The sequence below is a fragment of the Parasaccharibacter apium genome, assembly GCF_002917995.1.
GTDB lineage: Bacteria > Pseudomonadota > Alphaproteobacteria > Acetobacterales > Acetobacteraceae > Bombella > Bombella apis.
In genome coordinates, this window is record NZ_LMYH01000007.1 from 1 (window position 1) to 57,671 (window position 57,671).

Sequence of the window (57,671 nt, forward strand, 5' to 3'; positions counted from 1 at the left end):
TACAGAAGCTGAYMCCGGGGGGTACCGGTGCCTGCCGGGGCAGGGCCTGCCCCCGTCCGCAACTGGGGGTTGACCCTGCCGGATATGGGCGGAAATGCCCCCGGTATCAGCTTCTGTATGAGCCGTTTATGTCGATGTAACCGTGTGTCAGATCACAGGTCCAGACGCTCGCACGGCCGGATCCAAGCCCCAGATCTGCCGTGATCGTGATCTCCTGCTGGCGCATGTAGGCATTCAGCGCCTCGACATCATGGTCCTTCACACTGCCCTGGCTGGCCACCCAGTGGTCCCCGATGGCAATGGAAAGGCGGTCCCTGTCGGCAGGCTCACCACTCTTGCCAACGGCCATGACAATACGCCCCCAGTTGGCATCCTCTCCGGCAATGGCGGTTTTCACCAGCGGAGAATTGGCAATGGCCATGGCGATCCTGCGGGCGGACCCGTCATCCTGAGCTTCCTGCACATCGACACGGATCAGCTTGGTGGCACCCTCGCCATCACGGACGACCAGCAGAGCCAGCTCATGGAGCAGGTCCTTCAGGGCCGTGCGGAATTCCGCCAGGGCGGCATCCTCATGACTGCCGATCTCTTCATGCTCGGCCTGCCCGGTGGCAAAAAGCATCAGCATGTCGGATGTAGAGGTATCAGAGTCCACCGTGATGGAGTTGAAGCTCGGCCCCACGCCTTCTTCCAGCAGGGCCTGAAGGACCGGCTGGGGCAGGGAGGCATCTGTGGCGACGTAGGCCAGCATGGTGGCCATGTCCGGCGCAACCATGCCCGACCCCTTGGCTATGCCCTGGAGGCAGACCGTTGTGCTGCCGATCTTCACTTCACGACGGGCCGCCTTGGGGAAGGTGTCCGTGGTCATGATGGCCCGGGCCGCTTCTTCCCATCCATCAACATGCAGGGCTTCAATGGCTGCGGGCAGGGCAGAGAGGATCTTCTTGTAGGGAAGCGTCTCGCCAATCACCCCGGTAGAGGCCAGGAAGACATCCTCGACAGGGCAGCCCAGCTGATGGGCGACCTCTCCGGCACAGGCTACCACGGCCTCTTCCCCGGCACGACCGGTGAAGACATTTGCATTGCCGGAGTTCACCAGCAGCGCCCGGGCATGGGGCGTGCTGGCGAGCGCACGGCGACACCAAGGGATGGGAGCCCCCGGGCAGAGATTGCGGGTATAGACACCTGCGGCCGTCGTGCCAGGGGCGAACTCGACCAGCATGAGGTCGGTCCGCCCGCTGTAGCGGATGTTGGCCTCCACACCACTGAGCCGCACCCCGGCAATCGAGGTCAGCTTGGGCAGTGAGAGTGCCAGTGGGGAGCGGGGGTATGGTTTGGCCATGGCTCAGTGTGTTGCCTGTGCCGGGGCAGCGGCAGGTGCCGGTGCACTGGTGATGGGCTGGCCCTTGGCATCATAATGCACGATTCGGGCCTGCTTCTCGGCAGCTTCCACCACCTTGCGGACTTCCTGGCGTATCAGGTCGCGGCGGATCTGGTCACGCACCTGCTCAAAGCTCGGCACGGGGGCCGTGCGGGTCCCCAGAACCTGGATCACGTGCCAGCCATACTGGGTATGGACCGGCTTCTGGGTGATGGTGCCGGACTTCATGGCAAAAGCGGCGTTGGAGAAATCCGGGATCATGTCCCCACGCTTGAACCAGCCAAGATCGCCACCATTCGTGCCGCCGGATGCCTTGTCCGTGGAGAGACGGCCAGCCAGCTTGGCAAAGTCGGCCCCCTTGTTCAGCTGCCGGATGATCCCTTCAGCCTTGGCCTCGCTATCCACGAGGATGTGGCGGGCATGGACTTCCTCTTCAGGCTTCTTGGAGGCGAAATGCTCCTGATAGTAGGCCTTCAGGGCATCGTCCGTCAGCTTCGGTGCAACCTGCTCCTCCAGATAGGCATTCTGGAGCACATTGTTTGCTGCTGCTTCCATGGCAGCCTTGACAGCCGGCTTGCTGGCCAGACCGGCCTTGTCCGCCTGGAGCTGGATGGCCTTCTGGTCGATGAGCTGGTTGATCAGGAGCGGAATGATGACGGCCGGCTGGAGCTGGCGCGCCTCCGGCGGCAGGGTGGCAGCAGCGCGCTGGACATCGCCCAGGGTGATCTTCTGGTCATTCACGGTGGCGAGCAGCATGTTCGGGTCTGCTGCGGGCTTGGCCTGCGGCTGTGCGGCGGGGGCCGGCTGGGCGTCGGCGGCCACGGCCTGCGCTGTCAGCGAGGCAGAAGAGGAGACACCCCCGATAAGGGCCGTGCACAGGAGAAGAGAGCGGGAAAGCCGCATGTAAGACCTCATCATTTCGATCTGTTAAAACTCAGCCCTTTCACCATGACAAAGCCTGCCTGCCCTAGCAAGGGCTTTGGTGCCGGAAAGGCGAAGTATTGCCTATATTTTATGTTGGTACGGACGTCAGGTTGGGCTGCTGGTGCCTGACAGGGGAAAAAGCGGAGAATTGCGCTGCGTCTGGAAGCCGGACGGGGGCTTTCCCATTGACCATGATGACGAGGGCCCTTATGTCGGACATGATATGAAAAGCGTTGTGACCATCCGCAGCGGGCGTTTCCTTGTTTCCCACAGGGGAGAGGGGCGCACATGGTTGCTGGTGGCAAAATTTTCAGGGTAACTCATGCTTTCACGCCTTGCTCGCGCCCTCTTCGGCCACTCCAACGACCGCTCACTCAAGAAGTATCAGCGGCGCGTGCCGGAGATCAATGCTCTGGAGCCGCAGATGCAGGCTCTCACGGATGATGAACTGAAGGGTAAAACTGCGGAATTCCGCCAGCGTCTGGCTGAGGGTGCCTCCCTTGATGATCTCCTGGACGAGGCCTTTGCTGTCTGTCGTGAGGCCTCCCGCCGTGTGCTGGGGATGCGTCATTTTGATGTGCAGCTCATCGGGGGCATGGTCCTGCATGATGGGCGGATTGCCGAGATGCGGACGGGTGAGGGCAAGACCCTTGTCGGGACCCTGGCTGTCTATCTGAATGCCTTGTCTGGCAAGGGCGTGCATGTTGTTACCGTCAATGATTATCTGGCGAAGCGTGACGCTGAGGAAATGTCCCGCCTCTACGGCTTCCTTGGCCTGACCACCGGCGTGATCATCCCGAACCTGACGGACGACCAGCGCCGTGCGGCCTATGGAGCGGACATCACATACGGCACGAACAACGAGTTCGGCTTCGACTATCTGCGGGACAACATGAAGTATTCGCTGGATGAAATGGTCCAGCGTGCCTTCAGCTTTGCCATTGTCGATGAGGTGGACAGCATCCTCATTGATGAGGCCCGTACGCCGCTCATCATTTCCGGTCCGGCGGATGACAGCTCCGACCTTTATCGCCATGTGGATGCCGTGATTGCCCGGCTGGTGAAAGAGCCGGATGTTTATGACAAGGATGAGAAGCTGCGTACTGTCACGCTGACGGAAAAAGGCTCCGACCGTGTCGAGGAGCTGCTTCAGGAGGCGGGCCTGCTGCGTGAAGGCGGTCTGTATGACCTCCACAACGTCTCGGTCGTCCATCATGTCCAGCAGTCCCTGCGGGCCCGGACGCTTTTTACGAGGGATGTCGATTATATCGTCCGTGACGACAAGGTGATGCTGATTGACGAGTTCACGGGCCGCATGATGGATGGCCGCCGGTACTCTGATGGCCTGCATCAGGCGCTGGAAGCCAAGGAAGGTGTGGAAATCCAGCAGGAAAATCAGACGCTGGCCTCCATCACTTTCCAGAATTATTTCCGTCTCTATCCCAAGCTGGCTGGCATGACCGGCACGGCCATGACGGAAGCTGACGAATTCGCCGAGATCTACAATCTTCAGGTCGTGGAGATTCCGACCAATCTGCCCGTGCGCCGCAAGGATGCGGATGACGAGGTCTATCTCACGGCGGAAGAGAAATATGAGGCCGTGGCTGAACTCGTCCGCAAGGTGCATGAGACAGGCCAGCCCATTCTTGTCGGTACGGCCTCCATCGAGCAGAGCGAGGTTCTGTCACACCTGCTGCGGCAGAAGCGTATTCCGCATAATGTGCTGAATGCCCGGCATCATGAGCGTGAGGCCAGCATTATCGCACAGGCCGGTGCGCCGGGTGCCATCACCATCGCCACGAACATGGCAGGGCGTGGTACGGACATCAAGCTCGGTGGCAATGTCGAGATGCTGGTGGCTGAAAAGACTGCCGGTATTGAGGATGAAGCTGAGCGGGCTGCCATTGCGGAACAGGTCCGGGCGCAGGTGGCCGTTGACCACAAGCGGGTACATGAGCTTGGTGGGCTGTATGTCATCGGGACGGAGCGGCATGAGAGCCGCCGGGTGGACAACCAGCTGCGTGGGCGGTCTGGCCGTCAGGGTGACCCGGGCAATTCCCGCTTTTTCCTTTCCCTTCAGGATGACCTCATCCGCATTTTCGGCTCCGACCGCATGGGGGCGATGATGCAGAAGATGGGTCTCAAGCGGGGTGAGGCCATCGTGCATCCGTGGCTGAACCGTGCGCTGGAAAAGGCGCAGAAGAAGGTCGAGGCCCGCAACTTCGACATGCGCAAGAACACGCTGAAATACGATGATGTCATGAATGCACAGCGCAAGGAGGTCTATGCCCAGCGCCGTGAATATATGGCATCCGCCGATGTGTCTGGCGTGATTGCCGAGATGCGGGGGAAGGTGATTGAAGAGCTCGTCCATGCCCATATTCCGGAGAATTCCTTTGTGGAGGCCTGGGATGTGGATGGCCTTGCTGGTGAGCTGCATCGCATCCTGAATCTGGACATGCCGATTGCCGACTGGGCAAAAGAAGATGGCATGGATGAGGAGCATCTGATCGACCGCATCGAAGAAACAGCCACGAAGGCCCATGCAGCCCGTTCAGCGACTGTTGGCCCGGAAATGATGCGGTTGATCGAGAAGCATATTCTTCTGACATCATTCGATGCGGCATGGAAAGAACATCTGCACGGGCTGGACCAGATGCGTCAGGGGATTGGCCTGCGGGCTTATGCCCAGCGTGACCCGCTGAACGAGTACAAGCAGGAAGCCTTCCAGATGTTCACATACATGCTGGAGGACCTGCGGCTGCGTGTCGTGCAGTCTGTCGGGCATGTCCAGCCTGTCAGCGAGGCACCGTCCATGCCGCCGGGGCCGACTGCCTTCATGGAGGAGGATGGTCCCGCTGATGAGGAGGCGCTGGATACGGCCACGCTGGCCCGCTGGCTCAATGAGGTCCCCCGCAATGCTCCCTGTCCCTGCGGGTCCGGGCAGAAATTCAAGCACTGCCACGGCAGGATGATCTGAGAAGGCGGGCTGCTTCCTGCTGGGGGCAGCCCCTTCTGATGCACGGTGTGCTGGTGCATGGTAATGGGTGTTTCAACATTGTTTTGGGAGAAGTAAGGTCCATGGCAGGACATTCACAGTTCAAGAACATCATGCACCGCAAAGGTGCGCAGGATGCCAAGCGCGCCAAGCAGTTTGCCAAGGTCATCCGTGAGATCACGGTGGCCACACGGTCCGGCATGCCAGACCCGGCCATGAACCCCCGCCTGCGTGCTGCCATCACGGCAGCCCGTGAGGTCAACATGCCCAAGGATACGGTCGAGCGTGCCATCAAGAAGGCCAGCGGTGCCGGTGGTGGTGAGGATTATGTGGCCGTCCGTTATGAGGGCTACGGTCCGGCTGGTGTGGCCATCATCATCGAGGGGCTGACCGATAACCGCAACCGTACGGCCTCCGAAGTCCGGGCGGCTTTCTCCAAGCATGGTGGTTCCATGGGAGAAACCAATTCCGTGTCCTTTGGCTTTGACCATATCGGCGTGATCACCTATCCGCAGGATGCTGCTTCTGAGGATGACATGCTGGAAGCCGCCATTGAAGCCGGGGCTGATAACGTGGAGACCACGGAAGACGGCCACGAAATCACCACGGCCATGGAGGCCCTGATGAGCGTGCGTGATGCGCTGGAAGGCCGTTTTGGCGAACCCCGTTCCGCCAAGCTGGACTGGCGTCCGCAGACGACCGTCACGCTGGATGAGGATCAGGCCCGCTCCGTTCTCAAGCTGATTGACGTGCTTGAGGAGAATGACGATGTGCAGGCCGTCTATGCCAATTTCGACCTCCCTGATGAGGTGGCCGAGGCTCTGGCAGCTTGATCCGTCTCATGGGGATCGACCCCGGCCTGCGTTTCATGGGCTGGGGTATCGTGGATGTGGAGGGGAACCGCCTGCGCCATGTGGCTGACGGTGTGCTGGCGACCCAGAGCGGTGATGACGTTCCCCGCCGTCTGTGCGACCTGCATGAGGGGCTGATGAGGCTCATCCAGCAGTATGGTCCTGCAGAAGCTGCCGTTGAGGAAACCTATGTGAACCGCAACGGCTCCTCCACGCTCAAGCTGGGCTATGCCCGTGGCGTGGCCCTGCTTGTGCCCGCCCTTGCCGGGCTGAGCGTGCATGAATATGGGGCCATGGCTGTGAAGCGGGCTGTGGTTGGTACGGGGGCGGCCACGAAGGAGCAGGTCAGCATGATGGTCCGCCGTCTGTTGCCGGGGGCGGAGGTCCGGCGGGCTGATGCGTCCGATGCACTGGCTATCGCCATCTGCCATGCCCATCATCGGGCCAGTGCCCGGCATGTAGCCGCAGGAGTACGCATGGCATGATCGGACAGCTGACAGGCCTTGTCTCTCATATCGATGGTGATCACTGCCTCATTGATGTGAATGGGGTGGGGTATGTTGTCTCAGCCTCCAGCCATACGCTGGGGCTGCTGCCCCGCCCGCCGGAAGTCGCCCGTGTACTGGTGGAAACGGTTGTGCGGGAAGATGCCATCCAGCTCTTTGGTTTTGCGGAGGCGGATGAGCAGGCATGGTTCCGTCTTCTCACGACCGTTCAGGGTGTAGGGGCCCGTGTGGCTCTGGCCATTCTGTCAGTCAGCCGCCCCAGTCTGCTCTGGCAGGCTGTCCATGCTGAGGACAGGACAGCCTTTACGCAGGCTGCCGGGGTTGGCCCCAAGCTGGCAGTCCGCCTCCTGACGGAGCTCAGGAGCAAAGTGGCCAAAATGCCGGCTCCTGCCAGCATGAGTGGGACGTCCATGAGTGCTGGGGGGGGCGGAGCAGCCATCAGTACCAGCCTGCATGGCAGTGCCGGGCTGGAGCAGGATGCCCTCATGGCGCTGGAAGGGCTGGGCTTCCGTCGGGCTGAAAGCTGGCCCATCATCAGCCGTCTCATTGGAGACCACGTTGGGGAAGGGCTGGATGTCATCATCCGTCTTGCTCTCAAGGAACTGGCCCGGTAGGCAGAGGGTAGAGGGAAAGAACGGGGCCGATGAACCAGTTTGTGCCAGATATGCCGCCCGGCCGTGCGCCGGAGACGGATGCCACACGCCAGCCGGAGGATGTGGCCGATGCCACCCTGCGGCCGCAGACCCTGGCCGACTTTACGGGCCAGAAAGCCAGTCGGGAAAATCTCTCCATCTTCATCGAGGCAGCCCGCAAACGGGGTGATGCGCTGGACCATGTCCTGCTGCATGGCCCGCCGGGGCTGGGAAAGACGACTCTTGCGCAGATCGTCTCCCGTGAGCTTGGCGTGGGCTTTCGTGCCACGTCCGGGCCGGTGATCCAGCGGGCTGGAGACCTTGCGGCCATCCTGACAAATCTTCAGCCTCGTGATGTGCTGTTCATTGATGAGATTCATCGTCTCCAGCCAGCGATTGAGGAAATCCTCTATCCGGCGATGGAGGACTTCCAGCTGGACCTCGTCATCGGGGAAGGCCCCGCGGCCCGTTCCGTGCGGATTGATCTGGCGCCTTTCACGCTCGTGGCAGCCACGACACGGTCCGGCCTGCTGGCCACACCATTGCGGGACCGGTTCGGCATTCCGTTGCGTCTGGTGTTCTATACGCCTGATGAATTGCGGCAGATCGTCAGCCGGGGGGCGGGGAAGCTGGGCATGGCCCTGACAGATGAAGGAGCCGAGGAAATTGCCCGCCGTTCCCGAGGGACGCCGCGCATTGCCGGAAGGCTGCTGCGCCGCGTGCGGGACTTTGCGCTTGTGGCGAAGAAAGAGATTGTTGACCGTGCGCTGGCAGATGCAGCCCTCTCCCGGCTGGAGGTGGACAGTCATGGTCTTGATGCGATGGACAGGCGCTATCTGCGCCGCATTGCCGAGCATCACAGGGGTGGCCCAGTAGGGGTGGAAACTCTGGCAGCAGCTTTGGCAGAAGCCCGTGATACGCTGGAGGACGTCGTGGAACCCTATCTGATACAGGAAGGGCTCGTCCTGCGGACCTCACGGGGGCGGATGCTGGGTGAACCGGGCTGGCGTTATCTCGGTCTCACACCGCCATCAGACAATCTGGCACCACGGTTCCTGTAGGGGCCGTCATCGGGGGAGAACAGCATGGCGGCACATCACTGTCAGTTCCGTATCTATTATGAGGATACAGATGCAGGGGGCATCGTTTATCATGCCCGGTATCTGGGTTTTGCCGAACGGGCCCGGGCCGAGGCCTTGCGCAGCCTTGGGCTTGGCGTCGGAGAGATGGCAGAACAGGATGGAATCGGTTTTGTCGTCAGGCAGCTGGGTATCCGGTATCATGCGCCCCTGCGGCTGGATGAACTGATGGATGTGGAGACGGTGCTGCTTCAGATGTCGGGAGCCCGGCTGAATCTGCGGCAGGTCATCACCAATCTTTCCCGTGAGGGGCAGAAGTCAGTGGTGATTGAGGTGGAACTGGCCTGCCTGAAGCTGGCTGGCATGAGCCCCTTGCGTCTTCCGGCATCCTACAGGGAAAAACTCTCAGGACTGACGGTGCCGGAAGAACGTTCCGCCTGACAAAAGATTTAAAGATAAAGATGTTTGCTCTTTCTGCGTCCTGTGCCATTGAAAAAGGAGCATCCTGCCGCAACATGGGGCAGTAGTCCTTTATCCAACAGAACCATAGAAAACAGGAGAAAGCGGAGTGGATCAGGCTGTGAATTCGAGTGCTCTGGGTGCTGCCGGGGCAGCGGGGCTTTCGCCCTTTCATCTGTTCCTGAATGCTTCGCTGGCTGTGCAGCTGGTCATGATCGGGCTGGTGCTGTGCAGCATTTTTGTGTGGGCGGTGATTGTGGAGAAGGTGCTTCTCCTCCGCCGGGTCAATCGCGAGGCCACGGGGTTTGAGGACAGATTCTGGTCCGGCGGGTCTCTGGATGATCTTTATGACAGCGAGGGTGCCCGGCCTGTCCATCCGATGGCTGCCGTTTTCGGGGCGGCGATGGGGGAGTGGCGTCGGTCCTCCCGTATTGCGGGCATTGACGTGATTCATGGGGGTACGTCCGAGCGCATCGACCGGGCCATCAGCATTACGGTCGCTCGTGAGACCGAACGTCTGAGCCGCTACCTCGTCATGCTGGCCACCATCGGCCCGGTAGCTCCGTTTGTCGGGCTGTTCGGGACGGTCTGGGGTATCATGCACGCATTCAGCTCCATCGCTTCCATGCACAATACGAACCTCTCCGTCGTGGCACCGGGCATTTCCGAGGCCCTGTTTGCGACGGCCATCGGTCTGCTCACGGCCATCCCGGCCTATGTGGCCTACAACCTCATCAGCCGTAGCGTGGACAATTTTGCTGAGCGGATGGAAGGCTTCGGGACCGAGTTTGCAGCCATCCTCTCCCGCCAGTCCGAAGAGCGCGGCAGCGGGAGGGGCTGAGCATCATGGAGGCTTCATCACGCAGTGGACGCAGGGGCAGGCGGCGGAGCCAGCCTGAGGCTGGCATCAATGTCACCCCACTGGTGGATGTCATGCTCGTGCTGCTCATCATCTTCATGGTGACGGCACCGATGCTGACCAGCGGTGTGAATGTCGATCTGCCGCAGACAAGCGCCAAGCCGGTCAACTCGGACGACAAACCCATTACGGTATCCATCAAGAGCGACGGCAGCCTGTATCTGGGGGATGACCCTGTCAGTGGGGATGACCTCGTGACACGGCTGAAGCAGATGGCAAGCGATGATCCTGGCCGTCGCATCTTTGTGCGGGCCGATGCCCATATCGACTATGGCAAGGTGATGAGCACGATGGGGCAGATCACATCTGGCGGCTTCACGCATGTTGCCCTGCTGGCACAGCAGCCGCAGGGCGGCCAGTAAGGAGAGACTGTGTGAGCCTCTCTGCGTCATCACCGTTTGACGAAACACCACCGCCCTATCAGCGGCGGGAAAGGAAGCAGTCCAGCCTGGTGACGGGCGGGGTGCTGGCTTCCCTGCTGCTGCATGGGGGAGTGCTGGGCTTTCTGCTCTGGCATCCACAGCCACCGCTGCCGGAACCTCAGCCGGACGAGCAGACGGTCACCATGGTGTATGAGACGACCGGCGGGGCCCGGCCAGCGGCCCGGTCTTCTCACAAGGCCGAGGTTCCGGCGCCGCAGGCACCTACGGAGACAAAGGCCCCACCGGCGCCACAGCCACCCAAGCCGAAGCCGGTTGAGCCACCTCCGCCCGCTCCGCCACCACCCCGGCCTGTACAGGCTGCGCCGGAACCTTCCCATGTGGCGGTGAAAACGCCGGTCCAGCAGCGTGCTCCCGTGCAGGAAAAGGGTGAGGTGAGTGAACAGGCAAAGCCGAAGCCGGAGCCCGTGCATAAGCAGGCACAGGTCAAGGCGCCGGATCACAAGGTGGAAAAGCCCCCTGCCAAGCCGCAGCTCTCCCATACCCAGCAGGAGCATGAGGCCAAAAAAACGCAGGAGGACAGCCGCTCCCTGCTGGCCACGCTGGATGAGTACCGGAGCCAGGAGAAGCAGGAGCGCCCGCCCAAGGCGATGCCCAATCAGGCGCAGGGTGGGTCACCCCGTGGTGGTGGCCGTCCTGATGGCGATACCGGGGCGCTGACAAGTGGTGAGCAGAATGCCATCGGGTCGTCCGTGCAGCGCTGCTACCAGGAGGATACGCTGGCCCGGAATTACCAGAATTTCTCTGCCCGCATGATGGTGACGGTGGATGCCTCCGGCGAGGCCCGCATGGTCACATTTCTGCCGGAGACCCGTGCCCGTATGGCAGCGGATCCGACCTATCGGGTCCAGGCCGAGCGGGCGAGGGATGCCGTGTTGAGCCCAACCTGTTCCCGCCTGCCCGTGCCGAAGCGCCTGCTGGGGCAGGTGCGGCAGTTCCGTTTTCTGTTCAAGCCCTGAGGCTGGATTTATCTGAGGTTGTTTCATGTCGTTTTTTTCTGATACCGAAGCCGGCATCCTCCAGCGGCATCTGTCCCGCCGCTCCCTTCTGGGCGGTGCTGCCGCCAGTGGTGTGCTTGTCACGCCGCTGGCTCTTCTGGGCGGGACGGCCCGGGCAGCAGGTGACAGCGCTCCGGCAGAGATCACGGTCGCTGGCGCCCATCAGGCCCCCATTCCCATCGTGATTCCTGATTTCGGGCCGGGGCTGGGGAACCAGATTTCTGGCGTCATTTCGGCCGACCTGTCCAGCACGGGGCTTTTCCAGGTCATGGGGGGAACGGTACCGGCTTCCGTTCAGCCGGATTTCTCGGCACTGAAGGGCCGTGGGGCCCGTGTGGCTGTGGCCGGCAGTGCCGCCGGGTCTGACAGCGTGCGGGTCGAGATGCGCCTTTGGGACGTTGTGGCGGGCCAGCAGATGGAAGGTCGGGCCTATACGGCCTCCCAGAGCAACTGGCGCCGCATTGCACACATCATTGCGGATGCCATCTACAAGCGCCTGCTGGGCGAGGATGGTTATTTCGATACCCGCATCGCCTATATTTCCCGTACAGGTCCCCGGCGGCATCAGTCCACCCGTCTGGCCATCATGGATCAGGATGGGGCCAATGCCCACATGCTGACCAATGGCAGCTGGCTGACGCTGGAACCCCGCTTCAGCCCGATCAGCGAGCAGCTGGCATTTCTGTCCTATGCCAACAATCGGCCCCGTGTGTATGTCTATGACCTCAATACGGGACAGCAGACCATTCTGGGCACGTTCGAGGGTATCTCTTTCGCTCCCCGCTTTTCTCCTGATGGGCGGAGCATCATCCTGTCCGCCACGACAAGGGATGGCGGGGCGGATCTGTATCTGATTGATCTGGCGACCCAGCATCGGCGTCGTCTGACATCGGCCCCGGGTGTGATTGATACCAGCCCGTGCTTCAGCCCGGATGGCCAGAACATCGTCTTCAACTCCGACCGTGGCGGTTCGCCACAACTTTACGTGATGAGCGTCAATGGTGGGGATGCCCGGCGCATTTCCTACGGCCATGGTCACTATGGCTCGCCCGTGTGGTCACCAAGAGGGGACCAGATCGCTTTTGTCCGCATTGGTTCAGGGGGGTTCACCCTTGGCGTGATGGGGCCGGATGGCGTTGGTGAGCGGTCTCTGACACAGGGCTTCACGGTGGAAAGCCCAAGCTTTGCTCCCAATGGCCGTGCGCTGGCATTCTGTCGCCAGAATGCGGCAGGGGCTGGGGGAGCGGGCTTCAGCTCTTCCATCGCCGTGATTGACGTGGCAGGCTTCAATGAGCATATCATTCCTACTACGACCGGGGCTTCTGACCCGGCCTGGTCGCCGCTGCGGCGCTGAGCGCAGGGAATGTTTTTCTGGCCATGGGAGACCTTGTGCTCCCATGGCATCGGTGGCCTTCGGGCTGCCAGCCGCCTTTCCCCATCTGCGTCTTGCAGGTGGGTGAAAAACTCCCCATCTACTGGGGTGCATCTTTTTGCAGGAGATTGTCATGAAGTTGAAGATGTTCGCCGTGCTGGGCATGGCCTGCGCTCTGACCGCCTGTAGTGGTAACCACAAGGACCACGACAACAATGGCGATGGGCAGAACATGCAGCAGATGAGCCAAGGTCCCGTTCCGGGCAGCCAGGCTGATCTGGTCGCCACTGCCGGGGACCGCGTCTATTTCGAGCTGAACAAGAACCAGCTCAACAGCGAAGGCCGTGCCACGCTGGACAAGCAGGCTGCCTGGCTTGCCCGTTACCCGCAGGTCAACATCCTGGTGGCTGGCAACTGTGACGACCGTGGCACCGAGGAGTATAACATTGCTCTGGGTCAGCGTCGTGCCAATGCCGCCCGTGAGTATCTGGAGGCCAAGGGTGTGGCGCCGTCCCGTATCATGACGATCTCTTATGGTAAGGACCGGCCGACGGCTGATGGTGATACGCCGGAAGCATGGGCACAGAACCGTAACGCCATTACGTCTGTCCGTTAAAGCAGGCCCGGTTCCGGGAAACCTGTAGGAAGGGGCAGATGATGCCCTTTCCGGGAAAGGTCGGGCCGGTTGAGGAAACCGGCCCGATTTTTTTTATGTGTGATGATTGCCTGTCCGTTGGGAGATGAGATCATGGGTCATTCTGCTCGGCCTGTTCTGGGGCCTGTTTCAGCCATTCTGAAAAGTGCGCTGGGGGCCATGCTGCTCTCCTGCACGGCAAGCGCAGCATTTGCTCCGGCATGGGCGGAGGATGGTCTCTCCCGCGAGGCCATCATGCGGCAGCATCAGGCACTGGCCCGTCAGCATGATGGTGGTGGCCTGGGTGATGGTGTGGGCAGTGTTGATGAGCAGGGTGAGGATCTTTCCGCTCCCCTTCCGACATCCAGCGGTGATGACAGCAACCGGTCTTCGGGTGTTTCATCAGGGCGTAGCGGAGGCGATCTTGTGGCCAATCTGCTGGAGCGTGTGAATTCTCTGGAGAGCCAGGTGCGGGAGATGCATGGCCAGATGGAGCAGATGAGCAATCAGCTTCATCAGGATGAGGCTGCGGTGGCGAAGCAGATGGGGGACATGCAGTTTGCCCTCGAGAATGGTCATCATGCTGCGCCCCGTCCGGCTCCCGAAGCCGGGGAAGCGGCGGCATCAGCCCCGGCGGCGGTCGTAGCGGCGCCGCCGGCAACGCCACAGGCAACCTCCGTGGCCGATACCCTCAAGGCAGGTCGTGCGGCCCTGAAGGCCCATCAGTATGAGGCTGCGGAGACACAGGCCCGGCAGGCCCTCAAGCAGAGCAAGACGGGCTGGAGCCGCACGGAGGCCCAGTATCTGCTGGCGCAGTCGCTGGCCGGGCAGAAATCCTACAAGAATGCCGCACTGACCTACTACGATGTGTACAGCCATTCGCCTGATTCCCCACGGGCACCAGAGGCCCTGCTGGGTGTTTCGGCGTCCATGCTGGCACTGGGCAACAGGACGGCATCCTGCGAGGCCCTGCAACGGCTGCACAAGGAATTCCCCAATGCTTCGGCCCGGGTGAAGTCGTCCGAGAAAATTTTCAGCGAGCGGGCAGGCTGTCATTAAGGAGCATGGTGGGGACGACGGAGCTGGATAAAGATGGGGTGAGGCCCGTCACGCCCGGTGAGTTTTCTGACATCATGTCCCGGATCGGTCCTGTGGGGCCGGATGAGGCGGCGCATCCACTCTGCATCGCCGTGTCTGGTGGGGGCGATTCCATGGCATTGGCCCTGCTGGCCCGGGGGTGGAGGCGCCATGTTCTGGCGCTGGTCGTGGATCATGCCCTGCGGCCTGAATCGGCCGGGGAAGCTGCTCTGACCTGCCAGCGTCTTGCGGAACTGGATATTCCGGCACGGCAGCTCACGTTGGCCCCTCTCAGGCCCGGCGGGATACAGAACCGGGCCAGAGAAGCCCGTTTCGGTGTTCTGGAAAGTGCCTGTATCGACGCTGGAGGTTCCGTTCTGCTGGTGGCGCATCATGAGGCAGACCAGGAGGAAACACTCTGGATGCGTCAGGAGCGGGGCAGTGGACCCCGGGGACTGTGTGGCATGGCGGCCCGGACTGTGCGGGGGCGGATCACTCTGCTGAGGCCGTTATTGGGGATTCGGCCGGAACGGCTGAAAATGACGCTGCGCACCGCTGGGGTGTCCTGGTGTGAGGACCCATCAAATCAGAACCGCCGTTTCCGCCGTGTGGAAGTCCGGCAGGATCTGACAGATGCCGGGCGGCGGGCGATGCATGTTCTCAGGCAGGATGCCTGTGCCAGACAGAAGAGGGTTGAGGATCGGCTGGCGGCTCTCATGGCCTGTGGGGTGGCCTGGCAGCCGGAAGGATGGCTGAAACTTGCACCGGAAATTCTTCAGCTGGGGGGCGGTGAGGATCATGACACGGAGCCGTTGCTGGAGGATGAATTGCTGGGGCGGCTGATCCGCCTTGTGGGGGGGCAGGATTATGTGCCTTCCCGTCAGGCTGTTGTGGCCCTGCGGCGGGCTGGAAAAGGCTCTCTGGGGCGGGTCTGCCTGCATCCTCTCCGGGGGCGGGAAACAGGCTGGATGCTGTACCGCGAGGCCAGGAATCTGACGGAAAAGCGTCCGGCCCGGCATGGGCAGTGCTGGGACGGGCGCTGGCGGTATCTGGGGCCTGATCATGCGGATGCGGTCGTGGCGGCTCTGGGGCCGTGGCAGCGGGCGGGCCGGGCCGTTCCGGCCTGTGTTCTGCCCGCTCTGCCTGCCCTGTGGGTTGGGGGTGAACCTGTTGCAGTTCCAGAGGGCATGAGAGGGCTGCGGCCCGACCTGCCCCGTGTGACTTTTGTCTGGGATGGGGGAACGCCCCTGACAGGGGAACGGGACTGGACGGGATGAAACAGGCCGTGCGAATGAGGCGGAATCAGGGTTTTTCATCCATTTTGGCCTGATGGGGGTGGGAACGCTGCCAGAAATACCTATCTTGAAGGCACTGAGTGTGACGCCGGCCCGGCCTGTGCGTCCCGATTTGTGAGGTTTTTGAAGAGATGAAAAACATTGGCCGTAATGTTGCGATCTGGGTGGTCATCGTCCTGGCGGTCATCGGCATGTTGGCGGCATTCCAGCCTGGGGGCAGCCGACAGGCCGTTCAGAAGATCGCCTATTCTGACTTCGTGCATGATGTGGAGCGTCATGAGGTCCGGTCCGTTACCATCCGGGAGCAGAACATTTCCGGCGTGCTGACCAATGGTACGTCGTTCGAGACCTATGCTCCGTCCGACCCCTCGATGGTGTCCCGGCTGACGGCGGCTGGAGTTGAGGTGACTGCCCACCCGCCCCAGAGTGATGACAATCCCGTTCTTCGTTACATTGCGGCTTATCTGCCGATCATCCTGATGCTGGGCCTGGGCTTCATGGTCTTTCGCCAGATGCAGAATGGCGGGGCCGGGCGGGGGGCGATGAGCTTCGGCAAGTCCCGTGCCAAGATGATGGTGGAGAAGAAGGGGCGTGTCACCTTTGCCGACGTGGCCGGGGTGGATGAAGCCAAGGAGGACCTTGTCGAGATTGTCGACTTCCTCAAGGACCCGCATAAATTCACCCGTCTGGGGGGACGCCTGCCCAAGGGTGTTCTGCTGGTTGGTCCTCCCGGTACAGGGAAGACCCTGCTGGCCCGTGCCGTGGCTGGCGAGGCCAATGTGCCGTTCTTCAGCGTTTCCGGATCCGATTTTGTCGAGATGTTCGTCGGTGTTGGTGCATCCCGTGTCCGTGACATGTTCGAACAGGGGAAGAAGAATGCGCCCTGCATCATCTTCATCGATGAGATCGATGCCGTAGGCCGCCAGCGTGGTGCTGGTCTGGGAGGTGGCAATGATGAACGTGAGCAGACACTGAACCAGATGCTTGTGGAGATGGATGGTTTCGACAGCAACGAGGGGGTCATCCTCATTGCAGCGACCAACCGTCCCGATGTGCTGGATCAGGCTCTGCTGCGTCCGGGCCGGTTCGACCGGCAGGTCGTCGTGCCCAACCCGGACATGCTGGGGCGTGAAAAGATTCTTCAGGTTCATCTGAAGAAGCTGCCCCTGTCTGCGGATGTCAACCCAAGGGTGATTGCACGGGGCACGCCGGGTTTTTCGGGTGCGGAACTGGCCAATCTTGTCAATGAGGCCGCCCTGTTTGCGGCACGGCAGAACAGGAAGGTCGTCTCCATGGCCCAGTTTGAGGAGGCCCGGGACAAGATATGGATGGGTGCCGAGCGCCGGTCTGCCGTCATTGAGGAGGAAGAAAAGCGCATGACAGCCTATCACGAGGCTGGCCATGCCATTGCTTCCGTGCTGACCCCGGGGACAACTCCCATCCACAAGGCTACGATCGTGCCTCGTGGGCGGACCCTTGGCATGGTGATGAGCCTGCCGGACAAGGACCCTGATGTCATATCCCGTCGGGAGGCCTATGCCCGCATCGTCGTGGCCGTGGCCGGGCGTGTGGCGGAGGAGATCATTTATGGTCATGATGCCGTGACCAGCGGTGCGGCCTCCGACATCAGCCAGGCGACCAGCACAGCCCGGTCCATGGTGGCACAGATCGGCATGAGCGAGCTTATCGGCATGGTGGACTGCACGGACAGGAGTCAGATTTCCGGCCAGACAGGTCGTGAGATCGACCAGGAAGTCCGCAAGCTGATCGATCAGGCATATGGCCAGTGCAAGCATACTCTTCTGACCCATATTGATGCCCTTCATGCCCTTGCTGCGGCGCTGGTGGAATATGAAACGCTGACGGGCGAGGAAGTGAAAAAGGTCATCCGGGGGGAACCGCTGGGCAAGGAAGAAGAGGAGGAATATTCCTTCAATGGGCGTCGTCCGTCGGTGCCATCTTCCGGTGCCATGTCGGGCGCTGCCAGTGGGGGAGAAGTGGCCTCCCAGCCGGCCTGATCGGGCTGAGGCTATTCTGGTCTGACTGACAGGGATGACGGGCGCATGGCAGCACTGGCCATGCGCCCGTTCTGTTTATGAAAGGCTTGCGTATCGGGGGAATGGCTGGCATTGCAGGGAGCATCTGGTGCAGGAAGGCAAGCCCTGTCAGCTGTTGGCAGAAGCCGCATATGGTATGGAAGACGGAGGGGAAGTCATGGCAGACGGGCGGAAGTTTTTCGGGACTGACGGGATCCGTGGCGAGGCCAATACGGCACCCATGACGGTGGAGATAGCCCAGAAGCTGGGGCAGGCGGCGGGTCTGTATTTCTGCCGGCAGACAGGGCGCCAGCATCGCCACACGGTTGTGCTGGGCAAAGATACGCGTCTTTCCGGTTACATGATCGAGTGTGCCCTAGTGTCCGGTTTTCTCTCGGCAGGTGTGGATGTCGTCCTGCTGGGGCCGCTGCCTACGCCTGCTGTTGCTTTTCTGACCCGCTCCCTGCGGGCTGATCTGGGTGTCATGATTTCGGCATCCCACAATCCTTTCACGGATAACGGGATCAAGCTGTTCGGTCCGGACGGGTTCAAGCTTTCCGATGCTGTTGAGGCAGAGATCGAAGCCCTGATGGGGGACGATCTGAGCGGACAGCTGGCATCGCCTGCGGCCATAGGGCGGGCCTCCCGCCTGAATGATGCGGCAGGCCGGTATATTGAGAGTGTCAAATCGTCCTTCCCGCGGGGACTGCGGCTGGATGGCCTGAAAATCGTGCTCGATTGTGCGCATGGTTCTGCCTACCGTGTGGCACCTGCAGCCCTTTGGGAGCTGGGGGCAGAGGTCATAACCATAGGGGCCTCACCGGATGGGTTGAACATCAATGATGGTGTCGGCTCTACCCATCCGCAGGCACTCTGTGAAGCTGTGCGGGCTCATGGGGCAGATTGCGGTATTGCGCTGGATGGGGATGCGGACCGTGTCCTGTTCACCAATGAGCGGGGCGAGCTGGTGGACGGGGACCAGATACTGGCTCTCATCGCTACACTCTGGAAGCGCATGGGGCGGCTGAATGGTTCCGAGATCGTGGCGACTGTCATGTCCAATATCGGGCTGGAGGATTATCTGGCAACGCAGGGGTTAAGCCTGTATCGAACGGCTGTCGGGGACCGTTATGTTGTGGAGCGCATGCGCCAGACGGGAGGCAATCTTGGCGGGGAGCAGTCCGGCCATATGGTGCTGTCCGATCACGCCACAACAGGGGATGGCCTGCTGGCGGCGCTTCAGGTTCTGGCAGCTCTGGTGGAATCCGGCCAGCCAGCCAGTGAGCTGTGTCATCTTTTTGAGCCTTATCCCCAGACCCTGAAAAATGTGGCCTACAAGGGTGATAATCCTATGAAGCATCCGGCCCTTGGGGAGATTGTCAGCTGGGCGGAAGAACGGCTGAAGGGGAAGGGGCGTCTTGTACTGCGGGCCAGCGGGACAGAACCGTTGATCCGCGTGATGGTGGAGGCCCGGGATAGGGCTCTGGTAGCCGAGGTCGTGGACCGGGTCAGTGCCCATATCCAGACGTTGGCCGGAGCCTGAAAAGCCTTTCCCTTTCAGTAAAGAAAAAGCCCCTGCACCATGGGGCAAGGGCCTTTTTCTTTACTTCACGGGAGATGGGAGGGCTGCTCCGTGCCTGGATTTCAGCCTGCCTGACGCAGGGGAGCCGACCCTTCGGTAAAGCCTTGCGAAGAAGCAGAGGTACCAGCCGCCGCGGCCGGATCCTGAAGGATGTAACCCCGACCCCAGACAGTGGTGATCATGTGTTCGGCACCGAAGCGCTGAAGCTTGCGCCGCAGCTTGCAGATGAAGACATCAATGATCTTCATTTCGGGTTCGTCAATGCCACCATAGAGATGGTTCAGGAACATGTCCTTGGTGAGGACTGCACCCTTGCGCAGGAGCAGCAGCTCCAGAATGGAATATTCCTTGCTGGTGAGGTGCAGGAAGTGACCATTGACGCTGACCATCCGGCTTTCAAGGTCCAGTTCCAGCGGGCCAACGCACAGGCGTGATTCAGCGATGCCGTAAGAACGGCGGGTCAGAGCCTGGATGCGCGCCTGGGTCTCGCTCATGTCGAAGGGTTTGGTAACGTAGTCATCAGCCCCAGCTGAGAAGGCGGCCACCTTGGTCGGGGAGTCTGTCCGGACGGACAGAACCATGATGGGCGTGGAGATCCGGGAGCGTCGGACCTGACGGATGAGCTCTTCTCCCGGCAGGTCGCTCAGTACCAGCTCGGTTATGAAGAGATCATATTCATAGTGCTTGAACATGTTGAGGGCTTCATCGGCGGTTTTGACGTGGTCGACCGCGTAAGAGGACTTCCCCAGTACCTTTACCAGATGGCTTACAGCGCCGCTGTCGCTATCAGCGATGAGAATACGCATAATTTCAACTCCCCTTGGAACGGTTGTATTATGGAAGAGATTTTTTATGAAATGCAACCTTTGATTGTTTTTTTAGCAATCCATACAACCAGAACTTTCGTCGTATATGTCGGAATCATAGGACTTTTTTGTGTCAAATAAGGGGTTTTTTGATGTTTTTCTTTACAGAAAAGAAGAATATGACGGGCTTCTGATAAGGTAATATGAAGTTATACTTACATTTAATTTATAATTTTTTTTCGCATACTGAAATTATTTTCATCAATTACCATAGTAAAAAAATGTATTTAAATATAAGTGAAAAATTAAGCAACAATATAGTTTTGTTAAATGGGCCTGTCGAACAAGGGTTATAGAACGTTCCTAATTTTTTTTATGGGAACGGGGCAGGTCATCAATTCTTTTAATGATAAAATAAAACTGTTTTAATCCTATTTCGAGGGTAAAACATTTGGAAATAGGATCTAGGAGGTCCGAATCGTTTCAGGCTTCACCGCTCTTCGTATCGGTAGAGGCCAGAAGCTGGGTGATCTGTTCTGGCGTGCCGATCAGGGCGCAGGCAACGGGATGGGTCCTGTCTGCAACCAGGACAATGCGTGTCTGCGTAGAGCTGGGGAAAAGGTCTGTTTCCACGGTAAAGACGGAGGCATCCTGCCTGTCCTGTGCCTTTGCCCCACGGGCCGCCTCGCTGAGGAGGCGGGCGCAGATGCGCTCCAGTGCGGGGAGCAGGCGGTTGGCTGTCTGCTCCTCCGTTTCAATTCCGTCGGTTGTGGAGCGACGGTGATGGGTGACCAGCTCGACCCAGCCTGACCGGGTCAGGAAACTGGGGATACCCGTATCGGGTGTCTCCCGCTCGGCACGGAGGATGAGGCCGGTCCGGGCGAGGGAGAGGATGTCCAGCTTTGGCAGGCGGGCGGGGTCAAGAGCAATGGTCACGGTTACTGTTTCCTTGGAGGGGTCAGGCCCATTCGCCAGAGCGCATGAGGGGTGTGCGCTGGCCATCCTTCAGGCCGTCAATGTTGATCCTGTCGGAACCGATCATCCAGTCGATATGGATGATGGAATGATTGGCTCCACGGGCGATCAGCTCTTCTTCACTCTGCCCTTCAGGGTTGGTCATGCATTTCGTGTAAGCCTGCCCAAGAGCGATGTGGCAGGCGGCATTCTCATCGAACAGGGTGTTCTGGTACAGGATGCCACTCCGGGAGATGGGGGAGGAGTGGGGTACGAGGGCAACCTCGCCAATGCGGCGTGCGCCTTCATCACTGTCCAGAATGCGTTTCAGCACATCTTCGCCTTTGCTGGCATGAGCCTCCACGATGCGCCCCTTTTCGAAGCGGACCCGGATTCCGTCAATCAGCGATCCCTGATGGAAGAGTGGCTTGGTGCTGGAGACGGTCCCTTCCACACGGGCACAGTGTGGGGTGGTGAAGACTTCCTCTGTCGGGATGTTCGGGTTGCAGACAATGCCATTCTTGGCTTCTTCGGCACCACCGGCCCAGAGGTGGCCATCCGCCAGCCCGACCGTCAGGTCTGTGCCCGGTCCGGTGAAGTGCAGGGCGTCGAAGCGGCGGTCATTCAGCATGGCAGCACGGGCATGGAGGGTCCGGTTATGGTCCGCCCAGGCCGCTACCGGGTCGGCCACATCCACGCGGGAGGCCTGGAAGATGCCATTCCACAGGGCGGTGAGGGCTTCCTCTGCTGGCAGATGTGGAAAAACCTGCTCGGCCCAGGCCGGTGTGGCGCAGGCAATGATGTTCCAGTTGATGTCAAAATTGGTGATGCGTTCCATGGCCGGACGATAGGCCGTGGAGCTGGCCCGGCTGACACGGGAGATGTGGTCCGGGTTCTGGTCCTTCAGCAGGGTCGGGTTCCCCCCCGTGATGGCCATGCGGGCGGCTCCTTTGCCAAAGGCTTCCGCCATGCCGTTGGCCAGCCAGCCCGCTGCCGTGTCAAAGCTGTCTTCATGACCGTGCTGGAAGCGGGCCAGCGTAGTCTCATCATCCTGATACAGGGTTGTGACCAGTGACGCTCCAGCCTTGTATGCATGGGCCGTGATGCGCCGGATGAGGGGTACGGCTTCCAGCCCTGCCGTGATGATGAGCTGCTGGCCAGGTGTGATGTTCAGCCCCGTACGGACGGAAACTTCGGCCAGACGGTCCAGAAGCTGGTCATGTGTGAAAGAGGATGTGGGCATGGGTCTGTCCTGTTAATCTGTAAAATGATGAGGGGGCTGATGCCTCAGCGGGGCAGCAGGTCATCCAGTGCGGCCAGCAGGGCGTCCATCTCCTCATCCGTGCCGATGGTGATGCGGAGCCAGTCGCTGATGCGGGGGCTGCCGCCCTGATGGCGGACGATGATGGCCCGCTCCCGCAGGCCGGTGAAAAGCGTGTCAGCTGGGCATGAGGGGTGATGGGCCAGAATGAAATTGGCCGTGGAGGGCAGGACCGTCATGCCACGCTCCCGCAGGGCTGCCACGGTGCGCTCCCGTGTGGCGATGATGCGGGTGGTGGTCTGTTCCAGCCACTCCGTGTCCCGGATGGAGGCTTCAGCCCCGGCCTGTGCCGGGCGGGACAGCGGATAGGAGTTGAAGCTGTCTTTTACCCGTGTCAGCCCTTCCACCAGCTCCGCCGAGCCGATGGCATAGCCCACGCGCAGCCCCGCCAGACCGGAGGATTTGGAGAAGGTACGGACGATGAGAAGGTTGGGATAACGCTGTGTCAGGGCCACGGCGCTGGTCCCGCCGAAATCGACATAGGCTTCATCGATGATGACCGTCTGGGCATTGAAGCGCTTCAGAAGTCCTTCAATGGCTGGCAGGGGCAGGCTGATGCCGGTGTTGGCATTGGGATTGGCGATTATGACACCACCAGCCGGACCGTCATAATCGTCTGGTGCGATGGTGAAATCATCCCGCAGGGGAATGGTGCGGTAATCCAGCCCGAACATCTGGCAGTAGATCGGGTAGAAGCCATAGGTCACATCGCTGAACAGGACCGGCGCATCGTCACGGAAGAGGGCCCGGAAGGCGTGGGCCAGGACCTCGTCAGAACCGTTGCCGGTGAAGACGCACTCGACCGGAACTCCTTCCTGTTCAGCAATGGCCGTGCGCAGGGCCAGGGCTGTCGGGTCTGGATAGAGGCGCAGGTCATCAGTTACGCTGGCCTTCATCGCTTCCAGCGCACGGGGGGACGGACCGTAGGGGGACTCATTGGTGTTCAGCTTGACCAGATTGGTCATGCGGGGCTGTTCACCGGGGATGTAGGGCTGGAGGTCGTGGACCTGCCGGTTCCAGAAACGGCTCATGGGGCGGTGGCCTCCGCAAAGAGGCTGCCAAGGCCCTGGCGGTGGGCAAGGTCTCTGGCGGAAAGGCCTTCCGTATCCCGGATGTCCGGGTTGGCGCCACGTTCCAGCAGCAGGCGGGCCATGCCCTGCCGTCCGAACATGATGGCAAACATGAGCGGCGTGCGCCCGGCATGGTTGGCCTGGTCGATATTGGCGCCACGCTCCAGCAGCAGGCGGGCAATGGCCTCATACCCCTTGAAGGCCACACCGGAGAGCGCCGTGGCCCCCTTGGCGTCCACGCCGTTCGGGTCGGCCCCGTTGTCCAGCAGCAGGCTGGCCGTATCGAGCTGGTCGTTGTAGGTGGCGACGATGAGGGGTGTATAGCCCCGGCTGTCGGCACAGTCTGCCGGCATGCCGGCCTCAAGAAACTGCCTGACCAGATCATTCTCACCATTGCGGGCCGCATCGATGAAGAGAGCGGTGATCTGCTCCGGGGTGAAGGACATTTCGGGCTGCGTCATGGATGGGCTGCCTTTGCGGTAAAAGAATGGGTCGTGTCAGAGGCCTCTGAATGTCCTGCCTGCCGGTGGTCAGGTCAAGGGGGAAAAGGCCTTTCTGGCGTGCAGGATATGTGGTTGCGGCAGGCCTGATGGAAGAGGGCAGGCTGACCGGAATCTGCCGCCGGGTCTGACAGGTCCAGCCTGTCTGTAAGGGATGGGTAGGAAAATTGATCTTATTTGCCGGTAGGGCATTGCGTTCTTTCGCAGGATAAGGCCACTTGTGAAATATCCGGACTGCATCGGGCCGTGTTAAGGGGCATGAGCCTGCTGTGGGTGATCGGATGATTGTTTGAATTGAGGACGTTAGATCAGTGAACAGTATGCTGTCGAAAATGAGCATAGACACGATCCGCACATTGGTGATGGATAGTGTGGAGCGTGCAAAATCCGGCCATCCGGGTACCGCAATGGCTCTGGCCCCGGCCATGTATGCTTACTGGCAGTTTACGATGTATTATAACCCGGCCGATCCCTTTTGGCCGGGGCGTGACCGATTTATCCTCTCGGGTGGGCATGCGTCCATCCTTCTCTATGCCACGGTGTTTCTGGCCGGGGTGAAGGATATTGAGAACGGGCAGGTGGTCGATCGCCCCGCCCTGACGCTGGAAGACCTGAAAAATTTCCGCCGTTTTGAATCCCGCACACCGGGCCATCCCGAATACGGGCTGACAGCCGGGGTGGAGATCACGACCGGCCCGCTGGGGCAGGGGTGCAGCAGTGCGGTGGGCATGGCCATGGCCGAGCGATGGCTTGCCACACATTACGGCCGCCCGGGGTTCGACCTCTTTGGCTATCACATTACCTCTTTCTGTGGTGATGGGGATATCATGGAGGGGGTTGCGGCCGAGGCCGCATCCTTGGCCGGACATCTGAAGCTGGGCAACCTGACATGGGTGTATGACAGCAACCGCATTTCCATTGAGGGCTCCACGGATGTGACCTTCACGGAGAATGTGGCCATGCGGTTTGAATCCTATGGCTGGCAGGTGCTGGAAGTTGCTGATGGCAACGACGTGCCTGCCATCTGTGAAGCCCTGAAACAGGGACGGGAGGAAACCTCCCGCCCGACCCTGATCATTCTCAGGACGATCATCGGTTATGGGGCACCGGGCAAGGCGGGAACGGCCTCTGCCCATGGTGAGCCGCTTGGCATGGAGGAGCTGGCAGGGGCCAAGAAGGCCTATGGCTGGCCCGAAGATGCGCCGCATTTTACTGTGCCGGATGGCGTGCAGGAGCATTTCGAGGCACTGGCCGGGCAGCGTGGGGCCAGAGCACAGGCGGAATGGGAGGCACGGTTTGCCGAGTACTGCGCCCGTTATCCGAAGGAAGGGGACGAGCTGCGGCACATTTTTGCCGGAACCCTGCCAGAAGGCTGGGAAACGGAGCTGCCTGTCTATCCGGCGGATGAGAAAGGGCTGGCCTCCCGCCAGAGTTCCGGGGAGGTGCTCAATGCCGTGGCATCCCAGTTCCCCTGGCTGGTTGGCGGGGCGGCGGACCTTGCGCCTTCTACCAAGACACTCATCAAGGGCGCCCGGTCGGTGCAGGCCCCTTCAAACATGGTGCAGGAAGGGGCTGGCTATGATGGCCGCAACATGCACTTCGGTGTGCGTGAACATGCGATGGCCGCCATCTGCAACGGCTTGGCCCTGAGTGGCCTGCGGCCTTTCTGTGCGGGCTTCCTGATCTTTTCTGATTACATGAAGCCCGCCATCCGTCTGGCAGCGCTGATGCACCTGCCGGTGATCTATGTGTTCACGCATGATTCCATCGGCGTGGGGGAGGATGGCCCGACCCATCAGCCCATCGAGCAGCTTGCTCAGTTCCGGTCCATGCCGGGGCTGACCATGCTGCGTCCGGCAGATGCCAATGAGGTGGTGGAAAGCTGGCGTGTGGCCATGCAGCATCGTGCTGGCCCCGTGGCCCTTGCCCTGACACGGCAGAACCTGCCAACGCTGGACCGTACCCGGTATGCCTCGGCCGAGGGTGTGGCCCGTGGTGGCTACGTTCTGGCGGACTGTGAGGGTGAGCCGGAGATTCTGTTGATGGCGTCCGGCTCCGAGGTTTCGCTCGTGGTCGGTGTCTATGAGCGGCTGAAGGCTGAAGGCGTGCGGGCCCGTGTGGTCTCCATGCCAAGCTTCGATCTGTTCGAGAGCCAGGACAGTGCCTATCGTGACACCGTCCTGCCACCTTCTGTCCGTAGGCGTGTCGGTGTAGAGATGGCTTCCGGCTTTGGGTGGGACCGCTATGTGGGGCTGGATGGTGTCGTCATTGCCATGAACAGCTTTGGGGAATCCGGCGCAGCAGCAGAGCTGATGGCGAAGTTCGGCTTTACGGTAGACTCTGTTTATGAACAGGCCCGCCAGTTGTTACAGAAGGCAGACTGACTGGATAAGGAGTGAGAGTGATGGAAAACACCCCGCCAGAGACACCTTTGACCCGTCTGGTCAGCCATGGGCAGTCCATCTGGCTGGATTTCATCCGGAGGGATTTCATCGAGGATGGCCGTCTGGCAGCCATGGTGAAGGAGGACGCCCTGAAAGGGGTGACCTCCAACCCGGCCATTTTCGAGCAGGCCATTGGCCATGGTGCGGAATATGAGGAAGCCGTGCAGGCCCTCCTGGCCAGCGGCAGCCTGACAGCCGGTGCGCTTTATGAGGCGCTGGCCGTGGAAGATATCCGTCAGGCCTGCGAGGTTCTGCGGCCCGTGTTTGACGAAACCGGCGGACGGGATGGCTATGTCAGTCTCGAGGTTTCTCCTTACCTAGCATATGATGCTGAAGGCACGCTGGCAGAAGCCCGCAGGCTCTGGCAGCGTGTTGGTCACGCCAATGTGATGATCAAGATTCCGGCGACGGAAGAGGCCATTCCAGCCATTGAGCAGGCTACTGCCGAGGGCATCAACGTCAATGTCACGCTCCTTTTTGCGCTGGGCATGTACGAGAAGGTGCTGGACGCCTATCTGCGGGGGCTGGAGGCCAGGGTGAAGGCCGGTCTGCCGGTGAATCACGTTGGTAGTGTGGCGTCTTTCTTTGTCAGCCGGATTGATGGGCGCATTGATGCCCGCATCGACCGCCGTCTGGCCGCCGGTGACCCGGAAGCCGAGGCGTTGAAGGCCCTGCGGGGGCAGGTGGCCATTGCCAATGCCCGCATGGCGTATCAGCATTATCTCAGGGTAACGGAAAGCCCGCGCTGGAAAGCTCTGGCAGGGAAAGGAGCGCAGACGCAGCGTCTTCTCTGGGCCAGTACGAGCACGAAGGACAAGGCCTATCGTGACGTGCTGTACGTGGAGGAGCTGATTGGCGCTGATACGGTCAATACATTGCCACCCCGTACGCTGGAAGCCTTCCGGGATCATGGCATCCCGGAGGAGCGCCTTGCGCAGGGTGGAGAGAGCGCCAGCCTGATTCTGGCAGAAGCAGGGCGATTGGGGCTTGATCTGGACAGTGTGACCACCACCTTGTTGGAAGAAGGTGTGACGGCTTTCGAGGTCGCTTTTGATGGATTGCTCGGTGCGGTGGCAGCCCGCCGGGAAGCTGTTTTGGGGGAACGTCTTATGCGAGTATCCTTGGCATTGTCGGGTGAGTTGGAAAATGCCGTGGTTGCGGCGGGCAAGAGCTGGAGCCAGGATGGCAAGGTGCGGCGCATCTGGGAGCGTGATGCGTCCGTCTGGACCGGTGGGCCGGAAAGCCGATGGCTCGGCTGGCTGGATGTGGTCAAGAATGGCCGTGCGGCTCTTGAGTCTTATGAGACCTTGGGCCGTGAGGTGAAGGAACGTGGCTACAGCGACGTGCTGCTGCTGGCCATGGGCGGTTCCAGCCTCGGACCGGAAGTGCTGGAGGAAACCTTTGGCCGAGCCCCCGGTGGCCCAAAGCTGCATGTTCTGGACAGTACGGACCCTCAGCAGGTTGCCAGCTTCGGCCGGGCCATCGACCCGGCCAACACGCTGTTCATCGTGTCCAGCAAGTCCGGCAGTACGCTGGAGCCGAACATCCTGTTCGCCTATTTCTGGGATCAGGCGGAGAAGGCCCTTGGCCGTCAGCCCGGTGAGCGTTTCGTCGCCGTGACGGACCCCGGCTCATCGCTGGAAACACTGGCCAGAGACCGTGGCTTTGCCCATATCTTCCACGGCAACCCGGAGATCGGCGGGCGGTATTCCGTTCTGTCCGCCTTTGGTCTCGCTCCGGCGGCGGCAGCAGGGTACGATGTCCGGGCCCTGCTGGACAGCACGCAGCTGATGATCGAGGCGTGCGATGCTTCCGTACCGCCTGTGACAAACCCTGGTGTCAGTCTGGGGCTGGCCCTTGGGGTGGCGGCCACCAGTTTCCGGCGGGACAAGGTCACGTTCGTGGCTTCGGAGAAGATCGCCTCCCTCGGTGCCTGGCTGGAGCAGCTTCTGGCTGAAAGCACCGGCAAGAACGGCACGGGGCTCATCCCTATTGATGGCGAGCCGCTGGGGGCGCCGGAGGTTTATGGTGATGACCGCATGTTCGTGGAACTGCGGCTGGGGCATGAGCCCGTCAGCCCGGGGATCAAGGCCCTGCGGGAGGCGGGACATCCTGTCGTGACCCTGCATCTCGAGGATGTCGGGCAGATCGTGCAGGCGTTCTTCGTGTTTGAATTTGCCACGGCGGTGGCTGGCTCCGTGCTGGGAATCAATCCTTTTGACCAGCCTGATGTGGAATTCAGCAAGGTTGAGACCCGCAAGCTGACCAAAGCCTATGCCGAGACGGGCCATCTGCCGGAAGAGACGCCGTTCGCCCAGGATGGAAACCTCGCTTTTTACGCTGATGAGCGCAACCGGGAGGCGCTGGGCAGCGGTAGTGCAGAAACCATTCTGAAAGCTCATTTTGACCGTGTGGGCAAGAACGACTATATTGGCCTCCTCGCTTACATTGAGCGGAACAAAGCCCATATCGCCTGGGAGCAGACGGTGAGAACAGAGTTGAGGGATCGGCTTCATGTCGCCACGGCGGCGCAGTTTGGTCCACGGTTCCTCCACTCGACAGGTCAGGCTTACAAGGGGGGCCCCAACAGCGGTGTCTTCCTGCAGGTGACGGCGGATGATGCTGCGGACCTGCCCATACCGGGACACGCTTACAGCTTTGGTGTCGTCAAGGCCGCTCAGGCCCGGGGGGATTTCGACGTTCTGGCCGCTCGTGGCCGTCGTGCGCTGCGTGTGCATGTTGTCGGTCCCCTGCATGAAGGACTGGACCGTCTCGCTCAGCTGGTGACAGATATTCTAAAAGGAGCTTGAGGATGCGTATCGGAATTATCGGACTTGGCCGCATGGGTGGCAATATTGCCGTCCGCCTGACCCGCAAGGGGCATGATGTTGTCGTGTTCGACCGGACTCCCGCTGTCACCGAGAAGATTGTCGAGCGGTCAGAGAAGGGGCGTGCCCAGGGGGCCGAGACCTTCGAGAAAATGGCCGAACTCCTTTCCAGTGAGGAGCGTCGTGTCATCTGGGTCATGCTGCCAGCTGGCAAGGTGACGGAAGACTGCATACAGAAGCTCGCCCCGCTGTTGGGCAAAGGTGACATCATCATCGATGGTGGCAACACCTATTACAAGGAAGATATCCGCCGGGCGAAAGAGCTGGGCGAGCGTGGCATCGATTATATCGATGTCGGGACCTCTGGTGGTGTCTGGGGGCTGGAGCGTGGCTACTGCATGATGTATGGCGGCGAGAAGCACGCTGCGGATTATGTGGACCCCATTCTGGATGCGCTGGCTCCGGGCATGGGTGATGTGCCCCGCACGCCGGACCGTGAGGATGATGGCCGCCACGACCCGCGGGCCGAGAGGGGGTATCTTTACTGTGGTCCGGCCGGGGCTGGTCATTTCGTGAAGATGATCCATAACGGCATCGAATACGGCATGATGCAGGCCATCGCTGAGGGTTTTGATGTGCTGGCCAGCAAGAACTCCGAAAAGCTGCCGGAAGATGAGCGTTATGACCTGCATCTGGCTGATATTGCCGAGGTGTGGCGCCGTGGCAGTGTCGTGTCCTCCTGGCTGCTGGACCTGACAGCCGAGGCGCTGGCCCGTTCTGGTGATCTGAGCGAGTTCAGTGGCGAGGTGCAGGATTCCGGTGAAGGCCGCTGGACGATCGAAGCCGCCATTGAGGAGGCCGTGCCTGCCCCGGTAATGACCGCAGCCCTTTATACCCGTTTCCGGTCCCGTACCGGCAACAATTTCGCCGAGAAGGCTCTTTCGGCCATGCGGTATGGATTTGGTGGCCATACCGAGCGCAAGAAATAAACTGTTCTGGAGAATGGGGGATGCGGTAGGGGGCCGCACCCCTTCTTCCCCCGTGAGGGAGGAAGATACTCATGACAGAAACATCCCCCAGGATCAGGCTGGTGCTGTCCGATATGGATGGCACCATTCTTGGTTCTGACAGAACCATTTCTCCCACAACAGGCACGGCCGTCCAGCATCTGGCAGAGCGGGGTGTGGCTCTGGCGCTCGTCAGTGCCCGCATCCCGGCGGCTGTGCTGCCTTATGTCCGGCAGCTCGGGCTGAAAGGGCCCTGTGCCGGATTTAATGGGGGCGTCTTTTTCATGCCGGATGGCACCATTCTGAAGAGCCACCATTTTTCTGTCGGGGATCTTGCGGCCATTCTCGAAGCTCTGTCTCCTTTCCCTGTGGAGGTCTGGTTTCAGACAGAACAGGAATGGCTGGTGCGTGACAGTCGGACGCTGCTGGCAAAGCGGGAGCAGGAGTTGACGGGCATCGCGCCCCGGGCAGTATCTTCATGGCCCGTCACGCCGAAGACCGTGAACCGCCTTATGGTCTGTTCTGACGATACAGCCCTGATTGCCCGGCTGGAAGCCGAGCTGGCAGCTCCTTTTGCCGGGCGGGCGAGCCTGCTGCGTTCGGCCCCACACAAGTTGAACATCACACCTGCCCTGGCCACGAAGGGCGAGGCGGTGGCAGAGCTGGCCAGACTGTATGGCGTAACACCGCAGGAAGTGGCTGCTCTTGGCGATGCCCCCAATGACATCCCGATGCTGCAGGCGGCTTGCATGGGCATCGCCATGGGGCAGGCGCCGGATTCCGTGAAGAAAGAAGCCACCCATGTGACCGGAAAACCTGATGAAGGTGGCTGGGCATATGCTGCCGAGACGTTCATTATGCCGCTAGCCCCCTGCCAGCAGGGGAGATGACGTGATTCGGAGGGTACGGGTATGACGACAGACATGCGCCATGCGGTCGTAGAGGTTCTGAAGGATTCAGAAGCCGTGGCTATGGAAATGGCCAGACTGCTGATCAGGACGGTGAAAGAAAAGCAACAGGGCAGGGTGCGCATTGCTCTCTCTGGTGGATCCACGCCCAAGCAGCTTTTTGCGATTCTTGCCCAGCCCGACATGGCCCGGCAGGTGGACTGGTCCCGTGTCGAAATTTTCTATGGGGATGAACGTCACGTGCCCGAGGGCCATGCGGACAGCAACCATGCCAGCGCCCGGGAGCTGCTGCTCTCCAGGGTCTCCATCCCGGCGGCTCAGGTCCATCCGATGCCGACAGCCGCTACGGTTGCGGAAGATGCTGCCAGCTACCAGAGCGTTCTGGAACAGGCCTATGGTGCCACGAAGCTGGAAGCAGGCCGCCCGCTGTTTGATATCGTCATGCTTGGCCTGGGTACGGATGGGCATACGGCATCCCTGTTCCCGGGGGAGCCTGTCCTTGAGGAAAAGAAGGCCTGGGTTGGCGTCGCAGCGCCCCGTACGGCCCCGCATGAGCGCCTTACGCTGACCTACCCGGCCATTGCCTCCAGTGCACTGGTCGTTTTCCTTGTCACCGGGGAAAATAAAGTACCAATGCTGGCCCGTTTGCGTCAGGGGGATGGCAGCATCCCATCAGGGCGTATTGTTTCCGAGGGGAAAATCCTCATACTGGCCGATGAAGCCGCTGCTGGAGAGCTTTCATGAATGTAGATGACTGTAAACGTGCTGCTGCCCATCTTGCTGCAAGCCTCGTCAAACCGGGGATGGTCGTCGGGCTGGGGACAGGCAGTACCGCAGCATTCATGATTGAAAGGCTCGGTGAGCGTGTTGCCGGGGAAGGGCTGGATATTCATGCCATCCCGACCTCCGAGGAATCGACAAGACTTGCCCGTGCAGCGGGGATTCCGATCACGACGTTTGCAGAACATTCCGTAGTCGACATCACCATTGATGGCGCAGATGAGGTGGAGCGCAAGACGCTGAATCTCATCAAGGGGCTGGGGGCTGCTCTGCTGCGTGAGAAAATCGTTGCCCAGGCGTCACGGCGTTTTGTCGTGATCGTGGATGTAACCAAACCGGTTGACCAGCTTGGCCAGCGGGTGCCTGTACCAGTGGAGGTTGTTCCATTTGGCTACGAGGCAACGGCAGCCCGTCTGGAGGCTCTGGGGGCAAAGGTCATCCGTCCCCGTCGGCATCTGACAGGCGAGCTGCTTATTACCGATAACGGGAACAGGATACTTGATTGCGCTTTCGGTCCGATCAGTGACGTGCAGGCTCTCGCCACGCGGCTGGATGGTACGGTAGGCGTGGTGGAGCATGGTTTGTTCCCCAATATGGCAACCGATGTGCTGGTTGCCACCGAACGGGAGGTTGAACAATGGACGCCATGACAGAAAAAGAAGCCGCCAAGGCTGCATCGGGTATTGCTCCGCATTACATTGTGGTGATGGGGGTTTCCGGCAACGGCAAGACCACTGTGGCTGAGCTGCTTTCCAAGAGCCTTGGCTGGCCGTTTCAGGAAGGTGATGACCTGCATCCCAAAGCCAATGTGGAAAAGATGCGCAGTGGCCACCCGTTGACGGATGAAGATCGTGCCCCCTGGCTGGAGCTGTGCCACGACTGGCTGGCCAAGTGCGCCGAGAAGGGGACCGGTGCCGTGCTGACCTGTTCCGCCCTGAAGAAGAAATATCGTGATGCGTTGGCCAAGCATATTCCGGTCCAGTTCGTCTACCTGAAGGTGGACCCGAAGATCATAGAGGACCGGCTGAAGCACCGTGTCGGGCATTATATGCCGCCGACCCTTCTGCCGAGCCAGCTGGCCACTCTGGAGGAGCCGACAGATGACGAGCCGGTGATCCGTGTTCCTGGTGATGCAACGCCGGAAGAGCTGCGGGACCGTGTGATTGAGCGTCTGCGTGTTGTCCCCCCGCCGAAGGTGGTGGACTGATACAGGGTCGGTTATTACCGGTTCAGTGATGGCCCTTTCTTTGGGCATCAGGAAATGGCGGGGCCTCTGGCTCCGCCATTTTTCGTGGGGAAAGGAGACCCTTGCCCGGGCGGCTCCTTCCCATGGGGGCTGTTCAGGGGGTTCAGGCCGGGGAGGCTGTCTGCCAGCCCGGGCCAATAATGGCGATCCGACGGTGGCGGCCCGTGCCCTGAAGGATGATGGCCTCGCATTTCTCAAGATAAGTAAGCTGCCGCCGTGCCCGCCCTAGAGAATGGGTGCCATAGGCCCGGGCCAGAGCGGCATCATCCGGGCAGGGTTTGCCTTCCATGGCTGCATGGGCGAGCAGGAAATAGACAGGCTGCATGTCGTCTGGCAGGCGGCTGGCCCGTTGCTGGATGTCCTGCCAGGCCTCGGTCTCGGCCTGTTCACGGGTGATACCGCAGCGGATGGTGCTCAGCATGGTCTGGAACTGCGGCATGGGCAGGATGTTGCGGGAGAACCCGGCCAGCCGTGCCCTCATCTGGAAGTCCTGATACAGGGTGGCGAGTGGCCGGTAGGCGGCATCCTCATCCTGTCCGGCTTCGGCGACGAGAGTCCAGAGAGTTTCCGGGTCTGGTGCAGCCATCTGCTGGCTCTGCTGCTGCTCTCTGGCGTCACGGGAGGAGCTGTAGGCATCAAGCTGCGCCAGCAGGTCCGGTTTGGGGGCAGCCGGTTCCTTGCGGGGGCGGGAAGCGGGTTCCGGCGGGGCCTCGAGGATGAGATCCCGCAGCTCATCCACAGGAATGTTGGGCTGTTCAAGCGGCATGAGGGCAGGGCCACCTGCATGGCTGGCTGTCTCGACCGGACCGATGGTGACACGTTGGGGGCGACGGGCGAGGGCGGGTCCCAGCGCCATGAACTGCCCACGGGCAAGGTCCCTGAAGCCTTCGGCAGCACGGCGCTCCATGCCCAGAAGGTCGGCGGCACGAGCCATGTCGATATCCAGAAAGGTCCGTCCCATCAGGAAGTTGGAAGCCTCGGCGGCGACATTCTTGGCCAGCTTGGCCAGACGCTGGGTGGCAATGATGCCTGCCATGCCCCTTTTGCGTCCCCGGCACATGAGGTTGGTCATCGCATTGAGGGAGAGGCGGCGTGCCTCGTCAGAGGTATCACCCCCGGCAATGGGGGCGAAGAGCTGGGCTTCGTCCACCACGATGAGGACAGGATACCAGTAGGCCCTTGGCGCTTCGAACATGCCGGTCAGGAAGGCACCGACAGAACGGAGCTGCCCTTCCGGCTCGCTCTGCTCAAGATTCAGCACGACAGAGGCCCGGTGCATCCGGACCCGTTCCCCCGCACTTCGCAGGCTGGCTTCGGACTGTGTGTCCGTCTCGATGACGAGATGGTCGTATTTTTCTGCCAGCGTGACGAAATCCCCTTCCGGGTCGATGATGACCTGTTGGACGAGAGTTGCGCTCTGCTCCAGCAGACGCCGGAGGAGGTGGGATTTCCCAGAGCCGGAATTGCCCTGCACGAGCAGGCGGGTAGCCAGCAGTTCAGGCAGGTCGATGTGGGCATCCTCACCACGGGCTGTGGTGCCAAGAAGAAGGGGGCCAAAATGTGATGAACTCATGGCGCCACTTTACCGGGCAATGGACGGGAGAGCCAGTGATGAACAGCCTCTGCACAGAAGCAGGCGGTGGAAAAACAGCCCTGGAGCAGATAGCCCCCTGTAGGAGCATCCCAGTCCAGCATTTCACCACAGGCGAACAGGCCGGGCTGGTGGCGCAGCATGAAGCCTTCATCCAGCGCTGCCTGTTTCAGCCCTCCGGCGGTGGAAATGGCCCTGTCCAGCGCAGCAGGAGCCACAAGGTGCAGGGGGGCCTGCGTGATGGCGTCTGTCAGCTCACCGGGTGTGCGGGCGTCCGGGCAGAGCTGGGTGAGCAGCTCCCGCATGGTACGGTCCAGCCCCAGAGCCTTGCGCAGCCTGTTGCTCCGGCTTTCACGGAGACGCTGGCGGGCGAGGCGTTCCAGTATGCGTTCCTGCGTCAGAGTCGGGCGGAGATTCAGGTGGACGGTTACGGTGTCTCCGCCTGATTTTGCCAGAGCCTGTCGCAGTGGAGCTGAAAGGGCGTAAAGTGGTGCTCCCTCCAGCCCCCGTTTCGTGATGATGAGATCGCCACGATGTGTCTGGCCGGCGAAGTTGAGCGTGACTCCCCGCAGGGTCTCGCCTTCGTGGCGGAGCAGGAATTCGGCAGGCCAGTCCGGCATGAAGCCGCAGTTGGAGGGGGCAAAAGGCGTGCAGTGCTGTTCCAGCAGCGATGCCCATTGCCCGTTACTGCCCAGTCGTGCCCAGCTGCTGCCCCCCAGGGCGAGGATGACGGCACGTCCTGTCTGCTGGACCGGGCCTTCCGGTGTCTGGAAGGTGAGAGACAGGCCCTGCATATCTGTCAGCCTGTGGCGGGGAAAGAATTGCACGCCCTGTTCCTGAAGGCGGACCAGCCAGCGGCGCAGCAGGGGAGAGGCCTTGAGGGATTTCAGAAAGACCCGGCCAGAACTGCCGGTGAAGCAGGGTTCGCCCAGTCCTTCCGCCCAGAGGCGGAGAGCCTCGGGCGGGAAGTGGCGGATGGCAGGTTCCAGCCAGTCCCGTGCTGTCCCGTAGCGTTGCAGGAATGGTTCCAGCGGTTCACTGTGGGTGAGGTTCAGGCCGCTGCGGCCTGCCATGAGGAATTTCCGTCCCGGCCTGGCCATGTGGTCGAACAGATGGACCTCATGGCCCTTCCGGCTCAGACATTCAGCGGCAAACAGCCCTGCCGGGCCAGCCCCGATGATGGCAATGGGGAGTGTACGGGCCGTACTGGTGTCGGGCATGGGCAGTCCGTTCTGGCTGGGTGTGGCGGCGGTGAGGTGTTGTTAGCCTGTTCCGGCCTGTCGGGGAAGACAGACAGGAGGCAGACAGGGTATGGAAAGGCGTAGCCTGCGAGGGCAATCATCCGGGAAAGGGACGACATGAAACTCTGCACGACGGTTCAGGAGATGCGGCAGGAGCGGGCGCAGCTTGGCAGGGTCGGCTTTGTACCGACGATGGGCTTCCTGCATGAGGGGCATCTTTCGCTTGTTCGCCGTGCCCGGGAGGAGACTGATGCTGTTGTCGTCAGTCTCTTTGTCAATCCCATACAGTTCGGGTCGGCGGATGATCTTGCCAATTATCCCCGGGCGCTGGAACGGGATATTGCCCTGCTGCGCAGGGAGGGCGTGGCCTGTGTTTTTACGCCGGAAGCGGCAGAATTCTACCCTGAAGGGTTCGCCACGCAGGTGGATGTTGGTGGTGTGGCGCTGGAGCTTGAGGGGCCGTCCCGTCCCGGCCATTTTGCAGGTGTGGCGACGGTGCTGGCGAAATTCTTCAACATCATCCAGCCGCAGCGGGCCTATTTTGGGCAGAAAGATGCCCAGCAATGTGCTGTTGTCCAGCGGTTCGTGCGGGACCTGAATATTCCGGTAGATATTGTGACCCTGCCAACATGGCGGGAGGCGGACGGTCTTGCCGGGTCGAGCCGCAACAGTCGTCTGACGGAGGCGGAACGCCACAGGGCCCCGGTGCTGCATCAGGCTCTCTGCCGGGGCCGGACCCTGGTGCAGGCTGGTGAACGCCGCCGTGCCGTGCTGGAGGGGGCCATGCGGGATGTGCTGGTGCAGGCCGGGCTTGTGGATATTGACTATGTCACCATCGTGAATCCGGATACGTTCCAGGCTGAAGAGGAGGTCCGGGAGGGGGCTCTGGCCTTGCTGGCCGTGCAGCTGGGGGCCGTGCGGCTGATCGACAATATGCCGCTGTTCTGAAAAGTGGTCCTGACCCTTTGTTGAGAACAGGATGCAATAATTCTCATATTGGTAATTGCGTTTGCCGGATATTCATCCCTCAATAAAGAGGGTTGTATTTGTCCTGTTATTTGCCAGCCATGAGGTGAGATCAGAGAGGAGGCGGGACACGCCTGTCACCTATGCATGGCAATACATGCTGGCATGTTGTGAAAGCCAGTAATGTCTTCTGGTCAAGTGGCGGGCGAAGGGGTAGCGTGGCGGGGTAACAAGGCATTTACATATGCTTGAAGGAGATATCGAGCATGGTTGAGAAAACCCCGCGCACCGTTTCAGCCCCCAAGAAATTCATCATCGGTACGGGTCTGCTGGCCCAGCTGCATGACTATGTAAAAGATTTTGGCGACAACGCTTTCATCATCAGCGATGAATTCTTTGTGGAGCGTGTCCAGAAGGAATCCGTGGCTGGGCTGGAGAAAGCCGGGCTGAAAGGCACAGCCGAGAGGTTCGGCTGTGAATGTACGGATGCCGAGATCAAGCGTCTGGGCGAGCTGGCCAAGACACGTGGTGCCAATGTCATTGTCGGTATTGGTGGTGGCAAGACGCTGGATACCAGCAAGGCCGTTGCCCATTATTACAAGCTGCCACTCATCCTCTATCCGACCATTGCCTCCACCGATGCACCCTGCATTGCGCTGGCTGTGATCTATACGGAGAAGGGCGAGTTCGACCGGTACCTCTTCCTGCCGCAGAATCCCGATGTCGTTGTGGCTGATACGGGTGTGATTGCCGGTGCCCCGGTGCGCTTCTTTGCTGCTGGTATCGGTGATGCCCTTTCCACATACTTTGAGGCCCGTGCCTGCTACCGGTCTGATGGGGTGAACCTTTCCTGCAAGCGTCCGTCCCGTACGGGACTCGGTCTGGCCCGCATGTGCTATGACCTGGTCTGCAAGAATGTTGATCTCGCCATGGATGCTGTGCGCAACAAGGTGCCGACCCGGGCTCTGGAAGAAATGGTCGAGGCAACCATTTATCTCAGCGGGACCGGTGCCGAGACGGGTGGTCTTGCCGCTGCTCATGCCGTGCATAATGGCATGACCGCTATCGAGGATCTCCATCATGCCCAGCATGGTGAGAAGGTGGTCTTTGGTCTGATGACCCAGCTGGTGCTGGAGAATGCACCGAAGGAAGAGATTGAAGAGGTGCTGCGTGTCGTGCGGGCAGCTGGCCTGCCGATGACCCTCAAGGAGCTGGGTGTCAAGGAGTTTGTGGAGGCTGACTGGCGCAAGGTGGCCGAGATCGCCTGCGACAAGGACGACACGATGGGCAATCTGCCCTTCAAGGTCACGCCGGATGATGTCTATCATGCCATGGTGGCTGCGAACGCCCTTGGTGAGCGCTATCGTGCCGCCCATCAGGCCTGAAAAGGTCCGACAGGGTGAGGTCATGGCAACATGACCCATTAGGGAAAAGGTCCGGGGTGCCAGGCTCCGGATCTTTTTTCATGGGAGATGGACCTCATCAGTGATCTGTTTTCCAGCGGAGCCGTCTTCCGCTGTCTGGCCAGTGCGGCTTCAGGTCGGGTGGGTGGTCAGAGAAGGGCGTTTGTTGTCCTGTCTGTCCTGTACTGCTCCATGGTGCAGTATGCCGACCGGCTGGAGGGGCACGGAGGCCCCCCGTATCATTTCTGTCCCCGGAGAACGAACCCATCCAGCAGCTGCCGTAGCTGGCGTGTCCGCTGGGCCATGTTGGAGGTGGCCGCAGAGGTTTCTTCCACCATGGCGGCGTTTTCCCGGGTGCCCTGGTCGATGGTGACGACGGCACCATTCACGTCCCGCAGGGCCGATGCCTGCTCAGATGTGGCCTTTGAGATCTCTCTGAGATGTGTGCCGATATTGGCCACGCTGGAGATGATGGTGTCGATGGCGCTGCTGGCATCCTTCATGATGGCTGAACCGGAATCAACATGGGTCTGGGAGGTATTGATGAGGTCCTTCACCTCTTCGGAAGCATCGCCCACCCGGTTGGCCAGTTTGCGGATCTCCTGCGCCAGGACACGGAACCCGCTGCCGGCTTCGCCCGCATGGGCGGCTTCAACACCGGTGTTCAGTGCCAGAAGGTTGGTCTGCGTGGCAATGTTGGAGATGACGTTGGTGATCTTGTTCACGGCTTCGGCAGAACGTTCAATCTCTTCCATGGCCGTGCTGGCACGGCGGATCATGGTGCCGAAACGTTCCGTGATGGCCTGGCACTCCTCAACGAACTGGGTCGCCTCGCTGACACGGGATTCGGTGGAAGATACCGTAGCGGTGATCTGCTCCACGGCAGCGGCCGTTTTTTCGACAGAGGCAGCCTGTCGTTCCGTGCGCTGGGCGAGGTCCTGTGCCGCGCTGTTGATCTCATCAGCGGTATTGTCGATGCTCTCCGTTGCCTCGCTGATGGTATGAAGCGTCTGGCAGAGGGACGAGATGGCGTGATTGAGGTTGTCCCGCATGGGGAGGTAGGTATTGGGGAAGTTCCCATCCACCGTGTGGGAGAGGTTCTTGTTGGCAAGGGCGTCGATGATGTGGCCAAAGCGCTCGGTCACAAACCGGCGTTCTTCTTCAATGGCCTCATCCAGTTTGCTCATTTCTTCCTTGTTGAGCTTTCTGGCTTCATCAATGTAGATGGAAATGGTGAGGTCCATGTCCAGGAAGACGGCCTTGCTGAGGCTGGCGAGGGAGTCCGTCAGCTTGGAGAAGGACATCTTTGGGGGCAACAGCGGTGCCGGAGGGGCCAGCTGGTTTGAGACATCTGCGATGATGCTGGCAAGCAGCAGGGCGTAGCCGCCGATGTACCAGCGTGGTTCCAGCCCGATTTCGGCGTGGGTTCGGCCGATGCGGCGCACCGTATTGGCATATTGCAGGCCGAAATTGGCAGCTGCGATGTTCTTCCAGTAAGTCAGCTGCGCCTTTTTGGCTTTCTGTATCTGTGCTTCTGAGGAAAAAAAGCTTCTGGTCTGGGGGGTCCGGCGGACCGTGTCATAGAAGGCATCCAATGCCTTGGGCAGGCATCTGATGACGTATTTTTCAATACGGCGGATGGCCAGGCAGTCCTGTTCACCCAGTTGGAGGAAATGCAGCCGCTCTCTCAGGTCGTCAGTATCCTCAAGGCTTTCATTCGGGTTATGCATGATAGCTGAAAATTTTGACATGATTCCCTCGTGAAGTAACAGATATTACCATGGATAAGACTTAAAAAAGCCTTTTTAAAGCCTTATGGTGGATGGAAGCTTTCTGAAGTATTAAAAGAAATCTTATTTTAATATATTTGGTGTTCGTGTAGCCTGATGTTACCTTCTTCAGCATGTTGCGTTAACCATCTCATGACGTTCCCTCTCTGAGGGCCAATCCCATCGGCTGTGTGGCTGTTGGCGAGGGCGAGGGGCATGAGGCTGGCCCATCAGCAACCATGTTACGTTTTTGTAACGCAGGTGTGTTTTATGGCGTTCATGCCATGAATTGCCAGTATTCATCAGGGAAAAAGCCAGATTCCAGCATGAGGATGAGGTTGTGCGTGGGGCGTGACTGACCCCTGAGGGGGTGTGCGAGGCCCCCTGTTTTGGTAGAATGGGCCCCGGCAATTTTTTTATCCAGGAGGGGGCCATGGCCACAACCGCCAAAATCAGTGTTACTCTTGATCGTTCCAAGATGCTGAATTTCAATTCATCCATGTATGGGCCTGAGTTCCTTGAGCGTATTCTGGAGGCTGTGAAGGCGATTGCGCCCGAGCCTTATCAGGTTCAGGCCAATTTCGGGTCCGACATTGCTACGGTGGATGTCACCACGACAGAGGATGTTGAAGAATTTCCCGATACGGCAGCAATCTATGCGGCCATCCGGAAGACCTACGAAGAATGGAACCATGCCGTCCGTCAGATCGACGAAGAAAAGCTGGCTGACCTGCCGTTCGCCAAGGACCAGAAGCTGGTGAAGACGGAAGAGCATCGTGGTGAAGGCGATGCGTCCGACCGCTTCCTTGTCATCGATGTACATTATGATGATGAGGGTTTCATCGTGTACGAGATTGAAAAACTGGACCACGAGGGCAAGCCCATTCCCGATACCCGGGAGGCTGTCTCCTTGGAATATCTCGAGGAAATTTTTACAGCAGCTGAGTAAAAACGGGTCGCAGAAAAGCCACCATGGGCCGTGATACGTGTGTGGCTTTTCATTGAGTGTTTGGGAGAAAGGTCCCGAAATGTTCCAGTTTCTGTCTCACGGTCTGTCGTCGCTTTTTGCGCAGAGTCCGGAGCTGGCTTTTTTTCTTTCCATCGGTCTTGGTTTTTGGATAGGTCAGATAAAGATCGGTACGTTCCAGCTCGGCGGTATTGCCGGGTCACTGGTGATGGCGGTCCTCATCAGCCAGTTTGGCGTCAAGATGGATTCTGACCTCAAGATCGTTCTTTTCGTTCTTTTCATCTATGCGGTGGGGTATAGCAGCGGGCCCGATTTTTTCCGCTCTCTGGGGCGGCAGTCCCTGCGAGAGATCATGCTGTCTGTCATTCTGGCTGTCAGCGGGTTTGCAACGGTTGTCGGGGTAGGGCGTCTGTTCCACCTGGACAAGGGCATGGCGGCCGGTCTGGCGGCAGGAGGGCTGACCCAGTCTGCCATCATCGGTACGGCCAGTTCGGCCCTTGCGGAGCTGGGATTGTCCGCTGCACAGTTGCAGCAGATGCAGGCCCATGTGGCCGCAGGTTATGCCGTGACCTATATTTTCGGTTCCATCGGTACCATCATTTTCTGCGTGGATATCCTGCCCTTCTTCATGCGGCGTGACATGAAGGCCGATGCCCTGGCGGCAGAGGCAGGGGGACTGCCGGAGGATGTGGGGGGTGAGACCGAGCAGCGTGGCGTTGTTCCAGCGGCGACCGATCTCGTCTACAACATGCTCGGCGTGGCTGTCGGGCTGGTCATTGGCCTTGTGGTCATCCGTGTGTGGGGTATGTCCCTGACGCTCGGTTGTGGGGGCGGGGCACTGATGTCCGGCCTGCTGTTCGGCTGGTGGCACAGGCGGCACGCCGGTTATGGGGAGATGCCGTCGTCTGTCTGTTCCTTCTGGGGCAATTTCGGTCTGGCTGGCTTCGTGGTGGTGACGGGGTTGCAGACAGGCCGGGAGGCTGTGGAAGTCATTGTCCATCAGGGGGTGCTCCTCCTGCTGCTCGGTATGGTGGTGACGATCCTGCCGCTGGTCATTACGGCGCTTATTGGCCGTTTCTTCATGGGGTACCGGAATGTCGCCCTGTTTGCCGGGGCCCTGTCGGGGGCACGTAGTGCCAACCCGGCCTTCAGTGAGGTCCTGGCCAAGGCAGGCAACAACACACCGGCCATCCCTTTTGTCATTACCTATGCCGTGGCCAATGTGCTGCTGACTCTTCTGGGGCCGTTCATTGTGGCTTTCGGGTAGGCTGTTCGCTGGCATCCATCCCGTCTGGATGGAACGTCCCATAATCGGTAAGTAATGTTCTGTAGAGAAAGCCTGGTTGGGAAACCGCCAGGCTTTCTCCATGACTGTTTGGAGAAAAGGTCACGGCATGTTCCAGCGTCTGTTTCACGGGTTGTCTCATCTTTTTGGAGAGAATCCAGAGCTGGCTTTTTTCCTGTCCGTCGGTTTTGGCTTTCTGATCGGGCGCATAAGGATAGGCGTGTTTCAGCTTGGGGGCGTGGCAGGGTCATTGTTGATGGCCGTGCTGATCAGCCAGTTTGGTGTGCATGTGGGGTCCAGCCTCAGGACAGTACTGTTCATCCTGTTCATCTACGCTGTGGGATATCGCAGTGGCCCAAACTTTTTCCGCTCTCTGGGGCGGCAGTCCCTGCGGGAGGTGGCACTGGCGGTCATCATGGCCATCAGTGCGTTCGGGACCGTTATCGGGGTTGCGCGGCTGTTCCATCTGGACAAAGGCATAGCCGCCGGTCTGGCGGCAGGGGGGCTGACGCAGTCTGCCATCATTGGCACTGCCAGTTCCGCTCTGGAGAAGCTTGGCCTCCCTCTGGCGCAGGTGCAGCAGATGCAGGCGGATGTTGCTGTCGGCTATGCCGTGACCTATATCTTCGGGTCCATCGGCACCATCATTTTCTGCGCCACCATTCTGCCACTCTGCATGCGTCGCAATTTGCGGGATGATGCGCTGAAGGCAGAATCCCTGCCAGAAGATGCGACGGAGGATACGCTGCCTGCTGTCCAGAATGGGACGGTCCAGCGGACTGCCGTGCCGGTTACGACGGACCTTGTCTACAACATGCTGGGCATGGCGCTGGGGCTGCTGTTCGGGCTTGTGGTCGTCCATCTGGGCGGGGTGCCCATCACGCTGGGCAGTGGTGGTGGGGCCCTGCTGTCCGGCCTGCTTTTTGGCTGGTGGCATGGGCGACATCCGGGCTACGGCGCCATGCCGTCTTCTGTCTGCCTGCTCTGGGGCAGTTTCGGTCTGGCAGGTTTCGTCGCAGTGACAGGCCTTCAGACAGGTGGACAGGTCGTGGCGATCATTACCCGCCAGGGGGGAACGATTCTGCTGCTGGGCATGATCGTCACCATCGTGCCATTGGTGATCACGGCTCTTGTCGGGCGTTTTCTGCTGGGGTATCGGAATGTTGCCCTCTTTGCAGGGGCTCTTGCGGGGACACGCAGCTCCAATCCGGCTTTTGGTGAGGTTCTGGCCAAGGCTGGCCATGGCAGCCCTACTGTTCCCTTTGCCATTACCTATGCCGTGGCCAATGTGCTGCTGACCCTGCTTGGTCCGCTCATCGTGGCTTTCGTGTAAGAAAGGGCCGTCCATCATGACCATCCGACACACGCTGAACAGTCTGAAACCCCATAAGGGGGCCCGGCGCTGCCTGAAGCTGGCTTTTTCCGCTCTCAGGGTTCTTCCGCTTGGTACCGGGCTGGTGGCCGCCACCCCGGCTTCGGCGCAGGCAGGGCAGGGCATGGGGCGGTTGCCCCGTGTGCTCGTTCTGGCCACGGGGGGGACCATAGCGGGAAAGGCGGACCCACGTTCTGCCATCGGTTATGATGCAGGCTCGACAACGGGGCAGCAGCTTGTGGCCGCTGTGCCGGGTGTGGACAGGCTGGCCCAGCTTCAGGTGGAGCAGATCGCCAACATTCCTTCGCAGGACATGAATCACAAGGTCTGGTTCCGGTTGATGGAGCGTATCAATCAGGCTTTTGCCCGGCATGAGGCCGATGCCGTAGTCATCACCCACGGGACGGATACGATGGAGGAGACAGCCTTCTTTCTGGATACCGTCCTGCATCATGACCAGCCTGTGGTGATGACAGGGGCCATGCGTCCGGGCTCGGCCATCAGTGCGGATGGTCCGGCCAACATTTATGAGGCAGTCAAGGTGGCAGCCCATCCGCAGGCGAAGGGGCGGGGGGTGCTGGTCGTGCTGAATGATACCATCCATGCGGCCCATTGGGTCAGCAAGGCGGACAGCACGGTCCTGCAGACCTTCGTGTCCCGACAGACAGGGCCTGTGGGTATTGTGGACCCTGCCGCCGTACGCTTTTACGGGCCGCCGCGGCCCCGTCTGTTCCTGTCCCTGCCGGATGGCGCAACGCTGCCTGCTGTGGATGTGGTGTATGCGCATGCGGATATGGATGGTCGCCAGATTGATGATGCCATCCGTGCCGGTGTGAAGGGGATCGTCATTGCCGGAATGGGGGATGGCAATGTGTCGGCCCAGGCCATGCAGGCGTTGGACAGGGCCGTCCGGGCGGGGATTGTAGTCGTACGTTCCAGCCGTGTCGGTGACGGGTTTGTCAACCGTGATGTGGAAGTGGATGATGAGGCCCATCACTTCGTGGCGTCATATGACCTCAACCCGCAGAAGGCCCGTCTGTTGCTACAGCTGCTCCTGGCCGGTGGGGTGCAGGATGTCCAGGCCGTGCAGCGTGCTTTTGCCTTCGGGTATTGATTGCGTCGTGCTGAGTTCTACCTTGGTGTGAGTGCTGGATGTCGGCATGAAACGGGCCGGGGGAGGATGTGAATATGGATGAACCGATGCGGGATGGAAAAGCAGGGGCTGGTGGTTCTGCCGGCCGTCTGACACGCCGCGGTCTGCTGGCGGGTCTTGCAGGGGTAGCGGCGTCTCCCGTGGCGGGACATGCTCTTGGGTCCATCGTGTCGGGCCCGAGTGTGATTTCCTCCCCGCCCCGGACATGGGGTGCGGAGGAGACACCGGTCAATCTGCCCGACCCTGACGTGCTGGCGCTTGATCCATCTTTCGGGCTTGTGAATTACGGCAATGCTCCCTTGCGGAAGCTCTGGCAGGGGGCTGGCTGGCTGGAAGGCCCGGCCTGGTGTACGGTCGGGCGTTTTCTGCTGCTGAGCGATACGATCACGGGGTGCCAGTATCGCTACGACCCGGAGGATGGGCCGCAGGGTCATGTGAGCCTGTACCGGCGGGAAAGTTTTAATGCCAATGGCAACACGTTTGATGCTGAAGGGCGGCTGGTGACCTGTGAGCATGGGATGCGCCGGGTCATACGCTGGGAGCATGATGGCAGTGTCACCGTGCTGGCGGACCGGTACAGGGGCAGGACGCTCAACTCTCCCAATGATGTCGTGGCAGCACCCGATGGCAGCATCTGGTTCACAGACCCGGCCTACGGGGACGGAGTGGTGGAAGGCCACGCCGATGTGGATGGTCCTGCCAATCCCCAGCGTCATCTCAATCCTTATCTGGATGCTGAGCTGACAAGCCAGTATGGCGGGTTGCGCCGGCAAGAGGATCATACCTTCCGGGTGGATGCAAAAACCGGGAAGGTGGAGGCCGTGCTGGGGCAGAAGGATGTGGCAGGGCCCAATGGTCTCTGTTTTTCCCCTGATGGTAGCCGGCTCTATGTGGCGTCCTCTGGTGTGGGCCCTGGTGCGCAGCCGCCTTTGCCGGACCATGCCATCCATGTGTTCGACCTGAAACAGGGGCGGCCGACCAACGGGCGTCTCTTCACGGATTTTACGCTGGCTGGCCGGGCCATGCGCCCTGATGGCCTGCGCACCGATGTGGAGGGCAACCTCTGGTGCGGTGCCTGGGGGCCGCTGGGGCTTTGCGGTGTGTTCATCTATAATCCACATGGCCAGATGATTGGCCGTATCCGCCTGCCTGTCGGCTGTTCGAACCTCACTTTTGGGGGGCCGAAGCGCAATATCCTCTATATGTGCTGCGGGACGGCCCTGTTCAGCCTCATCACCGCCACGCAGGGTGCGGGGCACAGCTGAAGTCCTTTGTAGAGTTTACCCACAGTTTCCGCGGATGGAATGGTGGATGATCTGGGGATGAGCGTGTGAATAGCGGGTATGGAAAGGCGGGCAGGGCTGTCTGTCATGTCGGGGGAAGAAGATAGCCGATGCGGTGTACTGCTCCAGCCTTGTCAATTTCATAGACAAGTGGCGTGCCTGTCGGGATTTCCAGCGTCTGTGTTTCCTCGGGGGACAGGCCGTCCAGATGGCCGATGAGGGCCCGCATGACAGTCCCATGCGTGATGACAAGCAGGGACTGGCCCTGCCGCAGGGCTGGCAGCAGCATATCCTGCCAGTAGGGCAGCACCCGCTTCATGGTCATGGCCAGACTTTCGGCGCAGGGAAGATCGCATCTAGGGATGGAGGCATAGCGGGGGTCGTTCCCCGGATGGTGCGGGCTGTCCGGCTTTACAGCTGGCGGTGTGACGTCAAAACTCCGGCGCCATTGCTGCACCTGTTCCCGGCCGTAGCGTGCGATGGTGTCGTCCTTGTTCAGCCCCTGCAGGGCACCATAATGGCGTTCATTCAGCCGCCAGCTCCTGTATTCCGGCAGCCATGACTGGTCCAGCTCGTCCAGACAGTGATGCAGTGTGTGGATGGTTCTTTTCAGCATGGAGCTGTGGGCTGCATCGAAGAGGAAGCCGTGGTGCCGCATCAGGCGGCCTGCCCTGCGGGCTTCCTCATGGCCGTTGGCGGAGAGGTCCAGATCATTCCAGCCCGTGAACAGGTTGGCCTCATTGCCCAGGCTCTGCCCGTGGCGCATCAGCACCAGCTTTGCCCCCGTCATCATGAGGGTCCTCCTTTCTGCTCCATGCCGTACTGTCATGCATGTGCGCATGGCAGGCCAAGATGGCAGGATATGTCAGGCTGGAAAAGATGGCAGGCATCATTATTACGCATGGCTTCTGATACTTGTCAGAAATGTGAATATACGTCATCCTTTTCAGGGAAGATTATGGAGGGATAAGGCTCATGACTGATAATCAGCAGAAAAATCTGGTAAAGCAGGAAGGTAATTGTGGAATCGTCATGGGGGCCCTGATCGTCCTCACGGGTGTGCTTGTGGCCATGACACCCGTGCTGAGCATCATCTCTCTTACGGCCCTCATTGCGGTCGGGCTTCTGTTCGTCGGGGTTTTCACGCTGGTGGATGTGTTCCGCCGGACAGGCATGGAACGCCGGATGCTGGATGGTCTCCTGGGTATTTTCTTCATCATCCTAGCCATCCTGATCTTCTTCAATCCCGTAGGGTCGGCCATCGGGCTGACGATCTGGGTTGCTGCATGGTTTATCGTGCGTGGCGTGATGGAGCTGGCCGGAATGGGGGCTTCGCCTTATGGCCGCAGCTTCATGGCGCTGGATGCCATCGTCAATATTGTTCTGGGCGTGACACTGTTCTGCATCAACCCGATCACGGCACAGGCGGCGCTGGGCTATTATGTGGCTATCAGCCTGATGTTCTGGGGCTTTTCGGTCATCCATCGCAGCATCCTGCTCAAGCATCTGGTCTGAGCCCTGCTTTCAGGCCTGGATGAGGTCAGAACCCGGCCAGAAAAGGCCGGGTTTTTTTCATGTTCCGGTTCAGGGTTTCTCCAGGGCGTTTATGACGGCTCTGGTGAACTGGTCTGTTGTGGCCGTGCCACCGACGTCGCCCGTGCGTGTGCCGTTCTGGAGTGTCTGGATGATGGCGGTTCTCAAGCGGGTGGCCAGGGCTGCATGGTTTGTGTGGTCCAGCATGAGGGCGCCTGCGAGCAGGAGAGCCGTGGGGTTCGCCCTGTTCTGTCCGGCAATGTCGGGAGCGGAGCCATGCACGGCCTCGAAGATGGCCATGTCTTTTCCAATATTGGCCCCCGGAGCCAGTCCCAGCCCACCTGTCAGACCGGATATCTGGTCGGAAAGGATGTCACCGAACAGATTGGTGGTGACAATCACATCAAACTGGGAGGGGTCGAGGCAGAGCTGCATGGCGCAGGCATCCACGATCCGTTCATCACAGGCGATGCGCCCTTCATAACGGGCGGCAACCTTGCGTCCTGTTTCCAGGAAAAGGCCGCTCATCAGCTTGAGGATGTTGGCCTTGTGGACCAGCGTTACCTTTCTGCGACCATGGGCCAGTGCATAGTCAAAGGCATGGGTCACGATGCGTTCGCATTCGGCCCGTGTTGTATAACCAGCTGAAAGAGCCATGCCCTGCGGGTCATCGCCCTGGGGAAGATAATAGTCACGGGCGGCGTAATAACCCTCGATATTTTCCCGGATGAGCACGATGTCCAGCCCGTCATAGCGGCGCAGGTCATCCCGTGGGAGAAGAGTACGGGCAGGGCGTATGTTGGCGTAAAGGTCGAATTTCTGGCGCAGTGTGACATTGACGGAGCGGAATCCCGTGCCGCTGGGCGTGGCCAGCGGTGCCTTGAGGGCAAGGCGGGTGCGTTCCAGGCTGCGGAGGGTGGCGTCCGGCAAAGGGGTTCCTTCGTCTTCCAGAGCATGGACTCCGGCTTTCTGCTCGTCCCAGAGGAAGGGGGCGCCAAGGGCCGCCAGAACCTCTTTTGTGGCCCGTGTGATTTCCGGGCCGATTCCATCACCGGGAATCAGTGTTACGGGTATGGGTTGTCCTGCTGTGGAGGATGTGTGGGCTGACATGGGGGAATTCTCCCTGAAAATGGGGCTGTGTGCCCTCTTCATGCCCGTGGTGGGTGAGCCTTTCTGTCTGGCCGGTGGCATGATCCAGCCAGAGAGCACCAGCTCATCATGCTTCATGGGAATGTGACAAGAGCTGGAAGATAAAGATTTTTTTGTAGAGCATGATGCTTGCGGGGGCAGGAACTATGTGCGTTACTCAAATATAACGATACCGAAATTAAATGGACTGTTCCGGTGTTGTTTCGCAGGGAGGTCACATCATGGGGATCCGTGAAGTAATGGCAGCACAGCAGGATGCCGGGCAGTGGGTGCTTCGCAGGGTGGAGGGAACCGCGCAGGAGGTGCCGCTGGGCAGCATGAAGGGGCAGCTGGGGCCGGATGTGGTGGACATGCGGACCCTCTACCGGCGGGCGGGTGTGTTTTCCTATGACCCCGGTTTTGCCAATACGGCATCCTGCATGAGTGCCATCACCTATATTGATGGTGAGGCCGGGATATTGCTGCATCGTGGCTACCCGATTGAGCAGCTTTGCCAGAAAGCGAGTTTCCCGGAAGTCGCCTGGCTGCTGTCACACGGAGAGCTGCCTGATGCACGGCAGAAGGCCCGTTTCGAACATGGGTTGATGGCTGAGGCACATCTGCATGAGCAGATACGCAACTTCTTCAACGGGTTCCGGCGGGATTCCCACCCCATGGCCATGCTCTGCGGGACGTTGGCTGGCCTCTCCAGCTTCTATGGTAATCAGGGAGCGGACCAGCGGCACCGTATCACATCAGAGGAGCGGGAGATGTCTACCCTGCGGCTTGTGGCCAAGATGCCGACTCTGGCAGCTTGGGTCTACCGCTACAGCCGGGGGTTGCCGCTGATCTACCCCCGTCCGGGACTGAGCTATGCGGAGAACTGTCTGCACATGCTCTTCTCCATGCCGGAAGCAGCCTGGGAGGTGAATCCGGTTCTGGCACGGGCCTTCGAGAGGATTCTGATCCTTCATGCCGACCATGGGCAGAATGTTTCTACATCCACCGTGCGGACGGTGGGGGCCACGGGGGTCAATCCTTTTGCGTGTGTCGCTGCTGGTGTGGCGGCGCTCTGGGGGCCAGCACATGGCGGTGCGAACGAGGCCGTGCTGGATATGCTGGATGAGATCGGTACGGTGGACGGCATTCCGGATTTTATGAACCGTGTCAGGAATCAGGAGGATGGTACGCGGCTGATGGGCTTTGGCCACCGTGTCTACAGGAATCTGGACCCACGGGCCGGGCTGATGCGGAACATCTGCCATGAAGTGCTGGCAGAGCTCGGGATGGATCATGATCCCCGTCTCGAGCTGGCCATGAAGCTGGAAGAGACAGCCCTGAATGATGAGTATTTCATCTCCCGGCGGCTTTATCCCAATGTGGATTTCTATTCCGGAATCATCCTCCGGGCGATGGGGATTCCGTCCTCCATGTTCACGGTGTTTTTTGCTGTGGCCCGTACAGCGGGATGGGTTGCCCAGTGGAAGGAAATGCTGGAGAGCCGCGCAGGCATCAGCCGTCCCCGTGCCCTTTATGTCGGGCCGGACAGGCGGGATGTGCCGGCGTCCTGAGGAGCAGCCGGCTGAAGAAACACGGCACGAGACTGGCAAGCGGGAGGGCATGATGACTGGAACAGACAGGACAGCCGGGCAGGGGGGCATTCCATGGCAGAGGCTGGAGCATGAGGGGCAGAGTTATCGATATGTATCGCTCCCCCAGGCTCTGGCCGGAGCGGGGGAGAAGGCGCAACGCCTGCCTTATGTGTTGAAGATCGTTCTGGAGAACGTGTTGCGGCAGGGGCAGCATGATGCGGGGGCGCTGGTGACGGGTTGGGCTGAGACCTGCCATGCCGAAGGTGAGATTCCGTTCCGTCCGGCCCGTATCCTGATGCAGGATTTTACAGGTGTTCCCGCTGTGGTCGATCTTGCCGCCATGCGTGACGGCATGAAACGGCTGGGTGGTGATCCGGAGGAGGTCAATCCGTTCATCCCTGTAGATCTTGTGATCGATCATTCCGTGACAGTGGATGTGGCGGGGCAGAAAGATGCTCTGGAGCAGAATGTGGCCCACGAGTTCAGCCGCAACCGGGAGAGGTACAGCTTTCTGCGCTGGGGGCAGCAGGCATTCGACAATTTCCGGGTCATTCCGCCAGAGGCCGGCATCTGCCATCAGGTGAATCTGGAATATCTGGCTCCGCTGGTCATGCGGAAGGAGGAAGAGGGCGTGACAACCCTTTTCCCGGATACGGTCTTCGGAACAGACAGCCATACGACCATGATCAACGGCCTTGGTGTTCTGGGCTGGGGTGTTGGTGGCATCGAGGCCGAAGCCGCCGCTTTGGGAGAGGCCATTGCCATGCGTCTGCCCGATGTGGTGGGGGTGTATCTGGAGGGACGGTCCGCTCCCGGCGTGACAGCGACGGACATCGTGCTGACCCTGACAGAACAACTCCGGGCGGAAGGGGTTGTCGGCAAGTTTGTGGAGTTTTTCGGTCCGGCGCTGGATCACCTGCCGGTGGCGGATCGGGCCACCATTGCCAACATGGCACCTGAATATGGAGCGACCTGCGGCTATTTTCCACCCGATGCACTGGCCATGGACTATCTGACCCTGACAGGCCGTTCGCCGGATCATGTCCGGCTCGTGGAAGCGTACCTGCGGCAGCAGGGACTGTTCCGGGAGGGTAATGAAACACCGCTTTTCACCACTGTGCTGCGTCTGGACCTGGGGACTGTGAAGCCTTCTGTTGCAGGGCCGAAAACACCCTCCCAGCGTCATGACCTTCCTGCCGTGGCAGAGACCAGCCGGGCCGCCTTGGCGGCCGAAGGACAGGGGGATGTCCGTTTCCCCATCTGCACGAAGGATGCCGCCCTTGCGGGGGAAAGCCTTGGTGCCGGGGATGTCGTGCTGGCAGCCATTACATCCTGCACCAATACATCCAACCCTGCGGCCATGCTGACAGCAGGGCTTCTGGCCCGGAAGGCCCGTCAGCGGGGCCTGAAGGTGGCACGGCGCATCAAGACCTCTCTGGCCCCGGGCAGCCAGGCCGTAACCCGGTATCTGGAACGGGCCGGTCTGCTGGAGGATTTCAGTGCGTTAGGGTTTGAGATCGTTGGTTATGGCTGCACGACCTGCATCGGCAATAGCGGCCCCTTGCAGGCTGACATTGCCCGGACGATCACGGAGCATGATCTGACGGTTGCCGCAGTGCTGTCCGGGAACCGTAATTTCGAGGGGCGTGTTTCCCCTCATACGAAGCTGAATTACATCACCAGCCCACCGCTCGTGATGGCCTATGCCTTGGCCGGGACCGTGACACGGAATCTTGCGGTGGAACCTCTTGGCCATGATGAGGCCGGTCAGCCTGTCATGCTGGCCGATATCTGGCCCGGCGGGGATGAGGTGGCGAATCTCATGGCGCAGTCCGTCGTGGCGGAGGCCTTTGCCCGTGGCTATGCGACTGTGGAGCAGGGGCCTGCCCAGTGGCAGGCACTGGGAGACGGCAAGGCCGGTGCAACGTTTGCGTGGGATGGGTCTTCAACCTACATCCAGTCACCGCCGTGGCTGGAGGAGGCTGCCGGCGTGACGGGGCCAATCCGCAAGGCCAGGATTCTGGCCCTGTTCGGGGACAACATCACGACGGATCATATTTCTCCGGCCGGAACGATTGCCATCGGTTCGCCTGCTGCCCGGTATCTTGAGGAGCATGGCGTCTCACCGGCGCAGTTCAACTCTTATGGCAGCCGCCGTGGGAATGATCGTGTCATGGCACGGGGGACATTTGCCAATATCCGTATCCGTAATGAGATGATCCCCGGGAGTGAGGGTGGCGTGACCCGGCACTGGCCAGATGGGGAGGAAGGAGCCATTTTCGATGCTGCTGCCCGGTATCAGCAGGAGCAGGTACCGCTGGTGGTGGTAGCGGGGCGGAATTACGGCATGGGGTCATCACGGGACTGGGCAGCGAAAGGCCCCCGTCTCCTGGGGGTAAAGGCTGTCATTGCCGAGGATTTCGAACGGATTCACCGGGCCAATCTGGCAGGGATGGGGGTTCTGCCCCTTACCTTTCCCAAGGGGGTGACCCGTCAGACGCTCGGCCTGACGGGGCAGGAAGAAGTGAGCATCGACCTTCCGGCCCGGCTTGAGCCCCGGCAGCCTGTCCGTGTGTGTTTTACGGCACCGGATGGCATGGAGCAGGTCGTGCAGGCCACCCTCCAGCTGGAGACGGAGGCTGAGCTGGCCTATGTCGCCCAGGGGGGTATCCTGCCTTATGTGTTGCAGCGCATTGCGGATGGCGGGAGCGTGCGGTGACGGCATGGTCCATGTTTTCCTGATGATGTGTGTGCCGGTTGGTGTTACGGTGGCGGCATGACCGTAGAAGGAGAAAGAAAGATGTTCAGACGCCCTCATGCCGTCATGGTGATGACACTTGGTCTGCTGTCTGCCGTGCCAGCTTCTGCGGCTGGGCCGAAGGATGGTCGGGTCGCAGCTGTGGAAGCCGTGACGGAAAAAGGGGGAGGTCTGCCGGAAATCATGGCGGCTGAACATCCGGGAGTAACGGCCCGGTCCGCTTTTGCCGGGCCATGGCGCTATGGTTGTGCCTATCCGGCCAAGGGCAGCCGACAGGGGACGCAGTTCTGCACCATCCAGCTGGAACGCATGACGGGGACGACGATGGATAGCGGATTTTTCCTGCTGGCTCATGCCACGCCAGACCTCATCAGGAAGCCGCTGGCCCAACAGCCCTGGCAGATCAGCCTGAACCTGCCGACACGCTTGCCGTTCGACATGAAGGCCACTCTTCAGCTGAGCGTGGATAACGGGCAGGCCGTGCCTTTGCCCCTGCAATCCTGTGACGAGACAGGCTGCATGGCCCAGCAGGAGCTTCCGGTCAGTGCCGTGCAGGCTCTGTCATCGGGGAAGACGGCACAGCTGACGGCGAAGACGAAAACGGGCGAGACATGGGCCTATGAGTTCCCGCTCTCCGACATCCAGACGGGGATGCAGCAGATTGCAGGCTGGCTGGAGCGGGGCGAGCTGAACCCGTAAGAAGCGGACCGGCCTTCAGCCCTTCCTGCCATCACGGATGAGCAGCAGGAAGACGAGGCTGAACAGCGAGGCCACGCAGATGATCGTGGCCATGGGGCGGGGTGTGGCATCCGCCAGCAGCCCCACCAGCCCGGACCCGATGATGCCGCTGCCATAATGGACGGCTCCCGTCATGGCGGAGACGGTGCCCGCATGGGCGGGGTCATCATGCAGGGCACCGGAGAGGGAATTGGCCACGATGAATCCGGCCATGGCGACATAGAGGAAGAGCGGCAGGAACAGCCCCCACAGCCCGCCATAATCAGTCCAGACATCAGCGACCAGCCAGAGCGAGACCAGAACGCTGATGATGACCCCCATGACAAGCAGCCTGTCGCTGCCCCATGCGTGGACCAGCCGGGCATTGATCATGTTGGCCGTCATGATGCCCACGATGCCCATTCCGAAGAGCAGCGCATAGAGCAGGGAGGAGGCGTGGTGGTAGCTGATATAGGCAAAGGGGGAGCCGGAAATGTAGGCGAACGTCCCCGCATAGTAGCAGCCGCCGGCACAGGCATAGCCCAGCAGGCGGGGGCGGCGGATGAGGTGGGCATAGTGTGAGAAGGCATGGAGAACGGAGTGGGGGCGTTCATCCCGCTTCGGCAAAGTCTCCGGCAGGAAGAACAGGCTGCCAAGCATGATGAGGCCCACACAGACCAGACTGACGAAGATGGCCCGCCAGCCCCAGAAGGCCAGAATCTGTCCGCCAACCAGCGGGGCCAGCAGAGGCGTGATGGCCGTGACGGTCATCAGTGTGGAGAGCATCTGGGCGGCACGGTGGCCGTGATAGAGGTCCCGCACCATGGCCCGGGCGATCACGACATTGGCGCAGGCCCCGATGGCCTGAAGGAGGCGGAAGGCGATGAGTGTCGTGATGGAACCGGCAGCGGCACAGCCTGCCGACCCGAGAGTGAACAGGACCAGCCCGATGGCAATGGGCAGCCGTCGGCCATAATGGTCACTGACCGGCCCCCAGATGAGCTGGCTGAAACTGAACCCCACCAGATAGCCGGAGATCGTCCAGGCCATTTCACCTCCCGGCGCCTGCAGGGCCTGCGCCATGGTGGGCATGGCTGGCAGGTAGAAATCGGTGGAGATGGCCGCAAACCCCATCAGGACGCTGAGAATCCCCAGCAGGCGGAGGGAGTGGACGGTTGGTGGCTGTGTGGCGGTGGAGGACATGCCTCAAGAGATGCGGGGCCGTTGTCGGCCTGTCAAGCAGGGGCGGTACATGGGCATGGCGGGTTTCTGCCGGAGTGACCTTGCCATGCCGGTCCAGATCGGCACGATGGGGCTGGTGATGGATGGTGCGGATCATCCGGCAGCGGGAGGCCGGGCCGGTGGAAATGGAGGAGAAAGACCCATGCCGACAGGAACGCAGACGGACGCTCACGTCCCGCCCATGCATGTGCTGGCACGGCGTGCCCGTGAGGCAGCCGGGATTCTGGCCGTATGTCCGGCAGGGCAGCGGACGGCGGCACTGCGCCATGTGGCCGCAGGCTTGCGGGACGGAACGGAAACCCTGCTGGCTGCCAATCGCCGGGACCTTGAGCAGGCCAGTCTCAGCCCGTTCTTTCAGGAGAGGCTGATCCTGACGGCGGAACGGCTTGAGGGCGTGGCCCGCAGCGTGGACGCCCTTGCGGGCATGGAAGACCCGGTCGGACAGGTTCTGGCCGCATGGCAGCAGCCGAATGGCCTGAAGCTGCGCCGTGTGGCCACGCCACTTGGCGTGCTGGGGATGATCCATGAGGGGCGGCCCACCGTCGGGGTGGATGCGGCCACTCTGGCCATCCGGTCCGGCAATGCCCTGCTGCTGCGGGGCGGGCCGGAGAGTTTTCACAGCACACAGGCCCTGCATCATGTGATCCAGCAGGGGCTGGCCCGTGCTGGCCTACCGGAGGATGCCGTGCTCATGGTGCCGGATGCCGGGCCGGAGCATGTGGGGGACATGCTCCGTGCAGCAGGGCTGATTGACGTGACCGTGGTCCGTGGCGGGCGCGCGCTGGTGGAGCGTGTGCAGGCCGAGGCACGGATGCCGGTTCTGGCCCATGCGGCGGGGCTGTGCCACAGCTACGTCCATGCGGCGGCGGATCATGAGCTGGCCCGGAGGGTCGTGCGCAATGCCAGGCTGCGCCGTCCCGGCATCTGTGGGGCCACGGAAACGCTCCTGATCGACGCTGCCATTGCTCCGGGTCTCCTGCCGCAGCTTGTGGCCGATCTGGCAGCGGAGGGCTGCACCTTCCGGGCTGACGAGGCCGCCCGCAGCATCCTGCCGGAACTGCCCGCTGCCACGGAGGAAGATTTTGCCACGGAATGGCTGGACAAGGTTCTGAACATTTCCGTCGTGGAAGGGGTGGATGCGGCACTGGCGCATATTGTCCGCTTCTCGTCCCGTCATACGGAGGCGATCCTGACGGAAGATGAGGCCGTGGCGCAGTATTTCATGCAACGTGTCCCCAGTGCCATCGTGATGTGGAACACCTCGACGCAGTTCAGTGATGGTGGTGAATTCGGACTGGGTGGGGAAATCGGCATCATGTCAGGCCGCCTGCCGCCCCGTGGCCCGGTTGGTCCGGCCCAGCTCATGACATGGCGTTATGAGGTGCACGGAACAGGGCAGCTGCGCCCGTGACGGACCGGGATGACCCTTCCAGACCATTCCTGAACCGGAACGGGCCGTGCATGGTCATGTAAACGGATCGTGACGTGAAACCGTTTGATGCGCTCCGGGAGGGCGGTTGACGTGCGGGGCGGGGCAGAAGGTGGTCTTCATCAGGAAGAGCTGTTGAACTGAAACAGCTTGACGTGATGGCCGATATTCGCAGAAGGTCGTCTTCATCAGGAAGAGCTGTTGAACAGGAGATGCCCCATGTTCCGAGATGAGATGGATACGACCCGGCCAGGTGAGGCTGCTGCCAGCCATGAAGGCGAGGGCGTGTCATCCGTGGGCAGGTGGGCGTTTTTCTCCGGTGTGGCGGCTTTTGTCATTGGTTTGCTTCTCGCCGCTCCTGTAGTTGCCGAAGCTGCTCCCCTCTCCATTCCTGCCACCATTACCGTGACCATGCCCAAGGGTAGCGAGACAGTCATGGTCTGTACGTCCAAGCTGAATCTTTCGGACGTACAGGTTGCTTGTCGTCCTACTGAGAAGGTCGTCAAGAAGTTCCTGATAATGGCAGGGATTTTCGAAGTGGTTGGCATCGTCCTTCTTGTTCTTCTGATTGAGGGCATTGCCTTCTTTCTTCGGAAGCTGTGGTCACGGAGGAAGTCATGACGTTCTTGTGTGAACAGGAGACACCCTATTACCGTCCTGGACAGCCGGTGGAGATTGCGCCGGTCTATGTCACCCTGGCCTCTCAGGAGAGCAGCTACGTGACCGGGCAGGTCTGGGGCATCACCGGCGGTGACGGCGTACCGGGCTGAGGGAAGGCGGGCTGCCTGTGGAGAACATGAGGCGCAGGCTCTTTCGAAATATTTTTCCGAGATCGTAACATTCTCTGGGCTGCATTCTCTGGATTATATGGCAGACATGAGGTAATAAGCCGCCAGAACAGCCTGAGAATAAGGATGGTCATGGCGGCAAGGGTGCGGAAACTGCTTTGTACAGCTGCAATGTCGGCTGGTGTTTTTACCGCTTCTGAAGCATCTGCGGACGTGACCCTGTTGTCCCGCAAGGATATCACCCTGAATGCCGCTCTCGATATTGGGGGTGATGCCTTTTATTTCCCCAATGCCAATTTTGGCACGGGCTCTTATGCACCGCACAAGGCGGGTTATTACACACGCACGAAAAATGTTGGTCTTGGTGAGCTGTATGGCCAGCCCATGCTTTCAGGCACATGGCAGAC

The 57,671-nt window shown here is 60.5% G+C and carries 51 protein-coding genes (1 of these 51 running past the window's edge); 38 read left to right on the forward strand and 13 right to left on the reverse strand.

Annotated features, from left to right (window positions below; translation table 11 throughout):
- Positions 1–106 precede the first annotated feature (106 nt).
- Entirely contained in the window at positions 107–1,342 is a 1,236-nt protein-coding gene (gene argJ, locus ASO19_RS02895) for a bifunctional glutamate N-acetyltransferase/amino-acid acetyltransferase ArgJ (RefSeq protein ID WP_043560878.1), read from the reverse strand.
- Between the two features lie 3 nt (positions 1,343–1,345).
- Positions 1,346–2,284 (reverse strand): peptidylprolyl isomerase, encoded by a 939-nt coding sequence (locus tag ASO19_RS02900; protein WP_043560875.1) that lies wholly within the window; start codon positions 2,282–2,284, stop codon positions 1,346–1,348.
- 343 nt (positions 2,285–2,627) lie between these two features.
- Between ASO19_RS02900 and secA the strand changes: the two genes are divergently transcribed.
- The 15 genes from secA (at position 2,628) to glmM (ending at position 19,144) form a co-directional block, all read left to right on the forward strand.
- Positions 2,628–5,285, forward strand: coding sequence for a preprotein translocase subunit SecA (gene secA, locus ASO19_RS02905; protein ID WP_043560873.1), 2,658 nt, complete (start codon positions 2,628–2,630; stop codon positions 5,283–5,285).
- A 101-nt stretch (positions 5,286–5,386) separates the two neighbouring features.
- The gene (locus ASO19_RS02910) at positions 5,387–6,136 is read left to right on the forward strand and encodes a YebC/PmpR family DNA-binding transcriptional regulator (RefSeq protein WP_043560868.1); all 750 of its coding nucleotides are present in this window, start codon (positions 5,387–5,389) and stop codon (positions 6,134–6,136) included.
- Positions 6,133–6,639 (forward strand): crossover junction endodeoxyribonuclease RuvC, encoded by a 507-nt coding sequence (gene ruvC / locus ASO19_RS02915; RefSeq protein ID WP_043560866.1) that lies wholly within the window; start codon positions 6,133–6,135, stop codon positions 6,637–6,639. Before ASO19_RS02910 ends, ruvC begins: the two co-directional genes overlap by 4 nt.
- Positions 6,636–7,274: a Holliday junction branch migration protein RuvA gene (gene ruvA / locus ASO19_RS02920; protein WP_043560863.1), complete on the forward strand. Its 639-nt coding sequence runs from the start codon at positions 6,636–6,638 to the stop codon at positions 7,272–7,274. Before ruvC ends, ruvA begins: the two co-directional genes overlap by 4 nt.
- A gap of 29 nt (positions 7,275–7,303) precedes the next feature.
- Entirely contained in the window at positions 7,304–8,353 is a 1,050-nt protein-coding gene (gene ruvB, locus ASO19_RS02925) for a Holliday junction branch migration DNA helicase RuvB (RefSeq protein ID WP_373364562.1), read from the forward strand.
- Between the two features lie 24 nt (positions 8,354–8,377).
- Positions 8,378–8,812, forward strand: coding sequence for a YbgC/FadM family acyl-CoA thioesterase (locus ASO19_RS02930; RefSeq protein WP_043560860.1), 435 nt, complete (start codon positions 8,378–8,380; stop codon positions 8,810–8,812).
- A 127-nt stretch (positions 8,813–8,939) separates the two neighbouring features.
- Entirely contained in the window at positions 8,940–9,671 is a 732-nt protein-coding gene (gene tolQ, locus ASO19_RS02935) for a protein TolQ (RefSeq protein ID WP_043560857.1), read from the forward strand.
- A gap of 5 nt (positions 9,672–9,676) precedes the next feature.
- Complete coding sequence (tolR, locus tag ASO19_RS02940; RefSeq protein WP_043560856.1) at positions 9,677–10,111, forward strand: protein TolR; 435 nt, start codon at positions 9,677–9,679, stop codon at positions 10,109–10,111.
- Between the two features lie 11 nt (positions 10,112–10,122).
- Positions 10,123–11,148 carry a hypothetical protein gene (locus ASO19_RS02945; RefSeq protein WP_052349152.1) on the forward strand — a complete coding sequence of 342 codons (1,026 nt, stop codon included), beginning with the start codon at positions 10,123–10,125 and terminating at the stop codon, positions 11,146–11,148.
- A gap of 25 nt (positions 11,149–11,173) precedes the next feature.
- The gene (gene tolB / locus ASO19_RS02950) at positions 11,174–12,541 is read left to right on the forward strand and encodes a Tol-Pal system beta propeller repeat protein TolB (RefSeq protein WP_043560854.1); all 1,368 of its coding nucleotides are present in this window, start codon (positions 11,174–11,176) and stop codon (positions 12,539–12,541) included.
- A gap of 151 nt (positions 12,542–12,692) precedes the next feature.
- Positions 12,693–13,175, forward strand: a complete 483-nt coding sequence (gene pal / locus ASO19_RS02955) for a peptidoglycan-associated lipoprotein Pal (RefSeq protein ID WP_043560851.1) — start codon at positions 12,693–12,695, stop codon at positions 13,173–13,175.
- A 132-nt stretch (positions 13,176–13,307) separates the two neighbouring features.
- On the forward strand, positions 13,308–14,252 hold the full coding sequence (locus ASO19_RS02960; protein WP_181005188.1) for a tetratricopeptide repeat protein: 945 nt from the start codon (positions 13,308–13,310) through the stop codon (positions 14,250–14,252).
- Between the two features lie 5 nt (positions 14,253–14,257).
- Positions 14,258–15,547 carry a tRNA lysidine(34) synthetase TilS gene (tilS, locus tag ASO19_RS02965; RefSeq protein ID WP_103765356.1) on the forward strand — a complete coding sequence of 430 codons (1,290 nt, stop codon included), beginning with the start codon at positions 14,258–14,260 and terminating at the stop codon, positions 15,545–15,547.
- 149 nt (positions 15,548–15,696) lie between these two features.
- A complete protein-coding gene (ftsH, locus tag ASO19_RS02970) occupies positions 15,697–17,583 on the forward strand; it encodes an ATP-dependent zinc metalloprotease FtsH (protein WP_043560846.1) in 1,887 nt (628 codons plus the stop codon).
- Between the two features lie 196 nt (positions 17,584–17,779).
- Positions 17,780–19,144, forward strand: a complete 1,365-nt coding sequence (glmM, locus tag ASO19_RS02975) for a phosphoglucosamine mutase (protein ID WP_043561575.1) — start codon at positions 17,780–17,782, stop codon at positions 19,142–19,144.
- 101 nt (positions 19,145–19,245) lie between these two features.
- Here the strand turns inward: glmM and ASO19_RS02980 are convergent, their stop codons facing one another.
- The 5 genes from ASO19_RS02980 to ASO19_RS03000 all read right to left on the reverse strand — a co-directional run bounded on the left by ASO19_RS02980 (position 19,246) and on the right by ASO19_RS03000 (position 23,795).
- Positions 19,246–19,989, reverse strand: coding sequence for a response regulator transcription factor (locus ASO19_RS02980; protein ID WP_081562944.1), 744 nt, complete (start codon positions 19,987–19,989; stop codon positions 19,246–19,248).
- Between the two features lie 483 nt (positions 19,990–20,472).
- Positions 20,473–20,925, reverse strand: a complete 453-nt coding sequence (locus tag ASO19_RS02985; RefSeq protein WP_081563440.1) for a hypothetical protein — start codon at positions 20,923–20,925, stop codon at positions 20,473–20,475.
- Positions 20,926–20,947: 22 nt separating this feature from the next.
- Positions 20,948–22,186, reverse strand: a complete 1,239-nt coding sequence (locus tag ASO19_RS02990; protein WP_103765357.1) for an aminopeptidase — start codon at positions 22,184–22,186, stop codon at positions 20,948–20,950.
- A gap of 44 nt (positions 22,187–22,230) precedes the next feature.
- A complete protein-coding gene (gene hisC, locus ASO19_RS02995; RefSeq protein WP_086431155.1) occupies positions 22,231–23,295 on the reverse strand; it encodes a histidinol-phosphate transaminase in 1,065 nt (354 codons plus the stop codon).
- Entirely contained in the window at positions 23,292–23,795 is a 504-nt protein-coding gene (locus ASO19_RS03000) for an ankyrin repeat domain-containing protein (protein WP_043560832.1), read from the reverse strand. The genes hisC and ASO19_RS03000 overlap by 4 nt, the downstream gene beginning before the upstream one ends.
- A gap of 371 nt (positions 23,796–24,166) precedes the next feature.
- Between ASO19_RS03000 and tkt the strand changes: the two genes are divergently transcribed.
- From tkt to ASO19_RS03035, 7 genes are all read left to right on the forward strand, one after another.
- Positions 24,167–26,218, forward strand: a complete 2,052-nt coding sequence (gene tkt / locus ASO19_RS03005; protein ID WP_258036100.1) for a transketolase — start codon at positions 24,167–24,169, stop codon at positions 26,216–26,218.
- Between the two features lie 20 nt (positions 26,219–26,238).
- Positions 26,239–29,088 (forward strand): bifunctional transaldolase/phosoglucose isomerase, encoded by a 2,850-nt coding sequence (locus tag ASO19_RS03010; RefSeq protein ID WP_103765359.1) that lies wholly within the window; start codon positions 26,239–26,241, stop codon positions 29,086–29,088.
- Between the two features lie 2 nt (positions 29,089–29,090).
- Positions 29,091–30,095, forward strand: coding sequence for a phosphogluconate dehydrogenase (NAD(+)-dependent, decarboxylating) (gene gnd / locus ASO19_RS03015; protein ID WP_043560825.1), 1,005 nt, complete (start codon positions 29,091–29,093; stop codon positions 30,093–30,095).
- Positions 30,096–30,166: 71 nt separating this feature from the next.
- Positions 30,167–31,003 (forward strand): HAD family hydrolase, encoded by an 837-nt coding sequence (locus tag ASO19_RS03020; protein WP_103765360.1) that lies wholly within the window; start codon positions 30,167–30,169, stop codon positions 31,001–31,003.
- Positions 31,004–31,024: 21 nt separating this feature from the next.
- A complete protein-coding gene (pgl, locus tag ASO19_RS03025; protein WP_043560822.1) occupies positions 31,025–31,765 on the forward strand; it encodes a 6-phosphogluconolactonase in 741 nt (246 codons plus the stop codon).
- Entirely contained in the window at positions 31,762–32,451 is a 690-nt protein-coding gene (rpiA, locus tag ASO19_RS03030; protein WP_043560820.1) for a ribose-5-phosphate isomerase RpiA, read from the forward strand. The genes pgl and rpiA overlap by 4 nt, the downstream gene beginning before the upstream one ends.
- Complete coding sequence (locus tag ASO19_RS03035; RefSeq protein WP_043561569.1) at positions 32,448–33,008, forward strand: gluconokinase; 561 nt, start codon at positions 32,448–32,450, stop codon at positions 33,006–33,008. Before rpiA ends, ASO19_RS03035 begins: the two co-directional genes overlap by 4 nt.
- Before the next feature lie 142 nt (positions 33,009–33,150).
- Here ASO19_RS03035 and ASO19_RS03040 read toward each other — a convergent pair whose 3' ends face one another.
- Together ASO19_RS03040 and ASO19_RS03045 are read right to left on the reverse strand one after the other, a co-directional pair.
- Positions 33,151–34,620 (reverse strand): ATP-binding protein, encoded by a 1,470-nt coding sequence (locus ASO19_RS03040; protein WP_086441297.1) that lies wholly within the window; start codon positions 34,618–34,620, stop codon positions 33,151–33,153.
- The gene (locus ASO19_RS03045; RefSeq protein WP_081562950.1) at positions 34,617–35,858 is read right to left on the reverse strand and encodes a TIGR03862 family flavoprotein; all 1,242 of its coding nucleotides are present in this window, start codon (positions 35,856–35,858) and stop codon (positions 34,617–34,619) included. The genes ASO19_RS03040 and ASO19_RS03045 overlap by 4 nt, the downstream gene beginning before the upstream one ends.
- Positions 35,859–35,996: 138 nt before the next feature.
- On the opposite strand from ASO19_RS03045, the gene panC reads away from it, so the two are divergent.
- Positions 35,997–36,827, forward strand: a complete 831-nt coding sequence (panC, locus tag ASO19_RS03050; protein ID WP_043560810.1) for a pantoate--beta-alanine ligase — start codon at positions 35,997–35,999, stop codon at positions 36,825–36,827.
- 284 nt (positions 36,828–37,111) lie between these two features.
- Entirely contained in the window at positions 37,112–38,230 is a 1,119-nt protein-coding gene (locus ASO19_RS03055; RefSeq protein WP_081562951.1) for a glycerol dehydrogenase, read from the forward strand.
- 257 nt (positions 38,231–38,487) lie between these two features.
- Here the strand turns inward: ASO19_RS03055 and ASO19_RS03060 are convergent, their stop codons facing one another.
- Positions 38,488–39,999, reverse strand: a complete 1,512-nt coding sequence (locus ASO19_RS03060; RefSeq protein ID WP_103765361.1) for a globin-coupled sensor protein — start codon at positions 39,997–39,999, stop codon at positions 38,488–38,490.
- Between the two features lie 451 nt (positions 40,000–40,450).
- Here ASO19_RS03060 and ASO19_RS03065 point away from each other — a divergent pair, with 451 nt between their 5' ends.
- From ASO19_RS03065 to ASO19_RS03085, 5 genes are all read left to right on the forward strand, one after another.
- On the forward strand, positions 40,451–40,966 hold the full coding sequence (locus ASO19_RS03065) for a hypothetical protein (RefSeq protein WP_146046907.1): 516 nt from the start codon (positions 40,451–40,453) through the stop codon (positions 40,964–40,966).
- A gap of 79 nt (positions 40,967–41,045) precedes the next feature.
- The gene (locus ASO19_RS03070) at positions 41,046–42,251 is read left to right on the forward strand and encodes an aspartate-alanine antiporter-like transporter (protein ID WP_081562953.1); all 1,206 of its coding nucleotides are present in this window, start codon (positions 41,046–41,048) and stop codon (positions 42,249–42,251) included.
- A 127-nt stretch (positions 42,252–42,378) separates the two neighbouring features.
- Positions 42,379–43,602, forward strand: coding sequence for an aspartate-alanine antiporter-like transporter (locus ASO19_RS03075; RefSeq protein WP_043560802.1), 1,224 nt, complete (start codon positions 42,379–42,381; stop codon positions 43,600–43,602).
- A gap of 16 nt (positions 43,603–43,618) precedes the next feature.
- Complete coding sequence (locus ASO19_RS03080; protein ID WP_081562954.1) at positions 43,619–44,755, forward strand: asparaginase; 1,137 nt, start codon at positions 43,619–43,621, stop codon at positions 44,753–44,755.
- Positions 44,756–44,829: 74 nt separating this feature from the next.
- Positions 44,830–46,059, forward strand: a complete 1,230-nt coding sequence (locus ASO19_RS03085; RefSeq protein ID WP_081562955.1) for an SMP-30/gluconolactonase/LRE family protein — start codon at positions 44,830–44,832, stop codon at positions 46,057–46,059.
- A 103-nt stretch (positions 46,060–46,162) separates the two neighbouring features.
- Here the strand turns inward: ASO19_RS03085 and gpmA are convergent, their stop codons facing one another.
- A complete protein-coding gene (gpmA, locus tag ASO19_RS03090; RefSeq protein WP_181005189.1) occupies positions 46,163–46,870 on the reverse strand; it encodes a 2,3-diphosphoglycerate-dependent phosphoglycerate mutase in 708 nt (235 codons plus the stop codon).
- 182 nt (positions 46,871–47,052) lie between these two features.
- Between gpmA and ASO19_RS03095 the strand changes: the two genes are divergently transcribed.
- On the forward strand, positions 47,053–47,592 hold the full coding sequence (locus tag ASO19_RS03095; RefSeq protein ID WP_081562957.1) for an HdeD family acid-resistance protein: 540 nt from the start codon (positions 47,053–47,055) through the stop codon (positions 47,590–47,592).
- Positions 47,593–47,661: 69 nt separating this feature from the next.
- On the opposite strand, the gene ASO19_RS03100 is transcribed toward ASO19_RS03095, so the two are convergent.
- Complete coding sequence (locus ASO19_RS03100) at positions 47,662–48,720, reverse strand: isocitrate/isopropylmalate dehydrogenase family protein (RefSeq protein WP_103765364.1); 1,059 nt, start codon at positions 48,718–48,720, stop codon at positions 47,662–47,664.
- On the opposite strand from ASO19_RS03100, the gene ASO19_RS09220 reads away from it, so the two are divergent.
- The 4 genes from ASO19_RS09220 to ASO19_RS03115 all read left to right on the forward strand — a co-directional run bounded on the left by ASO19_RS09220 (position 48,719) and on the right by ASO19_RS03115 (position 53,787).
- The gene (locus tag ASO19_RS09220) at positions 48,719–48,847 is read left to right on the forward strand and encodes a hypothetical protein (protein WP_256462227.1); all 129 of its coding nucleotides are present in this window, start codon (positions 48,719–48,721) and stop codon (positions 48,845–48,847) included. The genes ASO19_RS03100 and ASO19_RS09220 overlap by 2 nt on opposite strands.
- A gap of 151 nt (positions 48,848–48,998) precedes the next feature.
- Positions 48,999–50,309 carry a citrate synthase gene (locus tag ASO19_RS03105; protein ID WP_052349211.1) on the forward strand — a complete coding sequence of 437 codons (1,311 nt, stop codon included), beginning with the start codon at positions 48,999–49,001 and terminating at the stop codon, positions 50,307–50,309.
- Between the two features lie 52 nt (positions 50,310–50,361).
- Positions 50,362–53,049, forward strand: coding sequence for an aconitate hydratase AcnA (acnA, locus tag ASO19_RS03110; RefSeq protein WP_103765413.1), 2,688 nt, complete (start codon positions 50,362–50,364; stop codon positions 53,047–53,049).
- 81 nt (positions 53,050–53,130) lie between these two features.
- Positions 53,131–53,787 (forward strand): invasion associated locus B family protein, encoded by a 657-nt coding sequence (locus tag ASO19_RS03115; protein ID WP_181005190.1) that lies wholly within the window; start codon positions 53,131–53,133, stop codon positions 53,785–53,787.
- A gap of 15 nt (positions 53,788–53,802) precedes the next feature.
- On the opposite strand, the gene ASO19_RS03120 is transcribed toward ASO19_RS03115, so the two are convergent.
- The gene (locus tag ASO19_RS03120; RefSeq protein WP_086431146.1) at positions 53,803–55,008 is read right to left on the reverse strand and encodes a multidrug effflux MFS transporter; all 1,206 of its coding nucleotides are present in this window, start codon (positions 55,006–55,008) and stop codon (positions 53,803–53,805) included.
- A 181-nt stretch (positions 55,009–55,189) separates the two neighbouring features.
- Between ASO19_RS03120 and ASO19_RS03125 the strand changes: the two genes are divergently transcribed.
- The 4 genes from ASO19_RS03125 to ASO19_RS03140 form a co-directional block, all read left to right on the forward strand.
- A complete protein-coding gene (locus ASO19_RS03125) occupies positions 55,190–56,458 on the forward strand; it encodes a glutamate-5-semialdehyde dehydrogenase (RefSeq protein ID WP_103765414.1) in 1,269 nt (422 codons plus the stop codon).
- 237 nt (positions 56,459–56,695) lie between these two features.
- Complete coding sequence (locus ASO19_RS03130) at positions 56,696–57,097, forward strand: hypothetical protein (protein ID WP_043560789.1); 402 nt, start codon at positions 56,696–56,698, stop codon at positions 57,095–57,097.
- On the forward strand, positions 57,094–57,246 hold the full coding sequence (locus tag ASO19_RS03135) for an SDR family oxidoreductase (protein ID WP_086431145.1): 153 nt from the start codon (positions 57,094–57,096) through the stop codon (positions 57,244–57,246). Before ASO19_RS03130 ends, ASO19_RS03135 begins: the two co-directional genes overlap by 4 nt.
- Before the next feature lie 231 nt (positions 57,247–57,477).
- A protein-coding gene (locus ASO19_RS03140; protein ID WP_249079350.1) for an alginate export family protein crosses the window boundary here: on the forward strand, positions 57,478–57,671 show its 5' portion. The gene runs 1,255 nt beyond the window's last position; 194 of the gene's 1,449 nt are visible here — the first part of the coding sequence; it begins with the start codon at positions 57,478–57,480; its stop codon lies off the right edge, out of view.

Coding starts and splice junctions, on each gene's coding strand:
- argJ (WP_043560878.1), bottom strand. CDS start 1,342: ATGGCCAAACCATACCCCCGCTCCCCACTGGCACTCTCACTGCCCAAG.
- ASO19_RS02900 (WP_043560875.1), bottom strand. CDS start 2,284: ATGCGGCTTTCCCGCTCTCTTCTCCTGTGCACGGCCCTTATCGGGGGT.
- secA (WP_043560873.1), top strand. CDS start 2,628: ATGCTTTCACGCCTTGCTCGCGCCCTCTTCGGCCACTCCAACGACCGC.
- ASO19_RS02910 (WP_043560868.1), top strand. CDS start 5,387: ATGGCAGGACATTCACAGTTCAAGAACATCATGCACCGCAAAGGTGCG.
- ruvA (WP_043560863.1), top strand. CDS start 6,636: ATGATCGGACAGCTGACAGGCCTTGTCTCTCATATCGATGGTGATCAC.
- ruvB (WP_373364562.1), top strand. CDS start 7,304: ATGAACCAGTTTGTGCCAGATATGCCGCCCGGCCGTGCGCCGGAGACG.
- ASO19_RS02930 (WP_043560860.1), top strand. CDS start 8,378: ATGGCGGCACATCACTGTCAGTTCCGTATCTATTATGAGGATACAGAT.
- tolR (WP_043560856.1), top strand. CDS start 9,677: ATGGAGGCTTCATCACGCAGTGGACGCAGGGGCAGGCGGCGGAGCCAG.
- tolB (WP_043560854.1), top strand. CDS start 11,174: ATGTCGTTTTTTTCTGATACCGAAGCCGGCATCCTCCAGCGGCATCTG.
- pal (WP_043560851.1), top strand. CDS start 12,693: ATGAAGTTGAAGATGTTCGCCGTGCTGGGCATGGCCTGCGCTCTGACC.
- ASO19_RS02960 (WP_181005188.1), top strand. CDS start 13,308: ATGGGTCATTCTGCTCGGCCTGTTCTGGGGCCTGTTTCAGCCATTCTG.
- tilS (WP_103765356.1), top strand. CDS start 14,258: ATGGTGGGGACGACGGAGCTGGATAAAGATGGGGTGAGGCCCGTCACG.
- ftsH (WP_043560846.1), top strand. CDS start 15,697: ATGAAAAACATTGGCCGTAATGTTGCGATCTGGGTGGTCATCGTCCTG.
- glmM (WP_043561575.1), top strand. CDS start 17,780: ATGGCAGACGGGCGGAAGTTTTTCGGGACTGACGGGATCCGTGGCGAG.
- ASO19_RS02980 (WP_081562944.1), bottom strand. CDS start 19,989: ATGCGTATTCTCATCGCTGATAGCGACAGCGGCGCTGTAAGCCATCTG.
- ASO19_RS02990 (WP_103765357.1), bottom strand. CDS start 22,186: ATGCCCACATCCTCTTTCACACATGACCAGCTTCTGGACCGTCTGGCC.
- hisC (WP_086431155.1), bottom strand. CDS start 23,295: ATGAGCCGTTTCTGGAACCGGCAGGTCCACGACCTCCAGCCCTACATC.
- ASO19_RS03000 (WP_043560832.1), bottom strand. CDS start 23,795: ATGACGCAGCCCGAAATGTCCTTCACCCCGGAGCAGATCACCGCTCTC.
- tkt (WP_258036100.1), top strand. CDS start 24,167: ATGAGCATAGACACGATCCGCACATTGGTGATGGATAGTGTGGAGCGT.
- ASO19_RS03010 (WP_103765359.1), top strand. CDS start 26,239: ATGGAAAACACCCCGCCAGAGACACCTTTGACCCGTCTGGTCAGCCAT.
- gnd (WP_043560825.1), top strand. CDS start 29,091: ATGCGTATCGGAATTATCGGACTTGGCCGCATGGGTGGCAATATTGCC.
- ASO19_RS03020 (WP_103765360.1), top strand. CDS start 30,167: ATGACAGAAACATCCCCCAGGATCAGGCTGGTGCTGTCCGATATGGAT.
- pgl (WP_043560822.1), top strand. CDS start 31,025: ATGACGACAGACATGCGCCATGCGGTCGTAGAGGTTCTGAAGGATTCA.
- rpiA (WP_043560820.1), top strand. CDS start 31,762: ATGAATGTAGATGACTGTAAACGTGCTGCTGCCCATCTTGCTGCAAGC.
- ASO19_RS03035 (WP_043561569.1), top strand. CDS start 32,448: ATGACAGAAAAAGAAGCCGCCAAGGCTGCATCGGGTATTGCTCCGCAT.
- ASO19_RS03040 (WP_086441297.1), bottom strand. CDS start 34,620: ATGAGTTCATCACATTTTGGCCCCCTTCTTCTTGGCACCACAGCCCGT.
- ASO19_RS03045 (WP_081562950.1), bottom strand. CDS start 35,858: ATGCCCGACACCAGTACGGCCCGTACACTCCCCATTGCCATCATCGGG.
- panC (WP_043560810.1), top strand. CDS start 35,997: ATGAAACTCTGCACGACGGTTCAGGAGATGCGGCAGGAGCGGGCGCAG.
- ASO19_RS03055 (WP_081562951.1), top strand. CDS start 37,112: ATGGTTGAGAAAACCCCGCGCACCGTTTCAGCCCCCAAGAAATTCATC.
- ASO19_RS03060 (WP_103765361.1), bottom strand. CDS start 39,999: ATGTCAAAATTTTCAGCTATCATGCATAACCCGAATGAAAGCCTTGAG.
- ASO19_RS03065 (WP_146046907.1), top strand. CDS start 40,451: ATGGCCACAACCGCCAAAATCAGTGTTACTCTTGATCGTTCCAAGATG.
- ASO19_RS03070 (WP_081562953.1), top strand. CDS start 41,046: ATGTTCCAGTTTCTGTCTCACGGTCTGTCGTCGCTTTTTGCGCAGAGT.
- ASO19_RS03075 (WP_043560802.1), top strand. CDS start 42,379: ATGTTCCAGCGTCTGTTTCACGGGTTGTCTCATCTTTTTGGAGAGAAT.
- ASO19_RS03080 (WP_081562954.1), top strand. CDS start 43,619: ATGACCATCCGACACACGCTGAACAGTCTGAAACCCCATAAGGGGGCC.
- ASO19_RS03085 (WP_081562955.1), top strand. CDS start 44,830: ATGGATGAACCGATGCGGGATGGAAAAGCAGGGGCTGGTGGTTCTGCC.
- gpmA (WP_181005189.1), bottom strand. CDS start 46,870: ATGATGACGGGGGCAAAGCTGGTGCTGATGCGCCACGGGCAGAGCCTG.
- ASO19_RS03095 (WP_081562957.1), top strand. CDS start 47,053: ATGACTGATAATCAGCAGAAAAATCTGGTAAAGCAGGAAGGTAATTGT.
- ASO19_RS09220 (WP_256462227.1), top strand. CDS start 48,719: ATGGGGGAATTCTCCCTGAAAATGGGGCTGTGTGCCCTCTTCATGCCC.
- ASO19_RS03100 (WP_103765364.1), bottom strand. CDS start 48,720: ATGTCAGCCCACACATCCTCCACAGCAGGACAACCCATACCCGTAACA.
- ASO19_RS03105 (WP_052349211.1), top strand. CDS start 48,999: ATGGCAGCACAGCAGGATGCCGGGCAGTGGGTGCTTCGCAGGGTGGAG.
- acnA (WP_103765413.1), top strand. CDS start 50,362: ATGACTGGAACAGACAGGACAGCCGGGCAGGGGGGCATTCCATGGCAG.
- ASO19_RS03115 (WP_181005190.1), top strand. CDS start 53,131: ATGTTCAGACGCCCTCATGCCGTCATGGTGATGACACTTGGTCTGCTG.
- ASO19_RS03120 (WP_086431146.1), bottom strand. CDS start 55,008: ATGTCCTCCACCGCCACACAGCCACCAACCGTCCACTCCCTCCGCCTG.
- ASO19_RS03125 (WP_103765414.1), top strand. CDS start 55,190: ATGCCGACAGGAACGCAGACGGACGCTCACGTCCCGCCCATGCATGTG.
- ASO19_RS03130 (WP_043560789.1), top strand. CDS start 56,696: ATGTTCCGAGATGAGATGGATACGACCCGGCCAGGTGAGGCTGCTGCC.
- ASO19_RS03135 (WP_086431145.1), top strand. CDS start 57,094: ATGACGTTCTTGTGTGAACAGGAGACACCCTATTACCGTCCTGGACAG.